This is a genomic window from Thiocapsa sp. (assembly GCF_022340925.1).
In the GTDB taxonomy this organism is placed as follows: domain Bacteria; phylum Pseudomonadota; class Gammaproteobacteria; order Chromatiales; family Chromatiaceae; genus Thiocapsa.
On the sequence record NZ_JAJDNA010000102.1, the window covers coordinates 1 to 55,382 of the forward strand.

A 55,382-nucleotide genomic window follows, 5' to 3' on the forward strand; every position below is an offset into this window, starting at 1 on the left:
AGAAACATCCGCGAAAGATGATACGCTTGTTGACCTCGACGCCCGAGGTCGAGGGGGTTCACCTGCTCTCGCACAGTCGCGGCACCGCACTTCTGATGAGCACTGTGCGCGACCTGTTCACCGAGGTCGTCGCCGCCGGGAAGGAGCCCAGCGACGTCTTGCGGATCGACAACATTGTGTTGTTCTCTCCGGATATCGATATCGAGCTGTTCGGTCAGGACGTCACGGCGGGGTTCTCCGACCCGGACATGCACTCGGTCTGGCCCAGTCAACGGCTGCCGCGCGGCCTGCGCGGCAGGCTCACGGTCTACTCCTCGCCGCAGGATCGGGCCCTGTTCATCTCGCGCCTCCTCTTCCGCAGCCGAACCCGCGTCGGGAACATCCGCGCCGAAGTATCGTCGGCGGTCGATCTGCGGGTCGTTGCGCAGGCAGATCGGAGCGGTTCTGCGCGAGCTGTGTCAGCAGCCAGGGGTTGAGATTGTGGAAGGGCACGCGATGCCGGACCACATCCACCAGTGCCTGAGCATTCCACCGAAGTTCAGCGTGGCGAACACGGTGGGGTTTCTGAAGGGGGAGTCGGCGATTCGCATCCGTCGCCAGTTCCTGGGCCAGAAGCGCAACTTTACGGGGCTGCATTTCTGGGCGCGGGGGTACTGCCTGAGCACCATTGGCTTGGATGAGGCGCCGCCATCGGCCGGATCGAAGTCCCGCCCGCCTGTCGGCGACCGACTCAGGAGCGCTCCCGCTGACCCGGTGCCAGGGCGCTCAGGAGCGTTGCCGCGGCACCGAGGAAACGGAACAGGACCTTGAAACCCCACTCGCCCAGCAAGACGGTCAGGTTGTCGTCCTCCGACCGGACGTGGTCCGTGCCGGGGGTCGGTGTGGATGGCTTCGACTCAGGCGCGGCTCGTTGCATACGTGCCTCCTCGGGCGTCCCGCGGGCTGCGGGTTCAGGGGCTCTTGCCGGGTTGGGCGACCCTGGCCCGGCTGCTCCGCGCAGTCTAGTCAATGCACTCGGCCAAGATCTCCGGGCACTCCAGGAGGGGATTATGCCCGATTCCGGGCAAGATACGCAGCCGTGTCGAAGCGCGTCGGCGGGCCACCTCCCGGGCGATTGCGAGGAACTTCCGATCCGCGGACCCGACGATCCAGTCCAGCTGCCCGGGGAAGCGCGCCAAGGGTCCCCACAGGCTCGGCATCCGCGCGAGCCCATGTTGCTCCAGCGACTGTGCGAGGCCCTCGGCGCGCTGTCGCAGGCGTTGCGCGCGTTGTCCCTTCATGACTGCCTCCGGCAGGCGAGTCTGCGTCGAGAACAAGGGTTGTGCCTCCCAGGCCCGGACGAACGCCTCGATCCCCTCGCTGCGCAGGCGTACGACCCATTCGCGCTCGAGCGCCGCGCGCCGCGCCCGTTCTGCGTGATCGGTCAGCCCCGGATGGGCGGAGACGATGAGGGCCCTGCTGAATCTGGTCGGATTGGCCGCGATCAACCCCATGGCGAATCGCCCGCCTAGGGAATAGCCGGCAACCTGGTCGACCGCGTCAGGCAGTCCCTGGAGGATGTCGCGGAGACTCGTGCGAAAGGACCCCACTGGCGACAGGTTTTCGCCGTGCCCGGGGAGGTCGATCGCCAGCGCCCGCCCGCCGAGGCGCGGGCAGCACCTCAACCAGTCGGTTGCGTTGCCGGTGAAGCCGTGCAGCAGCAGGATCAGAGGGTCGCCTCGGCGATGCGGGCCTCGCGCTCCTTGTCGCGCTCGATCAGGGCGTAGGCCGAGTGGTTGTGGATCGATTCGAAGTTCTCGGCCTCGACCACATAGGCGCTGACGCGCTCGTCCGCGTTGAGGCGCTTGGCGACGTCACGCACCATGTCCTCGACGAACTTGGGGTTGTCGTAGGCCCGCTCGGTCACGTACTTCTCGTCCGGGCGTTTGAGCAGACCGAACAGCTCCGAGGAGGCCTCTTGCTCGACCAGGTCGATCAGATCTTCGATCCAGATGAAACCCTGCGTGCGCACCTGTACCGTCACATGGGAGCGCTGATTGTGGGCGCCGTAGGCCGAGATCTTCTTGGAGCAGGGACAGAGGCTGGTGACCGGAACCACGACCTTGATCTCCAGGCTGGGCCGGTTGTGCCGGATCTCGCCGATGAAGGTGACCTCGTAATCGAGCAGGCTCTCCACCCTCGTGACGGGGGCCTTCTTGTTGACGAAAAAGGGGAAGCGCATCTCGATATGGCCGGCCTCGGACTCCAGGCGCTCGGACATCTCCGTCAGCATCTCTTTGAAGGAGGCGACTCCGATCTCGCGCTCGTGATTGTTCAGAATCTGCACGAAGCGTGACATGTGGGTCCCCTTGAAGTCGTGCGGCAGGTAGACGTACATGTTGAAGGTGGCGACCGTGTGCTGCTCAATGCCGCTGCGATCGCTCACCCGCACCGGGTGGCGGATGTCCTTGATACCCACCCTGTCGATGGCGATCCGGCGGGAGTCGGCGCTGCCCTGAACGTCAGCAATATCGGTGCTGTCGAGGGTCGCGCAGCAGGTGAGATCGAGCGCTTGCTCCATGATGTGACGTCTCTCGATGGATCCGCTGTTCTGACAGCGCTAGAGGGTTGGGGCTGAGGCGGACAAGACCAACGGATGCAGACCCGGGGGCGGGTGTGTCAGTGCTTGCGACCGATCAGGGCGCCCGCGATCCAGCGGAGCGGCTCGGCCCCGCGCGAAAAGACCTCGATGCTCTCCAATGCTTCGCCGATCAGATTGGCGGCCATCTCCTTTGCCTCGGCGAGGCCCACCAGATCAGGGTAGGTCGCCTTCTCCAGGATCCGATCGCGTCCCGCAGTCTTTCCGATCAGGCTGGTGTCGCCCTCGACGTCGAGCAGATCGTCCTGGATCTGAAAGGCGAGCCCGACGCACTTCGCATAGCGGTCCAGCCGCTCGGCATGATCGGGGTCCGGTGCATCGTGAGCGAGGATTCCCATCTGGACCGCAGCTCGGATCAGAGCGCCTGTCTTGTGGATATGGATGTGCTCGAGCATCGCCACGTCCTGCACCGTGCCCTCGGCGGCGAGATCGAGGGCTTGTCCCCCGACCATGCCCCGGGAGCCAGCGGCGCGTGCCAGGCTCGCCACCATGGCGATGCGCTTTTCGGAGGCGAGTCCGGGCGCCTCGGCGAGCGCCTGGAAGGCGAGGGTCTGCAGGGCATCGCCGGCAAGGATCGCCGTCGCCTCGTCGAAGGCGCGATGGCAGGTGGGACGCCCGCGGCGCAAGTCGTCGTCATCCATCGCCGGGAGGTCGTCGTGGATCAATGAATAGGCGTGGACAAACTCGATCGCGCAGGCCGGCCGGTCCAGCAGGTCCGGATCGACGCCAAGCGCCTCGCCGGCGCCATAAACCAAGAGCGGGCGGATGCGTTTGCCCCCGCCCAGGACCGCGTAGCGCATCGCCTCGTGCAACCGAGCCGGCTGCACGCTGGCGGGCGGCAGCAGCTCGTCGAGCGCGGCCTCGATGCGATGCTGGCAGCGCGCGCGGAAGGCGTCCAGATTGGGTTCAGTCATCGGGTGTGAAGGGCTCCGGCTCGGCCTCTGGCCGCGCGTCGGTGAGGACCCGCACGCGTTGCTCGGCCGCGTCGAGCGCCTCTTGACAGGTTCGAGTCAGGCCGACGCCGCGCTCGAACGCGGTGAGCGACTCCTCCAGGCTCATGTCGCCCTTCTCCAGGGCGTCGACGATGGACTCCAGCTCGGTGAGGGCCTGCTCGAAGGATGGCGCGGTGGGATCGGCGGGTTTTTTCATGCGGTTAGGCGCTCGGGAATGGCAGCTGAACCCGTCGCGCATGGGCTTTGCGGGCACCGGGGGAGGGTGCGACGACGAGGACGAGCGGGCTCGATCGCGAGGAGTCGCCACGCGGCGACCGGGGGCAAGAGCCGTGCATCGCGGCGGCCAATCCATTCGGTGACGGGTCATACGTTACTCCAGCTTCGGGGCGAGGGTCAAACCGGGGCCGGCGCCGGGATTCGCCAGCACCGGGCTCCCGCGCTAGGATGTAGCCCGACCCCGCGAGGGAGCGAGATGCGGTGCCCTGCGGTCCCGGCCTTGCCTGACCTTTGCCAACACGCTACAGGATCGATCGAAAGCGTCCATGACCGGCAACTACGATGCCTCAGCCATCGAGGTCCTGAGCGGCCTCGACCCGGTGCGGAAACGCCCGGGGATGTACACCGATACCAGCCGTCCCAATCACCTTGCCCAGGAGGTCATCGACAACAGCGTCGACGAGGCGCTTGCCGGCCATGCCCGGCGGATCGATGTGGTGCTCTTCGCCGACGGCTCACTGGAGGTCAGCGACGACGGACGGGGCATGCCGGTGGACCTGCATCCCGACGAGGGACTTCCCGGTGTCGAGGTCATCCTGACCAAGCTGCACGCGGGCGGCAAGTTCAGCAGCGACAACTATCGTTTCTCCGGCGGCCTGCACGGCGTCGGTGTCTCAGTGGTCAACGCACTCTCGCAACGTCTTGAGGTCTGGGTCAAACGCGGCGGCCACGAGTACCACATGGCTTTCGCCAGCGGGGACAAGGCGAGTGATCTTGATCGGGTCGGGACGGTGGGGCGCGGCAATACGGGGACGCGCCTGCGGTTTTGGCCCGATCCCAAGTATTTCGACACGCCCAGGCTGGCGATTCGTCCGCTCATCCACCTGCTGCGGGCCAAGGCCGTCCTCTGTCCGGGACTCGAGGTCCGGTTGCGCGACGAGACGGGCGGGGAGGAGCACGTCTGGTGCTATCAGGACGGCCTGAAGGACTATCTCGTCCAGGCCCTGAGCGGGGCGGAGACAATCCCCTCGCAGCTCTTTGTCGGCGACCTCAAGGGCACCAACGAGGCGGCCAGTTGGGCACTGGCCTGGCTGCCGGAGGGCGGTGAGCCGGTCGCCGAGAGCTATGTCAACCTCATCCCGACCGTACAGGGCGGCACCCATGTCAACGGCCTGCGTACGGGTTTGACCGAGGCGGTGCGCGAGTTCTGTGAATTCCGCAACCTGCTGCCGCGCGGTGTCAAGGTGGCCCCGGAGGATGTTTGGGGCCGGATCAGCTACATCCTCTCGGTGAAGCTGGTCGAGCCGCAGTTCTCCGGGCAGACCAAGGAGCGTCTCTCCTCGCGGGAGTGCGCCGCTTTCGTCTCGGGCGTCGTCAAGGACGCCTTGAGTCTCTGGCTCAATCAGCATGTGGCCGAGGGCGAGCGGATCGCCGAGTTGGTGATCGGTGCGGCCCAGGCGCGCCTGCGTGCGGGGCGGACCATCACACGCAAGAAGGTCACGCAGGGGCCGGCCCTGCCCGGCAAGCTCGCCGATTGCACCACGACCGATCCCGAGCGCGGCGAGCTCTTTCTGGTGGAAGGGGATTCTGCAGGGGGCTCTGCCAAGCAGGCGCGCGATCGGGAGTTTCAGGCCATCCTTCCCCTGAGGGGCAAGATCCTCAACACCTGGGAGGTCGATCCGGCCGAGGTCCTTGGCTCGCAGGAGGTCCACGACATCGCGGTCGCAATCGGTGTGGATCCGGGATCCGATGATCTCAGCCGGCTGCGCTTCGGCAAGGTCTGCATCCTCGCCGATGCCGACTCCGACGGCGCCCATATCGCAACCCTGCTGTGCGCGCTGTTCTTGCGCCATTTCCGGCGCCTCGTGGCTGAGGGGCATGTGTTCGTGGCCATGCCGCCGCTCTACCGGATCGATGTGGGCAAGCAGGTCTTCTACGCCTTGGACGACGACGAGAAGCGTGGCATCCTGGACCGCATCGAGGCGGAGAAGATCAAGGGCAAGGTCAACGTCCAGCGTTTCAAGGGCCTCGGAGAGATGAACCCGGCGCAGCTGCGCGAGACCACGATCCATCCGGATACCCGGCGCCTGGTCCAGCTCACGGTTGACGCCGAGGACGACAGCAACAACCTCCTCGACATGCTGCTGGCCAAGAAGCGCGCGTCCGACCGGCGCGCCTGGCTCCAAGAGAAAGGCGACCTGGCCGAGGTATGACGGACCTCAGGTGTGGGCGGCGCCACCCCGTTGTCGGGCAGATCGCCTGACGGACGTCAACACTCCATCCCGGGAAAAGTGCATCACTATGGACCCGTTTCGCTTCGGACATGCCGCGGCCCCCGATTGGCGACAGGCCGCCGATCGGTGCCTGTCGCAGCTTGGGCGCGTGCCCGCTGCGGCGACGCTGGGGTTCCTGTATGTCACCGACAGCCTCGCCGATGAGCTCGACGACGTCCTCGAGGCCTTCCGCGACGCCACGGGAATCAGCCAATGGGTCGGCAGCGTCGGCATGGGGATCTGTGCAACCGGGGCCGAGTATTACGACGAGCCCGCGATCGCAGTGATGCTCGGCGAGCTGCCGCCCGATGATTTTCGGATCTTTCCGAGTCTGGTCGAGGATCTCGACGACTTCGATGCCCTTCACGGCGACTGGATCCAAACGCACGAGCCTCATCTCGGGCTCGTCCACGGCGACCCGTCCAACGGTCTGACCGAAAATTTGATCCAACAGCTCGCCCAACGGACCACTGCGGGTTTCCTGGTGGGCGGCCTCGCGAGCTCGCGCGGTGACACCCTGACCCTTGCCAACGGGCTCACCCGGGGCGGCCTCTCGGGCGTCCTCTTTTCCGGCCGGGTCGGGATCCTGACCCGACTCAGCCAGGGCTGCTCGCCCATCGGGCCACACCACGCGATCAGCGACGCCCAGCGCAACATCCTGATCCGGCTTGATGGCGAGCCGGCTCTGGATGTGCTCAAGCGGGACATCGGCGAGATCCTGGCGCGCGACCTGTCGCGGCTCGGCGGCTACATCTTTGCCGGGCTGCCGATCCCGGCGTCGGATACGGGCGACTACCTGGTGCGCAACCTGGTCGGGATCGACCCCAGTCACGGCCTGGTCGCGATCGGCGACCTGGTGGAGCCCGGCGGGGAGCTCATGTTCTGCCGGCGCGACGCCGACACGGCGCGGGAGGATCTCGCGCGCATGCTGCAGGGCATCAAGGGCCGGCTGTCCGGACCGCCACGGGGCGGGATCTACATCTCCTGTCTGGGGCGCGGCGTGAACCTCTTCGGTCCGGACTCGGCCGAGCTCAGGCAGATCCAGGCGGCCCTCGGCGATGTCCCGGTCGTCGGCTTCTACGCCAACGGCGAGATCTCGCGCGACCGCCTCTACGGGTATACGGGGGTCCTCACCCTCTTCACCTGACGCCCTCTCGGCACCGAGCCGATTCGAAGGGTGTTGTACCCGAGCGGCGAGCCGGGCCGTCCAGTCAGCGCCGTTCCGCGAGTCCGGTCAGCGACCACAGGCGGTCGATCTCCGCGCGAAGCCCGGCGACCTCCGCCTCCAGTGCCTCGATGCGGGCATCGCGGATCGGCTCGCCTGCCGGGGCCGGCCCCGAATCCGCCATTTCCTCGAACCGGGGGCGACCACACAGGAGATGCGCGTAACGCTCCTCGCGTTTGCCTGGCTGGCGGGGGAGCTCGACGACAAGCGGTCGCTCCCGCTTGATCATGCCGTGGAGGGTCTCGGTAACCTGCTCGAGATCCCTGAATCCGGCAAGCCGGCCGGTGTTGGTTCGCAGCTCACCGATCGTCTGGGGACCGCGCAGCATCAGGGCGCACAGGAGCGCCTGTTCTTCCCGGCTGATCAAAAAGGTGCCGACCATCTTATGGTCGTAGCGCTCGGTCCGTCCCGAGAAGCTGGCGTGAATCAGACCGCGGTCGCGCAGTCGGTTGACGACGTGCCCGACCTCGCCGGGAGTCATGCTCATCACGGGATGTCGGGCACTTTTCTGGTTGCAGGCGCTGACGAGGCCATTTAGCGTCAGCGGGTACTGCTCCGGCGTGGTGCGCTGCTTTTCCATCAGGCAGCCGAGGACGCGCGCCTCGGCCGGGGTCAGCATGGCATCGGATGCATCGGGTTCGGGCTCGATCGACATGGTCAGTCGTTCTCTATTGATCGGTTGACGGGACGGGGTCCGGGTGCTCGGGCGATTCGGCGATGCGCTGCTGTGCCCACTCCAGGACCTCTCGTACCCGGTCGTTCAGCAGTATCCGGCCCTGTTGATAGGTCACCCAGCGGAACTCCTGGTGCTCGGGAAACCCCAGATCCGGGTTGATTGCCAGGCGCACATCGCCACGCGGTGATTCGGCCAGATAATAGCGCGCGACCTTCCCGCGACCGTAAGGCGATGTCTCGACGAACGACTCCCCCCAACGGAAGGCGAGCTCGGTGAGTCCGGTCTCCTCGGCTACCTCGCGGCGTGCCGTTTCCAAGGGTGACTCGCCGGGGCTCGTCTCTCCTTTCGGGAAGTCCCAATACGCGTAGCAGCGCAGGATCAAAAAACGGGTTTCCGATCCGAAACGACGGATCGGGATGACACCGGCGGAGCGCACTGGTGGTTTGGTCATGGCTGGCGGAGCTGCGCGGCCGCCTGACGCAGCCAGGCAACGACCTCGTCGCGGCCCGCTGCCCGACAGAGTTTAACCAGCTCGGCGGTTGGACGCAGCTGGCGGGCGGCTGCGATCAACAGGGCGGCGCCTTGGGCATCGATTGTCCGGGCCCGCAAGCAGGGCCCCAGTCGGCGGCGGATCAGATCGGCCAGAAGCGGCAAGCTGGCGTCAAGCGAACGATGTCCGTGGACGAACCCGCCGAGCTCGTGCTCCTGCAGCGCTTGCTCGGATGGGTCCGGTGATGGCCCCGGAGCGTCGCGCATAGCTGCGGCGAGCGCGGTGGCGGTCATTGGATCGAGCCCGCGCAGCGGACCGGCGAGGAGGATCGGGAGTCGTGACTCAAGCCGAGCCTCCGCCTTGGCCGCGAATCGCTGGCCGCGTCGGTTCAGCGGGCAGAGCATGACGAGTGCGTGCTCCCCGCTCGCGGCGTTGCGGCTGGTGCCGATCTGGGCCGCCCGGAAGCCGCACCGATCCCAGAAATGCACGAGGCCGGGGGTCGCGCCGAAGCTTGCACCCAGTAGATCCAGTCCTTCCGCGCGACCATCCCGCTCGAGGCGGCGAAGCAGCCGGCGGCCGATTCCTCGTCGCGCGAGGGCGGGGTGGACGGCGATGCGAATCACCCGCAGGTACCGGAGCTCGGTCGCCTCCGCGAGCCCGGCATGGCTCGAAAGGGTCTGCGGGAGAAGGTGGCCGCGCGGACGCCGGCGCCCCATGAAGATGGCCTCGCGCAGGTCGGGGTCCGTGAAACCGCCTTCCTCGGCGGCAACCAGTGCGGCTGCGATGTGCCCGCCCAGTCGCAGGGCATACACCCGGACATTCAAGCCATCGAGCAGCATGCGCAGATCCATGGGGCGGGTCTGGTAATGCGCCAGGACCAGCAGGCCGAATAACTCGCGAATGGCCGTTTCGTCTCGGGCAAGGGTGTCTCGGTCGAGACGCTCACAGGGGGTGTGGGCCAGGTCGGCCCCGGCCAGGTACTCCTCTGTCGCGGGGGCGGCGTCGAGGAGCAGGGCGCGGAAGGTCAGATCCTCCAGGGGGTCGTCTGGGGCCCAGCGGATCGGCGTGTCGAGGGATAGGGCGCGCCAGTCGGGGGCGAGTCGGTCCAGGGTGGCGCGGAACCGCACGTCGAAACCGCGTCCCGTTCCCTCGTAGCCGTGCACCGTGGTCGCAAAGACCACGCGCGGGTAGTGGAGGAGCAGGGCCTCGAGCAGCGGGGCGGGGATGCCGGCGGCCTCGTCGATCAGCAGGAGATCGGCTGGCGGTCTATCCGCAGCGAGCTCTGCCGGGGATCGGAAGGTGAGGGGTCCTTCGCCGCCCCACTGGGCGGGTCGGTCCATCCCCCCCACCTGGCTTGGGCTGCACCGGGACACGGCAGTCGAGTCCGGAGCGGTCAGAACCGCACCCGCGTGTTTGAAGACCGACTCGACCGCGGAGCGCCGCGGCGCGGTCACCAGGATGCGCAGCGGGGCGACGTGCAGCAGTCGGCCGGCAGCCAGTCCGAGCGCCGCGCTCTTGCCACGCCCGCGGTGCGCCCGGATGACGAGGGGGCGGCGCGCGCGGCCGCGCGCGACCCCCAGGATGGTGGCGATGGCGCGAGCCTGGTCCAGCGTGGCGGGCTGCGTCGGGTCGGGACGCTCCGTGGTTCGATCGGTGTCGTTCGCCAGCGGGTTGAGACGCGCGGCCTCGGACATGAACACTTGCGTCGCCCGGAGTGTCTCCACCTGCCCTTGGGCGAGATGGGCCAGCCCGCGAGCGTCGACCAGAACGGTTGCCAGTCGGCCCAGGAATCGGCCACCGAGTGACCCTGCCGAATGGGGCCAGACCGCAATCCGGTTGGCCTGCGGGTCGGACCGATGAGGCCAGTCGGCCAGGGCGGGGGTCAAGAGGACCAGGAGACCGCCGCCGCGAATCGCACCGGTCGCTGCACCGAAACCATCCGGCTCGAATCCGCTATGGGCATCGTAGAGGAGGAGGTCGAGGTCAGCGCCGAGGAGTCTGCTGGCCGCCGACAGCGGCAGGGCGCCCTGGGCGAGCTGCCGCTCCGTGAGCCAGGTCGGGGTCAGCCCCGGGAGTGCGTCAACGGTCCGGTGAGCGCACGCCGCGGTCCAGCGCGGGTCGCCGCTGAGCAAAAGGGTTGCCCGATGTCCGGCTGCCTGAGCCTGGCGCCTCAGGGCACGGACGAGCGACTCCAGTATCGCCTCGTCGCCGGGATCGCTCGGCGGTCGGGCGCCCCCCGGGGCCTTGTCCGCGCGTCTAGAGAGATCGTCGATCGCTTGCCTCAGTCGCCCAGTGGGCCTGTCACAGGCACGAAACGCACCGGAAGGAGGTCACGACGGCGCAGACTGCCATCCTCGCCCTTGTCGAAGACCGCAAGCTGCTGAATGCTGTCGACGCCGCCAACCGGCATCACCAGCCGGCCACCGGGCCTGAGTTGGCCGACGAGACGCTCCGGAATCTCGGGCGCGGCGGCGGTGAGGATGATGCCGTCGAACGGCGCGGCCTCCGGCCACCCGAGCCAGCCGTCTCCGGCGCGCACCCGGACCTGCGGGTAGCCGGCCGCGGCCAGGTTTGCGATCGCGCGCTCCGCCAGGGCGGGAACGATCTCGACCGAATAGACCTCGACGCCCATGGCGGCCAGCACCGCAGCCTGATAGCCGGATCCAGTGCCGAGCTCAAAGACGCGATCACCGGGCCCGACGCCGAGCAGCTGGCTCATGATGGCGACGATGTAGGGTTGGGAGATGGTCTGTCCGTTGCCGATCGGCAAGGGATGGTTGGCATAGGCGAGTGCCCGCTGCGCACTCGGCACGAATGCGTGGCGAGGGACCTGGCGCATGGCCTCCGCTACCACGGGCTCCAGCCGGTCGAAGCCGAGCTCCCGCGAGGTCATCCGGACCTCGGCCTCGATCTTCTCCACGAGTCGATGACGCTCAAGGGTCATGTCTTGTTCCGATGCGCACGCGTTGACGGCCGCCGACAGGGCGAGTGCGGCGGCGACGAGGGTTCTGTGAACGGAATGGGTGGCCGCATCGCGGGCGCTTCGCATGATCATCGGCTCTGCACCTGGGGGGTCGTCGCGGCGTCACCTGTGAGGTGAGGGATCGGCAATCCAGGATACTGATTCTAGCAACCTCTCTGCACAAGCCGACGCCGCGGCCAATCGCCATTTTCAGGCTCAAGGCGCCGCGTGCGACCTCGCAACCGGCCGAGTGGGCGTCGATGCCGATCGTTCGCTCACTTGAACAGGTCTTCGGCGGCACGTCTCAGCGCCATCTGGTCATCTGCCGAGGCTGGCGGCGTCCCGGCTCGGAGCAGGGGTTGAAACCAGTCGCAGAAGTTGGCCTGCTCCTTCACAACGACGCGATCGACCATGGGTTCCCGGCACTCATTTGGTCGTCCGGGGGCGTAATGGCGGCAGTTGCGGCAGCAGTGGGTCGGTTTGCCGCACGCGAGGCAACCCAGCTCACGCCCATAGTCGAGCTTAGTCAGTCCATGTCCACAATTCCAGCAGTGTCCGCTGATCTCATCGGCCATGATCCAGTCCATACAGCCCGCGTCAGGGGTCCATTGTCGGTCGTCCCGGCCAGATGTGCCAGGGGCCGCGAACGGTCTTGCAGACCCTGCGAGGTAGCCCGGCGACGGCACCCGTCCGGGGTCAAGGGGGAACACGCCAGCCTTTGCGATCGGCCTCAATGCATGAGGATCTCCAGCTCCACGCGCTGATCGTGATCGGCGTGCGGGATCAGACGACGGATGCGCGCACTCAAGCGGCGCCGCCTTGCAAGCAGGCGGGCAACGACCAGGTTTTCCCAGCGGGGCAGATACCCCAGCTTGTGGCCGCGCCAGTGGATGGCCACGGCCTCGGCATCATGGGGGTTGTGCCGTTCCGCGGCCAGGGTCAGCGCCGTGCCTGTCCGCAGGGCCGGCCAGAGCGCCAGCGCCTCGTGGTGGCAGAATCCAGCCAGGCGGCTTCGCTGGATGACGAAAGGGCTGCCGAGGATTGCCTCGTCGAGACAAGCGCCGGAGGCATGTTCATTGGAGGGTCGCGGGTGGGACATGACGGTGACCTCAGCGATGCGGAGGGATCGATGCTAGCGCGCTGGGTGGCTCAAGAGCTGAGCCCGCGCCCCGGATTGCGAAAGGCAGGTCGTGAGCCGGATCGGGCGCGCTACGGAAACGCTTTAGGTCAGCGCTGGCGTGTTCGGTGTTTCCTGTCTGGGCCGGGAAGCCCCGCCATGTTCAAGCGCCCAAGCACTTGAGAATGGGGGAACCGGGAAACCGCATGTTTCGCTCCCGCCTGATCTTTAGCCAGGATGGCCATTCACGCCACGTCCCTATAGAACCAGGGCGACGACCGCGCCGGTCATCAGAGTGGCCATCGTGCCCGCGAGGATGGACTTCATTCCGAGTGAGACGATCTCGTCGCGCCGCTGCGGCACCATGGCCCCGAGCCCGCCGATCATGATGCCGAGGCTGCCGAGGTTGGCGAATCCGCAGAGGGCGTAGGTCAGGATCAGACGACTGCGATCGGTGAGCTGTGTGCCCGACATGCGGGCGAGTTCCAAGTAGGCGAGCAGCTCGTTGAGCACCGTCTTGACGCCCATCAGCGAGCCTGCCACCTGGGCCTCCGACCAGGGGATTCCGATCGACCAGACGACCGGAGACATGATCCAACCGAGTATGCGCTGCGCGCTCAACGGCTCGCCCGCGATCAGCGGCAGCAACCCGAGGAGTTGGTTGGTCAGACTCACCAGGGCGACCATGACGATCAACATCGCGACGATGTTGAGCCACAGCGGAATGGCGTCGAGCGTGCCCCGGGTGATGGCGTCCATGCTGCTGCGCGAATTGCTCGTGATCGCGATGAGGGCCCGACCCGTCTCGCCGTCGTCCTCGGGGACCAGGATACCGGCGAGCATCAAGGCCGCCGGGGCGCTGATCAGCGACGCTGTGAGGATATGTCCCATCGCGTCGGGCACGGAATCCGCGAGGATACCGGCATAGAGGACCATGACGGTCCCGGCTACGGTGGCCATGCCGCAGGTCATGAGCGCAAAGAGCGCCGCCCGCGAGAGTCCGGCCAGGTAGGGCCGGATCAACAAGGGTGCCTCGGTCATGCCGACGAAGACGTTGGCCGCGGCCCCGAGTCCGAGCGCCCCGCCGGTCCCCATGGTGTGCCGCAGCAGCCAGGCGAACGCTCGGACCAGCAGGGGTAGCACGCGCCAATGAAAGAGCAGCGCGGACAGGGCACTCATCACCAGGATCAGTGGGAGCGCCTGAAAGGCGAGCACGAAGCTGTTCTGCGGGTACGGCACCTCGAAGGGTGCGGCGCCGCCGCCGAGAAAACCGAAGACCAGCTCTGTACCGGCGCGGGTGGCGCGCTGAATTGCCACAACCAGCTGGTTGAGCGACAGAAACACCGACTGGGCGAGGGGCAGCCTGAGGAGGACGAGGGCGAGGAGGAATTGCAGGGCCAGCCCGGCCAGGATCAGGCGGGGAGCTACCGCGCCTCGCCGCTCGCTCAAGACCCAGGCCGAACCGATGATCAGGCACAGTCCAAGCACGGGTTGAATCTGGCTCAGCATCGGCGGCCTCGCTGGAACGGGACGGACGGCGGCATTCGGTCGGTTTGGAGCGCCGGCGGTCGAGTCGCCGAGGCCGTGGCCTCGAGCGCGGAGGGGCGGGCTCGAGGACCAGGCGGTTCGATCGAGTCAGTGCTGTGAAGAGGGCGACGCGTGGCGGCTATGTTCGGCGAAGATCTGCATGGTGTCCACGGGATCGAATCGATAAGTCCGGTTGCAGAACTCGCAGGTGACCGTGACGGCCCCTTGCTCGGTGATGATGTCGTGAACCTCGTCCGCCCCGAGGAGCTTGAGTGTCTCCTCGATTCGAGTGCGCGAGCAGCCGCAACGAAAGGCGACCGGCTCGGGCTCGAAGAGGCGGACCGATTCCTCGTTGAAGAGTCGGTGCAGAAGGTCGCTGCTGGAGCGACCGGCGAGCTCCTCGCGGGTGAGTGTGCCGGCCAGCATCCCGACCCGCTCCCAATCTTCGTCGCTGAGTCCGTCACCCGGAAGGCGCTGCAGCAGCAGGCCGGCGGCCCGTTCCTCGCGCGCGGTGAGCCAAAGCCGTGTCGGGAGCTGCTCCGAATCGCTGAAATAGTGCTCGATCGCAGCCGAGAGGTCGGGTCCCTCCAGCGGCACGATCCCTTGGTAAGGCGCGGCGCCGCGCCGCTCGATGGTGAGCGCAAGGTGGCCAGCGCCGAACCGCGCCGGGAGAGTCCCGGCGGACGGCACATCACCTTCCCACCGGGCGAGTGCGCGCACCTTGTGCTCGTCTGTCGTTTGCGCCACCAGCGTGCGAATCGGTCCGCTCCCCTGTGCCTGCAGGATCAGGGAACCCTGAAACTTGATGGTGGCCGCAAGCAGAGTCACGGCGGCCATGGCCTCGCCGAGTGGCTCGCGCACCGCCTCCGGGTAGGGGTGCGCGCTCAAGACGGCGCGCCAGGTTGCATCGAGGTGAACCAGATTCCCGCGAATTCCGGTGTTCTCGAAGAGGAAGCGGTAAAGGCGATCCGAGTCACTCATCCGATGCTCCCGCGGGTGCTGTTTGTTGCCTCGTTACATCTTGTTTCAAATTGTCATCGTTTGCGCCCTGTGTCCGACACAAACGATCGGATTTGGGCGCACGTCCTGATGCGGCTTCATGTGCCAAGTAGTTTCAATCTGTTACAGGCGCGTCCGACGGCTCGGCTCAGGGTCGGATCGCGGGTCACTGCGACTTGCATAAACGTTAGCAAACGCTAATATGCTGTTTAACATTGTCGTGGAAAGGAAACAACCATGATCCCTTTGATCCTGAGTCTCGTGACGGCTGTCCTCTTTCTGATCCTTGCCAGCGCCATCTATGGGGTCGAGGCGCTTGCTGCCAACGCCTGGGTCGCCATGGTCTTTTGGGGCCTCATCGGGGCGGGAGCTTTGGTCTTCGCCCTGAGCGCCGAAACGTCCCGGTGATGGTACTCATCGGAGGGAAGCCGCGGCCTCCACCGTGCCCCGATTGGCCTCGGCCGCTTCCCCTGTCCGGGCTCGCCCCCGGGGGGCGCCTCATCGCTGGACATCTCCGGATGCGGGCGACGGGGACTCCGCGTGCCGAGTCGGAGGGTTGCGCTCGGACGCATGCGCGATCCGCGGGCGCCACCTGAGTCGGGTTCCTCGCTGCGCTCAGCCCTGACCCGACTTCCTCAGGAAGGCATCGACGGAAGGACCCAGCTCGCGTTCGCCCGCGAGGACGGCCGCCTCGAAGCCTCGGCGCCAGTGAGGCATCAGGAGACGCGCCTGGCGCCACTCCTCGAAGAGGATGCGCGCCAGGGGGCCGCCTTCCTCGATGAAGCCCGAATCCCGAAAGTGCCGCTCGGCACGTCCGCGGTCATACTCAAACCGGACGATCTCCCATTCCCAGCGCCCACGCCTTTCCTGGAGTCGCGCATAGCTACCGCGCGGGTCACCGTCGAAGGGCGAGCCGACCGATCCGACGTTCAGGATGGGGATGCCATCCAGCTCGCGCTGAAGCGGCCGATGGGTATGAGCAGTCACGAACAGCGCGACATCCGCCGGGAGCTGGCCCCGGATAGCCTCGTCCGGAGCGCTGGCGGTGATGCCGTGGCGATTGCCCGCCATGGTCCCATGGGTGACATGAACCCAGCTTGCGTCATGGCTGCCATGGAAACAGAGATGGTCCGGCCAGCCTTCGAGCGCCGAAATGCGCTCACGAACCTGCCGATGGGTCCAGTCCGCGAAGCGACGCATGTCGGCCTCGAGCTCCGTGCGCGGGGGCTCGCGACCGCAACGCAGTATCCACGCCTCGTGATTGCCTTTGACCGGGAGCCATCCGCGGGATCTGCGGAGCGTCTCGAAAAGCTCGAGGCAATCGAGGCTGCTGGGTCCACGGTTGACGAGATCACCGTCCATCACGACGAGGTCGGGGTCCCAATCGAGGATCTGCTCGACGGCGACCTCCATCGCCGGCAGATTGGCTTGTACGTCGGAAAAGATCGCGACCTTCATCATCGGCATCCAGCGGCGCGGCAATCCCCACACGATAACCGGATCACAGCGTCGAGAAAACTCGGCCTAGCCGATTCGCCCACGCACGGCCTCGATCTTTGCGGAGAGTCGGCCGACCGGACCCTGTCGAATATCGAACTTCGCCGTTGCATAGACGCGCTCGCAGCCCAGCCCCTCCAGGATCGCCTGGGCCCGGGCGATGATCTCGAGGGCATCGGGTAGCGTGGCAGTCTCGACGGTCGTTCCCATCGGCGAGAGCCGGTAGGGGTGGCCGCTGTCCCGGATCATCGCGACGACAGGGGCAACGAAACGGCTCATGCTGACACCCTGGTCCAATGGGAAAATGCTGAGATCGAGGAGGACGGACATGTGGATGTTTCGCGGGTGCGGGCAAGATCCGGACTGGGATTGCCCTGTCATGGACGAGAACTATAGACTGCGGCTTATCACACGCCCAGCGCGAGCCGCGAACAAGTCGACCGCAACGACCTTCGATGACAACCGAGAACGACGCCGCCGAGCCCGATTGGGAGACCCCCTTGACCTTGACGCTGACCCCGGCGCTTCTCATCCACTCGTTGATGGGCACGGCGTCCGCGGTCCACACCGGGTGGGGCAGTTGTGTCGATGACTCGCTCCTGCTCTCCAATCTGGTGTCGATGGAGGATCGGGCCGGGAACTATATCCGGCTTGCCGAGCAGGAGTTCGTCGAGGACGATCAGCCCGAGACCGTCTGGCATGATTGGACCCTGGAGGTACGGATCGGCAGCGTGCTCACGACCGGACATTGGCAGTTCCCCGCGACCGCGCATCCATCGGAGTGGGAGTGGAACGCGCGCGAGGCAGGCCGTGCCTTCGAGCGTGCCTGTCTCCTGGTGGGGCGTCGCGTGCGTCGCACGATGGCGGTCGAGGATCCAGCCCCGACCGATGCCGTTCCGCGATTGAGTCGCCATTAGCGAAACGCTGGACGTATGCAGCGTTTCCCGCCCGGGGCAGGAGGTCCCGGCATGTTCAAGGACCTCAGTGCCTGAACGGACACGAAGCCTTCGGGGGGTCGCACCGCTCGGAACGCGGGCCGATGATGGCCAGGATGGACATGAATCCCATTTCCTCAGGGAGCGCTGGCCTATGCGGTCCCTCCAACCGGTCAGCCGGGCTCCGATTCTGATGCAGCCGGGGCGCTATGCCGCGCCTCAGGGAGATCGTCATGAAGATCAGTGTTGACGTCGATATCACACCCGATGAGGTGCGTAAGCTCTTTGGTCTGCCGGATGTCGAAGGCTTTCAGCGTCAGCTAATGGAGGATATCCGCGAACGCTTGGCCTCGGGCGCCGAGGGTTACGATCCGATCAAATTGTTTCAGCCCTACGTGTCCGGGACCATGGCTTCGTGGGACATGTTCCAGAAGATGCTGGCGAGCGCGGCCAGTGGTGCTTCGGGCGGACCGGCCGGTCACCAGGAGGCGACAGAGGTCTCTGCGCGCAAGAAATAGCTCAGCCGGCGTGCGCCGGTTGGCGGGCGGCGGCGAGCGAGTCAAACCGGCAGGGCGGCCGCATCAGAGCCGGGTCCTGGGGGGCAAACCCGCCCTTGCCCGCTCAGACCTCGCGGCGCTCGCCAGCCGAGCTGGCCTCGATCACGACGGGCGACAAGAGGGGCGCACCGTCCAGCCAGGGCAGACCATCGTCTCCCAGGCGCAGGCGGCCTTGCGCGAACCAGCCCACGGCCCGCGGATAGATGATGTGCTCCTGCGTCAGCACGCGTGCCGCCAGGGATGCGGCATCCTCGCCCGAACGGATCGGGAGGCGGGCCTGGATGATGACTGGCCCGCCGTCGAGCTCCGCCGTCACGAAATGCACGCTTGCCCCGTGCTCGCGCTCGCCGGCATCCAGTGCACGCTGATGGGTGTGCAATCCGCGGAATTTCGGCAGAAGCGAGGGGTGGATGTTGAGCATCCGACCCAGGTAGTGACCGACGAGCCGGGGCGTGAGAATGCGCATGAATCCGGCCAAGACCACCAGGCCGGGGCGATAGCGGTCGATCAACCCCTGCAGATCAGCCTCGTAGGGCTCGCGACTGTCATACCTCCGGTGATCGAGCACCTCGGTCGGGATGCCTTGTCGTCGCGCCCGCTCGAGACCGTAGGCGTCGGGCCGATTACTGATCACGGCAACGATCTCGATCGGCAGGCCCTTTGTCTGCTGATCCATCAATGCCTGCAGGTTGCTGCCGCCACCCGAGATCAAGACGACGACGCGCAGGTGTCCGCCATCAGGCATCGCCGATCGCGCCTCGGAAGCTGACGGTCGCCGGTCCCCGGGCCGATTCGATCCGGCCGATGACCCATGCCTCCTCACCGCAGGCGCGGAGCTGCTCGAGTGTCCGGTCTTGGTCCTCCGTGCCGACCGCGATCACCATCCCGATCCCGCAGTTGAAGGTCCGCAACATCTCCGATTCGGGGATCCCGCCCTGGGCCCGGATCCAGTCGAACAGCGGCGGCCGGGACCAGCTTCCGAGGTCGAGGATCGCCCGGGTGTCCCCGGGAAGCACCCGCGGCAGATTCTCCGTTAGCCCGCCCCCGGTGATGTGGGCCAGGGCGTGCACCCGGACGCGCCGCGTCAGCGGCAGCACCGATCCAACATAGATGCGCGTCGGTGCCAGCAACTGCTCCCCCAGGCTGACCCCATCCATCTCCTCGGCCAGGTCCGCACCGCTCACCTCGATCACCTTACGGATCAGGGAGTAGCCGTTGGAGTGTGGTCCCGACGATGCGAGTCCGATCAGGACGTCGCCCGGTTGGACGCGCTCCGGGAGGATCAGATCGCTCTTCTCGACAATCCCGACACAGAATCCCGCGAGATCATAGTCTCCGCCGGCGTACATCCCGGGCATTTCGGCTGTCTCGCCCCCGGTCAATGCGCACCCCGCCAGCTCGCAGCCGCGGGCGATCCCAGCGACGACGGAACTGGCGACATCCAGGTCCAAGTGCCCGGTGGCGTAATAGTCAAGGAAGAAGAGAGGCTCGGCACCGCTGACGAGGATGTCGTTCGCGCACATGGCGACCAGATCGATCCCGATGCTGTCGTGACGCTGCAACTCGATCGCCAGCCTGAGCTTCGTGCCGACGCCGTCCGTCCCAGAGACGAGCACCGGCTGCCTGTAATCGCCCGGCGGGAGCTCGAATAGCGCCCCGAAGCCGCCCAGCCCGGTGATCACCCCGGGACGGAAGGTGGCGGCGGCGAGCGGCTTGATGCGCTCCACGAGTCGGGCGCCGGCGTCGATGTCGACGCCGGCGTCGCGATAGCGGAGGGCTGCGGATGGCGAACGGTCGAAATCCTGCGTCACGCTCGAGCTCCATGGACGGGATCAACCTTTCCATTCTAACAGTCGGTGGGAGACCCGAATACGCGCCAGGCACCTTGTACAGGCGAGAGCGACCGGACTAGCATCGAGGGTGGGGCCGCCATGCGACGACTGGAGCCGAGCCGTGGAGAGCAAGGACCTTCCGAATCTGATCAGCGTGCTGCGACTGATTGCTGTGGCGCCGATCGTCTACCTGCTGCTGTCCCGTGAATTCGGGTGGGCGCTGGTCCTGTTTGCCGTGGCCGGGGTTTCGGACGGATTGGATGGCTTCCTGGCCAGGCACTATGGGTGGCGCAGTCGGTTGGGAGGCATCCTCGACCCGCTCGCCGACAAGACTCTGCTGATCTGCAGTTTCCTGGTGCTGGGGTGGCTCGGGTTGGTGCCGGTGTGGCTGGTGCTGGCGGTGGTCCTTCGGGATCTCATCATCGTCGGCGGGGCGGTGCTCTACAACTATCGGGTCGAGGCGGTCGAGGCGGCCCCGATCCCCATGAGCAAGCTCAACACACTGCTGCAGATCCTTCTGGTGGTCATGGTGATCATGGATTCCGGCCCGTTTCCGCTTCCCGCTGCCCTGATCGAGACGACGATCTGGGTGTGTCTTGTGACCGTCGTCGTGAGTGGTGCCCAGTATGTCTGGATCTGGGGTCGCAAGGCGCGGATGCGCGGTTGGAGGGAGGACTGATCCCGATCAGATCTCCCCACGGATGACCTGGCGCACCAGTGGAATACTCGGTTGGCGCCGCTCACGCAGGCTCGCCCGGTCGATTCGAATCATCAGCTCGACGAGCGAGGCTGGATCGCGCGCACAGTTGTTCATGATGTATCGCGCCGTCTCGTGCGCGAGCCGCATGCCGAGCCTCGCTGCGACCTCAATCAGCAACGTCTCGCAGTCCGGATCGCTCAGCGGCAGCAGGCAGTAGCGGGGACCCCACTGCAGACGGGAGCGCAGATCCGGCAGTCCGATACCCAGCTCATCTGGGCCCGAGGTCGCGGCAATCAGAAGTGCGCAACCGCGAGCACGCGCCCGATTGAAGAGGTTGAACACGGCCAATTCCCAATCAGGACGGCCCCCAATGGTGTCGAGATCGTCAAGCGCCAGGAGGTCCCGGGTCTCGAGGTCTTCGAGCATCGAGGGCATCAAGCCGGAGAGCGCCAGCGGGATGTATTGAGCCGTCCTGCCCACGCCGGTCGAGGCGCGACAAGCCGCCTGCAGCAGATGGGTCTTTCCTGTCGCCGGGCCGCCGAAGAGATAAAGGACCGGCTCGCCCGACCCATCCGCCTGGGCCCTGACCGCGGCCGACGCCTCCGCATTCGGTCCCGGCCGATAGTCCGCCAGGGTGGGCTCCCGGATCAACTCGATGGGGAGCGTCAGTTGGTTGGGGTGACCGATCAAGGCTCAGCCGATCCGATTGGCCGGGTCGCCGTGGTCGCTGCCTTCAGTCGGATCGACGCGCCAGCGCGGAGGCGGTCTCCGCGAGCCGTTGACCCAACGCAATGCAGAGGCGTTTCTCCTCGTCCGTGATCGGCAGCGCGCTCTCTGGGCCGGCCAGGTGCGAAGGTCCGTAGGGCGTGCCGCCGGAGCGGGTGTGAAGCAGGTCCGCCTGACTGTAAGGGAGTCCCATCACCAGCATGCCATGGTGGAGTAGGGGGATCATCATGCTGATGAGGGTTGCCTCCTGGCCTCCGTGAAGGCTTGACGTGGAGGTGAAGACGCCGGCGGGTTTGCCCGACAGCGCCCCCGACAGCCAGAGACTGCTCGTGCCATCGAGGAAATACTTCATGGGTGCCGCCATGTTGCCGAAACGTGTGGGGCTCCCGACCGCGAGTCCGGCGCAGTCGCGCAAGTCTCCGAGATCGGCATAGGGTGCTCCGGACTCGGGAATGCCCTCTTCGGTCGCCTCGCAGACCGCGGAGACGGGGGGTACGGTGCGCAGCCGGGCCTGCAAACCGCCGGCCTCGACGCCCCGGGCGACATGATGGGCCATCTCGCCGGTGGCACCATAGCGGCTGTAGTAAAGGATCAGTATGTAGCTCATTGCGAATGCGTCTCCTCAGCAGAGCGCCGAGACGGGGTCGCTCGGGATCAAGGCGGGGACTCTGAGCGGATCGGGTGCCGCCGGTGGGACGATAGTCTAGCACCCGGGGCCTCTGCATCGGCCACTCCGAAAAGGCGCCTCCCCGCCGTCTGACCCGGTTGGCGTTCCGCCGGAATCGCGCCCTTTCGACCCGCGAACGCCGGACGTGCCGGCATCCGACCCAGAACACTCATTGATCTGCCGAGCCGAACTGTTGAGAATCGTCCGATCTCGGCGCCGAAGGCTGCCGATTCCGACACACTTTGGAGGTAACATCAGCATGAGGCACGTGCGACGCGCCTTCGAACGGGGGCTGTTCCGCTTGACATTCGCGCTATTTCTGCTCGCGGCGACCAGTCTCTCCGCAGCGAGCCGGGATCCCGGCCAGTATTTTTTCGATCCCACCTTCGGCGATTTCGCCGAGGAGCTCCAGAACGCGCGCGCAGCGGGCAAGAAAGGCATTCTGCTCATGTTCGAGATGGACGAATGCCCCTTTTGTCAGCGCATGAAGACCACCGTGCTCAATCAACCCGAGGTGCAGGATTACTTCAGACAGCACTTCATGATCTTCCCGGTCGATATCGAGGGCGATGTGGAGATCCACGACTTCGCCGGACAGGTCATGCCTCAGAAGGATTTTGCCCTGAAGTCCTTCCGGGTTCGAGCGACTCCGGTGTTCGCCTTCTTCGACCTCGACGGCAACCTGGTGGCGAGGTTCACCGGTGCGACGGGCGATGCGACGGAGTTCATGTGGCTCGGCGAATATGTGGTGCAGGGGCGCTACAAAGACAGCACCTTCCAGGTTTACAAACGCGAGCGCCAGGCGGCCAGCGAGTGAGGCGCGCCGCCGAGAACCTGGACCCTAGCGCCATGCAGGCCTCTTCCCGGGGAGCAGACAATGGATGAGCATCAGATCGAGCATCGAATCTGCTATCGCTGTGTTGTCGGCGGTCGCGTTCAGGGTGTGTTCTTTCGCGCATCGGCCCGGGAGCAGGCCATGCGCCTGGGCCTGACCGGCTATGCGCGCAACCTCCCCGACGGGCGGTTGGAGGTCGTCGCGTGTGGTGAGCCGGGTGGTGTGAGCCAGTTGCGGGATTGGCTCCGGACCGGTCCGGCGGGAGCCGAGGTCACCGGGGTCGCCTGCGAGCCGCTGGACTATCATCACCACGGCGGATTCGCGATCGACTGAGCGGCAGCAGGAGCGTTCGGCTGGGCGCAGCCATGCCCTTGTTCCCTTGCGACCCTGGCAATCATCAGCCGCCCGGGGCGCGAAGCGAGGACTCCGGTCTCTTTCACGTCCATGCGCTCGCAGCGACTGAAAGCGGCCGGTCCGCCCGAGCCGCTTGCTAGCCGGCTTCGGCCTGATTCGCCTGCTCTGCGTAGTCGGCCAGGCGCACGACCTCACTCTGGAGCCGGCCATCCGTGAAGAGCCGGATCTCGCGATAGCCGGGCGGGCGCTCGTCGATCGCGAAGTCGACGCTTCCCGGCGTGAACTGGACGCATGTGGAGGGGGTCCCGAGGATGCGATAACCTCCGCGTTGTCTCTCGAGCTCCTGGTGGATATGGCCGCAGACCACGGCCTTGACCTGAGGATGGCGGTCGCAGATTGCGAGCAGCGCCTCACCGTCCTCGACCGCCATTGTGTCCATCCAGGCGCTCTCCACCGGCACCGGATGCTGATGGAGAAAGATGGCCGTAGGCGATCGATCGACCGAGAGTGCGCGATCGAGCGCCGCCAGCCGAGCGTCTCCGAGCCGTCCGCTGTCACGTCCGGGGTGGGTCGAATCGAGGAAGACCAGACCCCAGGCACCGAGTCTCCGGGTGGCGACCGCCCCAACCGCAGCGGCACCGAGCCACGTCTCCATCATGGGGGGCGAGTCATGGTTGCCGGGGATGCAGTAGTAGGCAAGTCCTGTGGAATCGAGCGCCTGGCGCAGGGAGCGATAGCCCTCGGCGGATTCGTCGTGGACCAGATCGCCGGTCAGTACCAGTGCACCGGCAGGCACTGACTGCGACAGCGCCAACTTCAGGACGGCCTCGAAGCTGTGCCGCGTCATGACTCCGAGCAGCCGGGCGTCCGGCCTTGCGAATAGGTGCAGATCGGTCAGTTGCACCAGTCGGACACATTCCGGAGCTTCTTTGCGCTGGCCCGTCTCCTCGCGCGGCAAGGCGTCGGTGGGCGTTCGCGGAGGGCTGACCGAGACAGACATAAGGGTCTCCGGGTGCTCGGGTTGTGCGCGGGCGCGTCCCGGAGAGTGAACTACCCCTCACATCTGGATTTTCCGCCGCGATGCATGCCTCTCGCATCCGATGGCAGCATTGCGATTCCTTGCAACAGCGCCCGCGATGGCTCGCCGTCGCGACTTACGCTCGGGCGCGATCGACGCATCGCACCCGGGCGCAACACGCTTCTGCAGCGGACATTTCTCAGCCGAGCGCGGTTGGGAATCAGCGGCCGCATCGTGACAGCCGCTCAAGTCTGCCGAAATCTCGCCGGGATGTAATCTTTTACCAGTCCGACGCGCCGCGTGCTCTGAAGCCGTTCACAGATTTGCGGCGTGACGCTCATCAAAGCAGACTATCGCGGCCATTGGAACAAACAATTTCTGGATCGGCGCCGAGACGCCTATGTTGTATCCTGTATGAATACTTACCAATGCATGGTCACATTAGATCATGGCCATCTTGACACGAGGAGATCATCATGGATCTGAAGGGCAGTAAGACCGAGCAAAGTCTGAAAGAGGCGTTCTCGGGCGAATCGCAGGCGAATCGCCGCTACCTCTATTTCGCCGCAAAGGCGGATGTCGAGGGATACAACGACGTCGCCGCCGTGTTCCGGTCGACTGCCGAAGGGGAGACCGGTCACGCCCACGGCCATCTGGAGTACCTGGAAGCTGTCGGCGATCCGGCCACGGGACTGCCGATCGGGGCGACCGGTGACAACCTCCGTGCCGCGATCGCGGGGGAGACCCACGAGTACACCGACATGTATCCGGGCATGGCGAAGACCGCCCGTGACGAAGGATTCGACGAAGTCGCCGACTGGTTCGAGACGCTGGCTAAGGCCGAGCGCTCGCATGCGAACCGTTTCCAAAAGGCACTGGACAACTTGGACGCCTGATCAACCGAGTCCCGGTTGAGCTCGTGAAGGGGCGCTTTGCGTCCCTTTTTTCGTCCGACACTCAGGGCTCACGTTTTGAGTCATCTGGCTCGTACAATGTCGTCACGAGCCACGATTTGACCTTGAGACGGACGTGATCAAAACCCTGCTAGAATGGATCAGTGCGTGTCGGCCCTGTCGCCTGATCGAGGGCGAGGGCGGTGAGCCCTACCTGGAACGGTACTATCTCGTCGGCGCCTTCGGATGGCACCTCTACCTGCATCGCTTCGTCGATTCGGACCCTGACCGGGGTCTTCACGACCATCCCTGGGGGCATGCCGCGAGCTGGGTGCTCAGCGGCGGCTACGAGGAGATTCGCGGCATCGACGGTGATTCCGGCCGGACCCGGACGCGTTTCCTCGGTCCTGGACGCGTCAACCTACTGCGTGGCCGAGTCTATCATCGGGTCCTGTTGCGAGACGACGTCCCCGCCTGGACACTCTTCCTGCATGGCCCGAGGGTCAAAGGGTGGGGCTTCAAGCGCGACGGAAAGGAACACATCATGGCGAAGGATTGCAGCGAGTTTCGGCACCGCGATTGGTGGAAGCATGCGCCGACGGGTGCGGAGGTCCGGAGGGCGTCTGGCCGGGCTCCAGCGGATTGGGTAGGCTCCTAGAACCAAGATCCCGGATAACGGCCACGGAGAGGCGCTGCGCCCTCAGAGATCGGATGCCGCTCTCGCGATCATGGAGAGCGTGGAGTCCGGAAAGGGCAGGTGCGCTCAGCCCGTAGGTCTGTGGCTGCATCCGGGATTCGGGGCGTCATCACGGGTCGGTCGGGGGCCGGCAGGCGTCAAGGAGGACGAGCTTCAATGCGCAATTTTGCCCGAAGGCGACTCGAGATCGTCTCGATAGCGGCGCTGGTGTTGATGTTGGCGGGATGCAGTAGCAGTCACACGTTCAGGTCGGCCGATCAGTTGCCGGTGGCTTGTTTGGACAAACCCGATCGGGGTCCCTGCCGTGCGAGCCAGGTCCGGTTCTATTACGACTACCGGGACGATCGCTGCAAGGCGTTTACCTATGGTGGCTGTCGGGGACGCGTCCCGTTCCAGACCCTACAGAGTTGCCTGGATTTCTGCGGCGCGACGCGTTAAACCGCAAGCCGGCAGCCGGAGCCTGAAGGCGATGATGAGTGGCCATCCTGGGAGCCTGTCGGCCTTGAGGCCGATCTGCTGCGACGGCGGGGAGAGCGGCCCATTTCCGCCCGATTTCTTGTTCCATAGGTCAGCTATGCGACTTTAAATCGGTCGAATCTGACGGGTTCGGCGCAGACGGCTCGGATGACCGCGAGTCAAGGCCCTCCCACGCAAGATCAGCGTTTCCGTTGCGGGAGAAGGTCAGTGATGGTGCCATGGGCCATCTCAGCGGCCAGGCCGATGGTCTCGTTCAAGGTCGGATGCGGATGAACGGTGAGACAGATGTCTTCCATGTCCGCCCCCATCTCGAGCGCCAGTACCGTCTCGCCGATCAGCTCGCCGGCGTTGGGTCCCACGATCCCAGCGCCCAGGATACGCTTGGTCTCGGGATCGAACAGCAACTTCGTCAGGCCCTCGTCCCGGTGGATGCCGAGCGCCCGGCCGCTTGCCGCCCAGGGAAAGACGCCCTTTTCGTAGGCGATGCCCTTGGCCTTGGCATCGGACTCGGTCAGTCCCATCCACGCGACCTCGGGGTCGGTGTAGGCGACCGACGGGATCGTCATGGGGTCGAAGAGGGCGGGCATCCCGGCGATGACTTCGGCGGCAACCTTGGCCTCGTGGGTCGCCTTGTGGGCGAGCATCGGACCGCCGACCACGTCGCCGATCGCGAAGATGTTGGGGACGTTGGTCCGCATATGGGCGTCGACCTTGATGAATCCGTGCTGGTCGACTTCGACGCCCGCAGCCTCGGCATGGATGAGCTTGCCGTTGGGTCGGCGGCCGACCGCGACCAGGACCTTGTCGTAGGTCTCTTCGCCCGGCGTCTTCCCCTCGAAGACGACATGGATGCCCTCGGAGGTTGCACTCATCTGCGCGACCTTGGTGTCCAGCCGGATTCCCTCGTAGCGCTTCTTAATCACCTTCTCGAGCGCGCGCACCAGGTCGATGTCGCAGCCGGGCATCAACTGGCGTTGGAGCTCGACGACCTCGACGCTCGAGCCCAGTGCGCTGTAGACGCTCGCCATCTCGAGGCCGATGATCCCGCCGCCCACGATCAAGAGCCGTGGCGGGACGCCCTCGATCTCCAGGGCGTCCGTGGAGTCCATGACACGCGGGTCGTCGTGCGGGAAGCCGGGGATCTTCAGGGGTGAGGATCCGCAGGCGATGACGCAGTGGTCGAAGAGGATCCGGGTGTGACCGCTGCGCGTCTCGACCCCGATCCGGTTGGGCGCCTCGAATCGGCCGGTGCCCTGCACGACCTCGACACGGCGCTGTCTTGCCATGGCGGCGAGGCCGCCGGTGAGCTTAGCGACGACCCGATCCTTTCCCGCGCGCATCTTCTCGAGGTCGATCCGTGGCTCCCCGAAGGTCACGCCCATGTCGCTGAGGGTCTTGGCCTCCTCGAGGATGGCGGCGGTGTGAAGCAGGGCCTTGGAGGGGATGCAGCCGACGTTCAGGCAGACGCCGCCGAGTTTGTCGTAGCGCTCGATCAGGATCACCTTCTTTCCGAGGTCCGCGGCCCGGAATGCCGCGGTGTAGCCGCCTGGGCCGGCGCCGAGGACGACGACCTCGGTCACGATCTCTTGCCCGCTGCTCGCAGCGGTCCTGCTGGAAGACTCGTCCGCCGGGACCCTGACCTCGATGCTGTCGTCGCTGCTATCGCTCATGGTGTGATTCGTCTCTGGGGCCGCTACGGCCAAGCAATGATGAAAGCGATGAGGTTCAATGCTAGTCGAAAGCGCGATGTGACGCGAAACGGGCAGCCCGTTTCACTGCATTGCGCTGGGGTGGCATCGAACGAACATCTCGGATCCCAACAGCCTCATAGGGAAATGGTCGAGAATCGGTTGTCTTCCGCGGCACAGGGATGTGCTTGCCTTGTCACGCGCCTGAGCGGTCGAAGACGCAGCAGACTGGAAACCGCCTGTTCAGGCTGTGTGTCGCTGTTCGCCATCGATGGCGGTCAGCCGGCGTCCCGTCAGAGCAGCAACTGGCGGATGTCTCCGAGCAGCTCCCCGAGCAGGGTGGTGAAGCGGGCCCCGTCCGCTCCGTCCACGACCCGGTGGTCGTAGGACAGTGCCAACGGCAGCATCAGGCGCGGCGCGAACTCACGCCCGTCCCAGATCGGCTTGGTCGCCGCGCGTGATACCCCGAGGATGGCGACCTCCGGCGCATTGACGATGGGCGTAAAGGCGGTCCCGCCGATGCCGCCGAGGCTGGAGATGGAAAAACAGCCGCCTTGCATGTCGCCTGGCAGTAGCTTTCCAGCGCGCGCCTTGTCGCTGAGGTCGGCCAGTTCCTCCGCCAGCGCGTAGATCCCTTTCTTGTCAACGTCTCGCACCACCGGGACGACCAGGCCCTGAGGCGTGTCGACCGCGACACCGATATGGGTGAAGTGCTTGAGAATCAGCTGCTCACCATCGCCGCTCAGTGATGCCTTGAGGATCGGCATCCGGGTCAGGCTGGTTGCCACCGCCTTGAGCAGAAAGGGGAGAAAGGTCAGCTTGATGCCTCTGGCAGCGGCTTGGGCCTTCTGCTCGTTGCGGAACGACTCCAACGCGGTGATGTCCGCCTCGTCGAGCTGCGTGACATGAGGCACCGAGAGCCAGCATCGGTGAAGGTGGCGACCGCTGAGCTTCTTGATGCGCGGGAGCTCGGTGACCTCGACCGCACCGAACTTGGCGAAATCGATCTCCGGGGACGCGGGGAGTGCAAAGGGGAGTGCGGCCCCCGCGCCTGGCTCGACGCCTTGCGCGAGGGACTGTTTCACGAATCCCTGCACGTCTTCCTTGACGACGCGGCCTTTCGGCCCGGAACCCTTCACCTGCGCGAGGTCGACACCGAGCTCCCGGGCAAAGCGTCGCACGGCCGGGCTCGCGTGCGGCTTGCGGCCTTTGGCGATGGCGGCCATGTCCTCCGGACGCGGAAGCACGGGCGCGGGGCGGCGCTCCGGCTCGCCTGGTGCCCGGGTCCGCCCCTCCCGACCGGACGCCGGCTTGGGGGTGGCCGCCGGCGCTTGGGATGCCTCGAGCTCCTCCGGCGTGGTCGTCCGCATCCGCTCGAGCGCCTCTGCGACCCCTTTGGTCTCGCCGGGCGCGTCGCTGCGCAGCGTCAGGATCAGGTCGCCCTGGTTTAGGGTGTCGCCTAGCTTGACCGCCAGCTCCTCGACGACGCCGGCGCTCGGGGACGGGATCTCCATGGTCGCCTTGTCGCTCTCCAAGGTCAGCAGCGACTGGTCGACCTGGATGCGATCGCCCGGGCCGACGAGCACCTCGACCACGGGTATGTCAGAGAAGTCGCCGATATCCGGCAGGACAACTGAGATGCTCTCGCCGGAGGCTGCGCGGGGCAGGGGGCCGCGCGGCTCGGGCGTCTGCCGGTCGGCCCGGGGCTGTTCCGGAGCTGCTGCTTCCGCGGTCCGGTTTGCTGAGGGGGTTGCAGCCGCCTCCGACTGGGTCGCTGGCTCTTGGTCGGTCTCCAGCGCCAGGACGGCGTCGCCCTGGCTGATGCGGTCGCCGACCTTGGTCTTGATCTCCCGGACGATACCCCCTTTCGGAGAGGGGATCTCGATGGTCGCCTTGTCGCTCTCCAAGGTCAGCAATGACTGCTCGGCTTGGATCCGGTCGCCGGGTGCGACCAGGACCTCGATGACCTCAACCTCGGAGAAGTCACCGATGTCGGGCAGCAGGATGTCTTCGACGGTTGCCACGCTCTGTCCTCCTGGGCCTCTGGTTTATCGGGTGCCTCAAATCGTCACCGGGTTGGGTTTTTCCGGGTCGATGCGGTATTTCCGAATGGCCTCGGAGACCGTCGCGGTCGGGATTTCGCCATCGTCGGCCAATGCCTTGAGCGCGGCGACGGCGACAAAATAACGGTTGACCTCAAAGAACTTCCTGAGTTGGCTGCGCATGTCGCTCCGACCGAAACCGTCCGTGCCCAACACCAGATAGCGCCGCGGGACATAGGGGCGGATCTGGTCGGCATAGGTCCGGACATAGTCCGTGGCCGCGATGATCGGGCCGCGGGTCCCGGCCAGCTGTGCCTCGACATGGTTGGTCCGCTGCGGCTGATCGGGGTGAAGCATATTCCAGCGCTCGACGTCGATGCCTTCCCGTCTGAGCTCGTTGAAACTGGTCACGCTCCAGACGTCGGCGCCGATATCGAAGTCCTTGGCGAGAAGCTCGGCGCCGGCCAGGACCTCGCGCAGGATGGTTCCCGCGCCGAGGAGCTGCACCCGATGCGTGTAATCCTCGCCCTGGTGGACCGGGTACATGCCTTTGAGGATCCCGGTCTCGGCCCCCGCGGGGAGGGGCGGCTGGGGATAGTTTTCGTTCATCGCCGTGATGTAGTAGAAGCAGCTCTCCTGTTCCTCATACATGCGGCGCAGACCGTCCTGAACGATGACCACAAGCTCGTAGGCGTAGGCCGGATCGTAGGCGATACAGTTCGGGATGGTCGAGGCGACCAGCAGGCTGTGACCATCCTGGTGCTGCAGGCCCTCGCCGGCCAAGGTGGTCCGCCCCGCGGTCCCTCCGATGAGGAATCCCCTGGCCTGCATGTCGCCGGCTGCCCATGCCAGGTCCCCGATGCGCTGGAAACCAAACATGGAGTAGTAGATGTAGAAGGGGATCATGCTCTGCCCGTGATTGGCGTAGGCGGTGGCTGCCGCGATCCAGGATGACATGGCGCCGGCCTCGTTGATGCCTTCCTGCAGGATCTGCCCCTTCTTATCCTCGCGGTAGTACATCACCTGATCCGCATCCACGGGCTCGTAGAGCTGACCGATCGAGGAGTAGATGCCGAGCTGGCGGAACATCCCCTCCATGCCGAAGGTGCGCGCCTCGTCCGGAACGATCGGCACCAGGTAGGGACCGATCTGTTTGTCGCGCACCAGGATCGTCATCAGGCGTACGAGGGCCATGGTGGTCGACATCTCCTTGTCCCCGCTTCCCTCCAACAGGGGCTTGAAGGCGTCCAGCCCAGGCACCGTGAGCGGGGGAGCCGCGTCCTGTCGGGCGGGAAGAAACCCTCCCAGCCGCTCGCGAACCTCGTGCATGTACTGAATCTCCGGACTGTCCTGCGGCGGCCTGTAGAAGGGTGCGGCGCCGATCTGGTCGTCGGAGATCGGGATATTGAAACGGTCGCGGAAGGCCTTGAGGTGGGTCTCGCCCATCTTTTTCTGGGAGTGGGTGATATTCATTCCCTCCCCGGCGACACCCATCCCGTACCCCTTGACGGTCTTTGCGAGAATCACTGTTGGTTTTCCGCTGGCCCTGCTGGCTGCCGCATAGGCGGCGTAGACCTTTACCGGGTCATGTCCGCCGCGGTTGAGCCGCCAGATGTCCTCGTCGGTCATGTTCGCGACCATGTCCTTGAGCTCCGGGTACTTGCCGAAGAAATGCTCGCGGGTGTAGGCGCCGCCCTTGGCCTTATAGGCCTGGTAGTCGCCGTCTACACACTCCTCCATCCGCTTGAGCAGCAGCCCTTGCTTGTCGCGGGCGAGCAGAGGGTCCCAGTAGCTGCCCCAGACGACCTTGATCACGTCCCACCCGGCCCCGCGGAAGACCGCCTCCAGCTCCTGGATGATCTTGCCATTGCCGCGCACGGGTCCGTCCAGGCGCTGCAGGTTGCAGTTGACGACGAAGACGAGATTATCCAGGCGCTCGCGGGCCGCCAACGAGATGGCGCCGAGCGACTCAGGCTCATCCATCTCACCGTCGCCGAGGAAGGCCCAGACCTTGCGGCCGGTGGTATTGACCAGCCCGCGATCGTTCAGGTAGCGCATGAAGCGCGCTTGGTAGATCGCCATGATGGGTCCCAGCCCCATCGACACGGTCGGGAACTGCCAGAAGCTCGGCATCAGCCAGGGATGGGGGTAGGAGGACAGCCCGTTGCCGTCCACCTCCTGACGGAAGTTATAGAGCTGCTCCTCGCTGATGCGTCCCTCGAGAAAGGCGCGCGCATAGATCCCGGGGGCCACATGACCCTGAAAGAAGATCAGGTCCCCGCCATGATCCCTGGTGCGGGCATGAAAGAAATGGTTGTAGCCGACATCGATCAGGGTCGCCGAGGAGGCGAAGCTCGAAATGTGGCCGCCCAGCTCGGTCGAGAGGCGGTTGGCCTGGACCACCATCGCCATGGCATTCCAGCGCACGAACGAGCGGATGCGCCGCTCCATCGCGCGATCGCCGGGAAACCGCTCCTGCTGTTGGACCGGTATGGTGTTGACGTAGGCGGTATTGGCGGTGAAGGGCAGGTAGGCCCCCGAGCGGCGTGCCTTGTCGATCAGCCGCTCCAGCAGAAAATGGGCGCGCTCGACGCCCTCGTTCTCGAGCACGGCCTCGAGCGAATCGAGCCATTCCTGCGTCTCTTGAGGATCGATATCGGGCTTGTTGGTCATGATGCTTCCCGGAAGGCGGTCGAGACGGGCAAAGCGCGAAGTATATCAGCGCCGCGAGCACGCAATGCTAAGAATTCAGGTCATCAATGGGAGGGTGCTTGACGGGGTTACGATGATGCACCTCCCGTCGATAACCCGGCTCGCCGGGCGGATGCGCGCGGCTCGACAAGGATGTGGACGCAGCAGCGCGACCGGGCGGACCAGACGACGCGGCCCGGATGCGGGAAATGGGCGGGAAAGACGACCGGGGCGCGTGGCCCCGGTGGGTTCAACCGATCAGTCGTCGGTCCGGTGGTAGGCTTCGGAGAGCTGCTTCTGGATCGCCGCCGGCACCGTGTCGTAATGGCTGAGCTCGATGCTGTAGGTCCCCTCGCCGCCAGTGAGGGCCTTGAGGCGTGCGTCATAGCCGTCGAGCTCCGCGAGCGGCACCTCGCCTTCGATCACGATCCGCCCGCGGCTCTTGCTATCGCTTCCGTTGATGCGACCGCGCCGGGTGGAGAGATCACCCGCGAGATCACCCATGGCGGTCCCCTGGGCGGTGATCCGGATCTTGACGATCGGCTCGAGCAGAACGGGACGGGCCTTCTCGACTGCATCGATGAACGCCTTGCGTCCGGCGGTCGCAAATGCGATGTCTTTGGAGTCGACCGGGTGGAACTTCCCGTCGTACACGGTGACGCGAATGTCGTGCATCGGGTAGCCGGCGATGGCGCCCTCTTCGAGCACCTGTCGCACGCCCTTCTCGATGGAGGGGATGAAGTTGCCCGGGATCACGCCGCCGACGATGGCGTCGACGAACTCGAACCCGGCACCCCGCTCCAAGGGCTCGACCCGCAGATAGACTTCCCCGAACTGGCCGGCTCCTCCGGTCTGTTTTTTGTGACGGTGATGCCCTTCGGCCGGTGCGGTAATGGTCTCTCGATAGGGGATGCTGGGGGGGTGGGTCTCGACATCGACATGATACTGCTCCGAGAGGCGCCGTAGCAGGACGCGCAGATGCAACTCGCCGAGTCCCCGCATGACGGTCTCGTTCGCAGCGGCGTTGTGCTCGACATGGAAGCAGGGGTCCTCGGACTCCAGTTTGTGCAATGCGTCGGTCAGCTTCTGCTCATCGCCCCGTTTGCTCGTGTGGATGGCAAGTCCGAACAAGGGAACCGGGCACTCGAGACTGGAGAGGTGGTGATGGTCCTCGTCGTGCGAGTCGTGGAGCACGGCGTCGAAGTGGATCTCGTCGACCCGCGCGACGGCCAGGATGTCGCCGGGGACGCCTTCGGGCACCTCGGTGAGCTCGGCGCCATGGAGTCGGAACAGATGGTTCACCTTGAAGGGCTTACGGGCGTCGCCGATGAAGAGCTGGCTTTGCGCGGTGATCCGGCCCTGGTGTATGCGGAAGATCCCGAGCTTGCCGCGGAAGGGATCGTTGATGATCTTGAAGACGTGGGCGACGGCATGCAGAGTCGGATCGGGACGCACGGTCACCGGGGACATGGTGGCGCCTTCGCCCTTCAGGAAAGGCGGGGGGTTCCCTTCGGAAGGGTTCGGCATCAGACGTGTGATGATCTCGACCAGTGCGTCGATGCCGGCGCCGGTCGCCGCTGATACAAAGCAGATGGGAATCAGATGTGCCTCGCGCAGCGCCGCCTCGAACGGGTCATGCAGCTGCTCGGGCCTGAGCTCTTGCCCCTGCTCGAGATAGATCTCCATCAGCGCCTCGTCGACCTCGACCACCTGATCAATGATCCGGTTGTGGGCCTCTTCAACGGAGGAGAAATCGGCGCCGTCGCCGCTGGGTTGGAAGAAACAGTCGATGACCCGCTTGCCGCCGTCCGCGGGCAGGTTGATCGGCAGGCATTCCGCGCCGAAGGTCTCGCGGATCTGCTCGGTGAGCTGACCCAGATCGACCTCGGGAGCATCGATCTGATTGACGATGATGATGCGACAGAGGTTGCGGTTGTCCGCGGCCTTCATCATCCGCAGTGTCATCGGCTCGATGCCGGACTGCGCGCTGATGACGATGGCGGCCGTCTCCACCGCGGGGAGAACGGAGACGGCGCGCCCGAGGAAATCCGGGTAGCCGGGGGTGTCGATGAGGTTGACGTGCTTGTCTTGGGCGGAGAAGCTGGTGATGGAGGAGTCCAGGGAGTGGAGCAGCTCCTTCTCCATGGGGTCGAAATCGCACACCGTGGTCCCTTTGGTGACGCTGCCGGCGGTTGGGATCATGCCGGTCGCCGCGAGCAGCGATTCGACCAGCGTAGTCTTGCCGGATCCGGCATGACCGACCAAGGCAATGTTGCGGACGTCCTCGGCATTGTAATCAGACATCGGTGATCCTGTAGTGGCGTTGGGATGAGGTGGGGGGCGTTGCGCGGCACCCGTCGGGGTCATTTCAAAATCGAAATTATACCGTAACTCACACCCCCCCCCGATCGTCTCATCCGGCGGAATTCCCGTTGACGTCCGCCGTGGATCAATCGGGGCGGACGGACCGCCAGCGTGGGGGGGGGGATGCGGCGAGGCCAGCCGACGGGCTGATAAAAAAAGGCGGCCGATCGGCCGCCGAAGGACGCACAGCTAGGGAGGGACAACTGTCGCTAGGGCGAAATCGTCCTCATGCATCTGAGCCGTCGTTCCATGACCGCGAAGCCGTGCAGCCGGCCCACTACTGCAAGGCGAGGCAGGTGCCCGCTCGCCGCCCCGGACCGACTCGCCTCGGAAGCCTCGAAATGGACTTCACCGCCCCAGCTTCTCCAATAGGGGGACCGGCGAAAACCCACAGGGCTGGCCGGATTCTCCGCGAAGGGGTTCCGGTTTCCCTTGCAACGCATGGCTACAACCCCTATGCCATAGGTTGATTCACGATATAGGTTAGCACATGTCAGGAGACCCGAAGATGCCAATGGCGCTCAAATCCGATGCCTTCGTCGACGGCGGCCCGATTCCGGTGCGATACACCTGCGAGGGCGAGGACATCTCCCCGTCCTTGTATTGGGAAGACCTTCCCGACGGAACCGAAAGCCTGGTCCTGATCGTCGACGATCCGGACGCACCGGATCCGGCCGCGCCCAGGATGGTGTGGGACCATTGGATCCTCTACAACCTGCCGCCTGAGGGAACGCTGACGGAAGGGATGGTCTCCGCGTACCTGCCCGCGGGGACTGGCGAGGGGATCAACAGCTGGGGTCGCACGGGCTACGGCGGACCCTGTCCGCCGATCGGGCGTCACCGTTATTTCCACCGCCTGTATGCCTTGGACACGCGTCTTCCGGGCGAGCTCGGGACGCCCACCAAGGACGCACTCCTACTGGCGATGGAGGATCACATCCTCGCCCGCACGGAGCTGGTCGGGGTCTACGAAAAGGCCTCCGTCAAGGTCTGATACGGTCGATCGTTACTGCGATCTGTGCGGTCTGGTCGACGTCGATCGGCCCGGCTTCGCCCTCCAGATCACCGGACTGGGGTGTGGCCTGACCGCTTTTCGAGATGCGCGCACCGATCATGACCTGAGGAAAGCTCGACAGACTCATCGCAGGCGTCATCGCCATGCTGTCGTTCAGGGTCACCACCGCAGGCAGGTCCTTGACCTGTAAACGCTGCACCGCGAGCGGCATCGGCGGTCCGGCAACCGCGCGCGCGAACACGAAGACCACGTCTTCGGGGTCGGCGCGGGTCAGGATGGCCTCAGCCAACCTGACGTCTGCGGTCAGCGAGCGACCCGAGTCTTGTTGCGGGGTTTCACTGCCGACAGGGTCGATGACTTCCCCGCCCTGCACTGCCGGCGCCCCTTCCGACGGAGCTGTCGCCGCGGTGTCGACGCCCATGTCCTCGGGAGAGGCGGCAGGCGCTTGGGGTGAATCCCCGGTCGCCTGAGGCAGCCCTGGCGGCAGCGCGCCGGCGCGCGACCTCGCCTCGGCGATCATCGTGCGCACATCCTCGACCTCCGGTGCATCCGGATCCATCTCGTCGAGGAGCCTTTGCCAGGCGGTGGCCGCGGCGTTGAATTGACCGCGCTGGTAATAGAGCATCCCCGACAGCCAGCGCGCGCTTGGGTTATCCGGCTCGATCGCGAGCACCTGCTCGATCAGCTGCGCGGGTTTCCCTTCCAAGCTGTTGTTGCTGTTGGCCGCGATGGCCTCAGCATAGGCGAGCGTGACGTCGGTCCGTTCGGGCGCCAGCGCATAAGCCTTGGAAACGGCCTCGAGTGCCCGTTCGGGCTGGCGCATCGTGAAATAGGTGCGCCCGATCATCAGCCAGCCCTCCAAGTTGTCCGGGTCCTGTTGCAGCCGCTCTTCAAGGCGCTCCACGAGCACCTCCAGCGGTGGCAGATCCTGGCCGGCTGGACTGGCGAGCGTCTTGCCCCGACCAGACGCGGTGCCCTCCAGGTGCGGGATCATCTCACGCTCGCCGAGCTCCAGGTACAGCGAGATCGCCGCCGCCGGCACCGCCACGGCCAGGACGAAGGCCAACCAGCGACCTTCCGATCGCCCGGGGCGTCTGACCGCGGCTGCCACGTCGCCTTGGACATCGCGCAAGAGGTCTCGCTCGAGGTCGCGCCGCGCCGCGGTGTACTGGCTCTGGTCGAGGGAACCGGCGGCCAGGTCGGCGTCGAGCTCACGGATCCGCTGGTTGAACACCTGGAGATTGAGCTCGTCCTGCTCCGGTGCGGAGGTCGGCGTCTCGGGGCGCAAGAGTGGCCAGGCGACAAAAAACAACGCCAGGCCCATCAGCCCGGCGGCCAGAATCCAGAAGATGGTCATTCGCTTGTGTCTTGGTTGTTGCCGCTGGCGGCGAGCAGTCGTTGAAGACGGGCACGTTCGGCCTCGGTCAGCTCTTGCTCCGGCTCCGTCTTCTTGCGTCCAAGCGCCCGAAACAGCAGGAACCCGGCGAGGCCGAGGAAGAGGAACGGACCGAACCAGAGGATGTAGGTCGAGGGTTTGATCGGCGGCTCATAGAGGACGAAATCGCCGTATCGGTCAACCAGAAAGCTGATGATCTCCTCATCGGTCTGACCCTCCTGAATCATCCGGTAGACCTCCTTTCGGAGATCTTCCGCAACACCCGCCTGCGAGCTCGCAAGTGATTCGTTTTGGCACACCAGGCAACGCAACTTCCCGATCAGGTCCCGGAAGCTGTCGCGCTTGGCCTCGTCCTCGAAGGTGAACTCCTCGAGGGTGTAAGCAGACAGGTTGACGGATGTGAGCAGGCCGACGAGCGCAATCGCGGCGAGAGAGAGTGAGCGGGGGGGGCGGGTCATGATGTCTGAGGTCTGTATTTTTCAACGATCGGGAGGATCTTGGTTTCCCACACCGCGCGGTCGACCGGGCCGATATGTTTGTACCGGATGATGCCTTCCCCGTCGATCACGAAGGTCTCGGGTGCGCCATAGACCCCCCAGTGGAGCCCGTAGCGGTTGTCAGGGTCGTAGGCGCTCACCACATAGGGGTTGCCGTAGCGTTTCAGCATCTGCAAGGCTTCCGGGCGGGTGTCCTTCCAATTGAAGCCGATCACCTGAACGTCGTTGCTACGCGCGATGTCCATTAGCTCCGCATGCTCTTGACGGCAGGATGGGCACCACGAGGCCCAGACGTTCACCAGTGAGACCCGTCCCAGGAGGATCGCATTGGTGACGACGCGGCCGGGATCCTCGAGTGATGGGAGTTCGAAGGCGGGTGCCGGTTTGTCGACCAGCGGGGACGGGACCTTCCGGGGATCCAGTCTCAGTCCATAGAAAAGCAGGGCCGCCAGGGCGGCAAAGACGACCAGCGGAGTCAGCGCACGAGCCGTTGCCTTGTTCATTATCGTCGTGACCTCGTCGTCATGTGTGCGCCGCCGTGGCGCCCGACGGGAGGCTCGCGGCGCGACGGGCCATGCGGTAGCGGCGATCGGTCATGGCCAGGATGCCCCCGAGGGCCATCAGAATCGCACCGAGCCAGATCCACCGGACGAAGGGCTTGTAGTAGACCCGCAAGGCCCAGTCGCCTCCGGTGCCCACAGGCTCCCCGAGGGAGACATAGAGGTCGCGCAGGAATCCGGCGTTGATTGCCGCCTCGGTCATCGGCATGCCCCCGGAGAAGTAGGCGCGCTTCTCCGGATAGAGCTCAGCAATCTTGCGATCGCCCTTGTAGACAACGAACTCGCCTTGCTGGGCACTGTAGTTGGGCCCGGTCAGCGACTGAACGCCGTTGAACTGGAATCGATAACCCGAGTCCTCGTGGACGTCGCCCGGCGACATCCGGACGTCCGTCTCCGAGCCGTGGATCGAGACCATGGTCACGCCGACGATGAAGACCGCCACGCCGATGTGCGCGGTCCACATCCCGTAATAGCTTCGACTTTGGCCGTTGAAATCGCCGGCCAGCGCCCGGAGGCCTCCCTTGTTCTTTAGCCGCTCGGCCAGGTTGATCAGGTGTGTGGCGACGAGCCAGGCACTCATCCCGAGACCGAACGCCATGTAGAAACCGCCGTCTTCGAATAGCGGCTGCACCGCGACGATGAAGACCAGGATGCCGAGGGCGAGGGCGATCCAGAGCGAGCGAATCAGGCGCGCGGGCTCGTCGTGCTTCCAGCGCGTCGAGGGGCCGATTCCCATGGCCAGGATGAGGAAGGGAGAGATGGCGATGAACATCTTGTTGAACCAGGGGAAACCGACCGAGATCTTCCCCCATCCGGCTGCCTCGTAGATCAGCGGCGCAAGTGTGCCGAACAGCACCAAGACCGTGAGTGCCGCGAACAGCAGGTTATTGACCAGGAGCAGGCTCTCGCGCGACAGGATGTCGAAGCGCCCACCGCCAGCGATGCTCGGTGCGCGCCAGGCGTAGAGGGCCAGCGAGCCGCCGATCACGACACACAGGAACATTAGCACGAAGGTGCCGCGCGCAGGATCGGTGGCAAAGGCGTGCACCGATGTCAAGACGCCCGATCGCACGAGGAAGGTCCCCAGGAGGGACAGCGAAAAGGCCGAGATCGCCAGCAGCACCGTCCAGGTCTTGAACGCGGCGCGCTTCTCGGTCACCGCCAGCGAGTGGATCAGCGCCGTTCCGACCAGCCAGGGCATGAATGAGGCGTTCTCGACCGGGTCCCAGAACCACCAGCCGCCCCAGCCCAGCTCATAGTAGGCCCACCAGGAGCCCAAGGCGATGCCGACCGTCAGAAAGACCCAGGCCGCAGTGGTCCAGGGGCGCGACCAGCGCGCCCAGGCCGAGTCCAGCTTCCCGCCGATCAGCGCGGCGATCGCAAAGGAGAAGGCGACCGAGAAGCCGACGTAGCCCATGTAGAGCATGGGCGGGTGGATCGCCAGTCCGGGATCCTGCAGCAGCGGGTTCAGATCCCGACCCTCGATTGGAGCGGGGAAGATGCGCTCGAAGGGGTTCGAGGTCAGTGCCATAAAGAGCAGGAAACCGACGGCGACCATGCCCTGGACCGAGATCACCCGGGCGATCATCGACAGCGGCAGATTCTTGCTGAAGGTGGCGACCGCGGCACCCCATCCCGCCAACATCAAGACCCACAGCAACAGCGACCCTTCGTGGCCGCCCCAGATCGCCGAGATCTTGTAGGGGATCGGCATCAGGGTATTGGAATGGGTCGCGATATATTCCACCGAGAAATCGTCGGTCAGGAAGGACTGCAGGAGTGCGAGGAAGGCGACCGCGAGGAAGGTGAGCTGGCCCCATGCCAGCGGCCTCGCCATGTCCATCCACCGGCGGTTTCCGGTAAAGGTGCCGGCGAGCGGCACGGCGGCCTGGGCGAGGGCGATGGCGAGGGCCAGGAGCAGCGCAAAATGACCGAGCTCCGGGACCATCAGTTGGACGCTCCGGGTATGCTGGAGGCGCTGACCGATTCCCCGACGCCGCTGGCATGTGCGGTCTGGAGCGTGTCGGCGACCTCGGGCGGCATGTATTCCTCGTCGTGTTTGGCGAGGACCTCCTCGGCGTAAAAGATGCCGTCGTTGCCCAGGCGGCCCTTGGTGACGACCCCCTGACCCTCGCTGAAGAGGTCCGGAAGGATTCCGGTGTAGGCGACGGTCACGGTCTCCGCATTGTCCGTGACGTCGAACTTGACGGTGAGTCCATCCTCCTCGCGTGTCATGGTGCCGGGTGTCACCAGCCCGCCGAGTCGAAAGACATGGCCCGGCGGGGCCTCGTTGGCCAGGACCTGGGACGGGCTGAAGAAGTAGGCGATGTTGCTGTTCAGCGCACTGAGGGCCAGGGCGGACGCCGCGCCCACCCCGAGGACGGCAAGGCCGACGAAGATCATGCGTTTTTGTCTTGCTTTCATTGCTTCGCTCCAGAGTCGCGCATCCGGATCAATCGACCAAGACGAGCCAAAATGGTTCGCCGTTGGGCACGTAATTGGAGGATTTCCGCCACGAGCAGCAGCAGCGTCATGCCGTAGGCGCCCCAGACAAAGAACGCATAACCGCCTTGAGACAGAAAGCCACTCATGGTCGTCCTCCCTTGCTGACCAGATCCCGGACCCAGGTGTTCTCGGCTTCCCGGGTCAGGATGATGCTGCGCAGGCGCATCAGTGTCGTGGCAAACGAGTACATCCAGAAGGCGAGGGCCACCATCAGCATGGCGAAGAGGATGTTGCCTTCGATCTGCGTCAGGTTCGAACGCTGGTGCAGGGCGGCGCATTGGCTCGGGTCGGGGCAGTTGATCGACCAGAAGATGAGCGGGACCATCACCAGTCCGACGATGGCCAGCAGCGCCGCGGCACGGTCCGCCCGGCGGGTATCGTCGATCGCCGAATGCAGTGCGATGTAGCCGATGTACATGAAAAAGAGGATCAACTCCGTGGTCAGCCGAGGGTCCCAGTCCCAGTAAGTTCCCCAGCTGGGACGTCCCCAGAAGGACCCGGTCCACAAGGCCAGGAAGGTGAAGATGGCCCCCGTTGGCGCGACCGCGTTGGCCATCATGAAGGACAGACGGGTGTTGAATACCAGTCCGATGGCGGCCCACCCCACCATCACCACGTAGAGCCACATCGACATCCAGGCGGCCGGGACATGGATGAAGATGATGCGGTAATACTCCTTCTGTGGATTACTGCCGCCGAGCCGGTCGGGGGTCTCGAAGAACCCCCAGTAGAGTCCGACCAACAGCAGCACCGCGGTCAGGACCCAGAACACCGGAACAAGCCGCCCGGCAATCGGGTAGAAGGAAGCCGGGGCGGCAAATCTAAACCAGTTCAAGGCCATTGGGGTAGTCGACTTCTGTAAGGATTATTCGAGCGAAATCTTCAGCGCGGCCGATGATGCCAGCGGCGCGAACAGGACGGCAACCAGGAGAAACGCCCCGAGCAGGGTGAGGTAAGGCCGGATATCCGCCAAATCGACGCTGCTGACCTCCACCGCCCCCGCACCGTAGACGAGCACCGGGATGTAGAGCGGGAGGATCAGAAGGGATAAGAGGATGCCGCCACCACGCAGGCCCAGGGTGAGCGCCGCCCCGATGGCACCGATCAGGCTCAACACCGGCGTCCCGATGAGGAGCGCCATCATCATGACGAGGATCGCGTCGGAGGTCAGATGGTACTGCATTCCGACCAGCGGAGCGATCAGGACCAGCGGCAAGCCGGTCAGCAGCCAGTGGGCGGTGATCTTGGCCAGCACCAGAAGCGACAGTGGCTGGGCGGTCAGCACCATCTGCTCGAGGGTCCCGTCCTCGTAATCCGCCGCGAAGAGACGCTCGAGCGCGAGCATGGAGGCGAGCAGTGCGGCCACCCACACCACGCCCGGCCCAAGCATCTGCAGGATCTTCCGCTCGGTGCCGACACCCAGTGGGAACAGGCTGACCACGATAACGAAAAAAAAGAGGGTGGTCAGGACATCCGTGCGGCGCCGCATGGCCAGGGTCAGATCCCGCAGCAGGATGCACCAGAAGACTCGGAGCACGCGCGATCAGCTCCCCAGCAGCAGGCGCTCGACCTGACCGGAGGTCAGTCCCACCTCCTGGTGGGTCGTCAGAACGACCAGCCCGCCGCCTGCCACATGCCCTGCGATCAGCTCCTCCAGCAGCTCCACGGCTGCCGTGTCCAGGGCGGTGAAGGGTTCGTCCAGGACCCAAAACGGGGCTCCGCTGAGCAGGAGGCGCGCCAGCGCGACCCGCTTCTTCTGGCCCTGCGACAGCATGCGTGTCGGCAGATCCTCGAAGCCCGCCAATCCGATCCGGGCGAGTGCGGACCAGATCGCCGACTCGTCCACGGGGTCGCCGTCCAGGGTCGCCGCCACGCGCAGATTCTCGATACCGGTCAGGTCGCCCTTGATCCCGTTCGAGTGACCGAAATAGAGGAGGTCGCGCCGATAGTCCTCACCGAGGCTGCGGATCGACGCCCCGTTCCAGCGGATCTCGCCCGAGTCGGGCGAAAAGAGTCCGCACAGGGCCCGCAACAGGGTTGTCTTGCCGCTCCCGTTGGCTCCCCGCACGTGCAGGAGCGTCCCCCCGGAGACCGTGAAGTCGAGCCCGGCAAAGAGCAGCCGGTCGCCTCGCCGGCATTCGAGCCCTGCCACCTCTAACATCGGGAGACGGACGTCCTCTGTGGTGAATCTCATCTCAGCTGGAGACGATGCGTAGACGCGATCTGACGGGGGATGGCGGCCAGGCCAGTCACGGCGGGGGCTCGTCCCGCTGGCCTCGACAGGGCGATGAAGGGCCGCTCGCCGCATTCGGTGCATTCGAGCCCACTACGTTATACGGTGGGGTCGAATTCCACAACTTCAGGAAGATCGAGCGGCATGGACTGGTGTTCGGGCCGCAGGTCGGACATCCGCCGCGGCGTCTGTTCAGCGTGCCCTGAATCCTGTCGTTGCGTTATGTCAATCATGCGGCAACTGGGATTGACGTGATGCCGTGTCAGTCTATCCTGACATTGGGGCGCACTCCCTCACGATTAGAACAAGTCAACCGCCTGGTGCGCCAGACGTTGGATACCCACCAGTCGAGGTCACACCTGATGAGACGTTCCCTGGGGACTTCAGCAGACGTGTCGGTGCGAGCCGAGCTCAAACGAGCTTTGTGCGCGGGTTGGTTTGGCCTCTGGCACAGGTCCCCGTCAACCCAGGGCGGCATGTCCTTCCGCCAGGGCCTGGAGCGCGGGCGCTTCGGTCCTGTCCTGATCACCCTGCTCGCCTGCAGCATCGCGATGCTCGCCGGGTGCGATCGTCCGGAGAGTGTGCAATGGGGTTACCGCGGGACCAGCGCGATCCATATCGACGATCTGGACCGATTCAAATCGGCTGCTGATTTTCACGGTGTCCCAGAACCGGAGCCGAGGGACCCTCCTGATCCCGAGATCCCCTTGGCCAAGGATGTCAACCAGAACGTCCAGGTGCTGACTGACCTCGATGCGCTTGAGTTTGCGCGACTGATGCAGGCCATCTCCGTATGGGTCGCCCCTAAACAGGGGTGCGAGTACTGCCACAACCCGGAAAACCTGGCGTCGGACGAGAAGTACACCAAGGTCGTCTCCCGCAGCATGCTGCGGATGACGCGCGACATCAATACGGATTGGAAGAGCCACGTCGCCCAGACCGGCGTGACCTGCTGGACCTGCCATCGCGGACAGGCCGTTCCGTCGGGTGTCTGGTTCACCGACCCGGGACCGAAGACGCCCTCCGCCGGTATCACCGGAGTCAAGGCGGGCCAGAACGTGGCCGGCGTGGCGGCCGTCGGCAACTCGTCGCTCCCGTTCGATCCGCTGACACCGTTCCTGGAAGGGGACACGCCGATCTCGATCCAGGGCACGACCGCGCTGCCTTCGGGCAACCGGAACTCCATCAAGAAGACCGAGTGGACCTATGCCCTGATGATGTACATCTCCACGTCTTTGGGCGTGAACTGCACCTATTGCCATCAAACCCGGGCAATGGGGATCTGGGCACAGAGCACCCCTCAGCGTGTCACCGCATGGCACGGGATTCGGATGGTCCGCGAGCTCAACAATGCCTACCTGACACCTTTGAAGCCGCTGTACCCGGACCACCGGCTCGGTCCCACCGGTGACGCGCCCAAGGCGGCGTGTAAGACCTGTCACAAAGGTGTGTTCAAGCCGCTGTTCGGTGTCAGCATGCTGGGTGACTATCCTGAGTTGGCCGGGTACCGCACGGAGCGAGCGATGCCTTCCGTCCAGCCGGAGCCGGCCCAGGTCGGGGAGGCCGCCCCGGTCGAGGAGGCTGCCCCGGTCGAGGAGGCTGCCCCGGTCGAGGAGGCTGCCCCGGTCGAGAAGGCTGCCCCGGTCGAGGAGGCTGCCCCGGTCGAGGAGGCCGCCCCGGTCGAGGAGGCCGCCCCGGTCGAGGAGGCCGCCCCGGTCGAGGAGGCCGCCCCGGTCGAGGAGGCCGCCCCGGTCGAGGCCGGGCCCCGGCCCGCGGCGGCACTCGGAGGCCCGATGCCCCCCGAGTGGCGCGCCAAGGTCGCGGAGATCGAGGACATTATTACCGCGCTCCGCCAAGAGGTCAGCTCGGGCTCGGCAGAACGCGAGCAGATCCGGCACCAGCTCGTTGACCTCGCCGCGCCGCTGGCCAAGGTTGTTCGGGAAGGTCAAGAAGGGTTGCAGCAGCAGTATGAGTCTGCCCGGGCGGAGGCCGACCGGCTCGCCGCCGAGGTCGAGGAGCTGCGCGGACGCCTCACCCAGGCGGCGGTCGAGCCCGAGGATCGGCGGGAGTCGATGATGGCGCTCAGTGAGGTCGAGAGCCGGCTCTCGGCCGCCGGCGCACAATTGGAGCAGGAGCGAGCCGCACTCCTCCAGCAGCTCGCCGTGGTTCGCTCGCAACGCGACGCTGCCTTGGCGGATGTGGAGTCGCAGATCGCGCGCTTGACATCGCAGCATGAGGCGGCACTGACGGCGGCCGAGACGAGACTGTCTCAGGAGCGGGATGCGCTTCAGCAGCAGCTCGCCGTGGTGCGCGCGCAACGCGACGCCGCCAAGGCCGACACCGAGGGGCAGCTCGAGCGGCTGGCCTCGCAGCATCAAGCGGCGCTGCGGGCAGCCGAGGCACGGCTGAGCCAGGAGCGGAAGGCGCTGCAGCAGCAGCTCGCCGTGGTGCGCTCCCAGCGCGACGCGGCCCAGGCAGACACCGAGGCGCAGCTGGAACGGCTGGCGGCGGAGCATGAGGCCGCGCTGCGGGCAGCCGAGGCACGGCTGAGCCAGGAGCGGAAGGCGCTGCAGCAGCAGCTCGCCGTGGTGCGCGCTCAGAATGAAGCGGCGATGGCCGATGACGAGTCGCGCATCGCCGCCTTGACCGATGAGGTCGCCACCCTGAAAGGTAAGCTTGCAGAAGCGGATCGAGCGTTGGAGGATCTGCGATCCCGAATGCAGGCCGCGGCGGACGCGCATGCGCGTGAGCTGGCCGAGGCCGAGGCGTCTGCCAATCGTGTCCGCTCGTTGTATGACGGGGTTGCCGAGGTGGGCGGCCGGATCACCGATCAGGGCATCCTGGTGAGCCTGGGCGGCGAGGAGCTCCAGTTTCCCAGCGGCAGTGCCGCCTTGCCGGCACGCGAGCTGCCGACCCTGGACCGTGTCGCGGAGCTGATGGCGCAGCGCCCCGAGCTCACGGCGCGTATCGAAGGACACACCGACAGCGCCGGCAGCCGCCAGCTCAACCAGAGCCTGTCCGAGCAGCGCGCCGACGCGGTGTTGCAGGGCCTGGTCGAGCGTGGCGTGGACGCCGGTCGGCTTAGCAGTCAGGGGTTCGGCCCCGATCGCCCCGTCGCCGACAACGCCACCGAGCGGGGCCGCCGCGAGAACCGCCGGGTCGAGATCTATGTGATCGAATGAATCCCTTGCGGCGCGCCAGGGTGTCTGCGTAAACGCGGACACCCTGGCGCGGTTGCCGATGGAGGTGCAGGTCGTTTCGGCCGCCCAAGCAACTGAACAAGCAGGAACGGTGAAACCGCGCGTTGCCGTTCCCTGCGTTCCCCCCCGGATGGCCGATCGATTCTCGTCTCCGCGTGCGCATGGCGCGTGGTTGTGATTGCGTACGGTCGGCCCCGATCCTCCCACACTTCGGGCGGCCAGGTGTCGCCCCGCGCCTCTGGCCGTCCGGTCACCCTCTGCGACGAATCTTCCAGCAGCTGTGGATCCTCGGGTTGCGGGCGAAGTCCCGTGGGAGGGTCTCCGCACTGATGTCGAGGACCTCGAGGTCTTCGAGGGCAGCGAGGTCCATGCGGAACCGGCGCAGATTGTTGGAGAAGATCAGCAGCCCCCCCGGCGCCAGCAGGCGTATGGTGTTCCGGATCAGCTCGACATGATCGCGCTGGATGTCCAGGGTGCCCTGCATCCGTTTCGAGGCGGAGAAGCTGGGCGGGTCCAGCAGGATGAGGTCGAAGCAGCGCTTGTCGACGGACTGGTGCAGCCATTCGAGGCAGTCTGCCTGGATGAGCTCCTGGCGCTGCATCGGGATCCGGTTGACGGCGAGGTTGTTGCGCGCCCAGTCCAGATAGGTGCGTGACATGTCGACCGTCGTGGTTGCCGCGGCGTCGCCCTTGGCGGCATAGACAGTGGCCGTTCCGGTGTAGGCAAAGAGGTTGAGGAATCGCAGGCCCGCGGCGAGCCCGCCGATCATGCGCCGAACATCGCGATGATCCAGGAAGAGTCCGGTGTCCAGATAGTCCTCGAAATTGACGAGGAATCGCAGCCCGCGCTCGCCGACCTCGTGAAAGCGTCGGGTCTCGGCCAGCCGCTCGTACTGGGCGCTGCCTTTCTGCGGGCGCCGCACCTTGAAGAACATCCGGGTGTCCGGGATCCCGAGGACCTCCGGGATCACACCCAACGCCTCGCGCAATCGCTGGCGGGCGCGCTTGGGGTCGACGCTCGCCGGAGCGGCGTACTCCTGGATGTGCACCCACTGCCGATCGCCCTCGTAGACGTCGACGGCCAGCGCGTACTCGGGGAGATCGGCGTCATAGAGCCTGAAACACTCGATCTGTTGCGCCTGCCGCCACTGCTTGAGTGCCTTGAGGTTCTTGCTGAGCCGGTTGGCGAGCATGGTCGCGCCTGCGCTCCGCTCCGCCAATGATGCCGCCCGCGGTCGATGTCGCACGAAAGCAGATGGGTCGACGTGGAAATGCAGCAGCACGGAGGGGATGGGGCCATTGTAGAGTCGATGTATCCGGTGTGCTCGCAGTCCCAGATGTTTGCCGAGATCGGGGTTGCCGGTGAACAGGGCCGCCCGCCAGCCTGCGAACCTCTCTTGGAGCACGGATCCCAGACGCGCATAGAGGGCCGGCAGGCCGCCCTCGGCGTCGAGCCGCTCGCCGTAGGGCGGATTGACGACCACCAGGCCGCGGTCATCGGTCCGGCCGGGCCGGCATTCGGCCAGCTCGCGCCGCTCGAAGTGCACCCGGCCGGCCAATCCGGCCCGCCCCAGGTGGTTCAGCGCAATGCGGATTACACGGGAGTCGCGGTCGTAGCCCCGCAACGATCCCAGGCGCTGGAGTCCGGCCATGCGGCGGTCGTCCGCCTCTTCCAGCAGCCCCCGCCAGGCCGCCGCATCGTGCCCGAGCCAGCCCATAAACCCGAAACGCTGACGCAGCAGGCCAGGTGCGATGTCAGCGGCGATCAGCGCGCCTTCGATGACGAGGGTGCCGGACCCGCACATCGGATCCAGCAGAGCCCCGCCCTCGGCGGCGATCTCTGGCCAGCCGGCGCGGAGCAGCAGCGCCGCCGCCAGGTTCTCCTTGAGCGGTGCCGCGGTGCCCTCGTGCCGGTAGCCGCGGCGGTGCAGCGAGGTGCCGGAGAGATCGATGCTGACCAACGCCTGTCCCTGGCGAACATACACATGGATCCGCAGGTCGGGCGTCTGGACGTCGACATTCGGGCGATGCCCGAGGCGGCGCGTGAAACGGTCAGCGATCGCGTCTTTGACCCGCAAGACGGCGAACTGGCCCCGATTGACGCCCGGCACGGCGCCATCGAGGTGGACCGCGAAGGTGCGCTCGGGCGAGAGATGGTCTTCCCAGGCAATATCGGCGGCGCCGGCGTAGAGGTCATCGGGACCGTCGATCGGAAAACGGGCGATCGGCAGCAGGATGCGATTGGCGACGCGCGACCAGAGGCACGCCCGATAGGCATCCTCGAGGCGGCCGGAGAAACGCGCGCCTCCGCGGGTCTCCGCGACCTGCGACAGGCTGAGCCCTGCAAGCTCCTCAGCGAGCAGACTGCCGAGGTGCCTAGGCGCAGAGGCGAAAAAGACCGGCTGGGGCATGCGGTTCGGGTCTCAAGAGGGACGGAGGGTGGTCATTGGACCGCACGACCCATGTGTGGGGTCATCCGGCCAGGCATGCTTCGGATAGCGTCCGCGGAGCTCCTTGCGGACCTCCGGGTAACCCCTCTCCCAGAAACTGGCGAGGTCTTGGGTCACCTGAATCGGCCGCCGCGCGGGCGAGAGCAGGTGTAGGAGCAGGGGAACTCGACCACCGCAGATGCAGGGCGTCGCGGCGAGGCCGAAGAGCTCCTGGACCTGGACCGCCAAGATCGGCGACTCGCCGCAGCAGTAGTCGATCCGACGGGACTTGCCGGCCGGCATGACCATCGTCGTTGGTGCCTCGCTTTCGAGACGCTGTCGTTGAGTCCAGTCGAGCCTGGACATCAGGAGTGGTCGAAGGTCCAGTTGGCGGGTCTCCGAAAATCGCGACATTCCGGTCAGGTAGGGGGCAAGCCAGTCCTCGAGGTGCGCGCGGAGAGACTCCGGCGCGAGGTCCGGCCAACCGCCTTGCGGCTCGATCCGGCGCATCAGGGCGACGCGCGCGCTGAGCTGGCGCGTCGCCTCGGACCAGGTGAGGGCCTGCTCGAGCCGGGTCGAGATCTGCCCCAGAAGGATCCCCGCCACCTCATCTGTGTCGTGGAAGGCAGATGGCTGGGAGCGCAGGGTGAGCGCATCCAAGCGCTCGACGGTGCGAGCGGAAACCGCCTCGCGCTGCGGATCCCATGTCAGCGAACGGCTGGCCTCGATCCGGTCCGCAAAGCGCTCGCGGATCTCGGATTCGGCGATCGGCAGCGCCAGCCGGATCTGTCCGTCCGCGCCCCCGGCATCGAGCGTGGCGATGGCGAGATAGGGGTGGACCGCCAGGGCGTCATCCTCCGGCAACCGGGCGCCGGACCCGCCGGCCAGGCGGTAACGCCCATCCGCGCCCTCGCGACGCTGTGCGATGCGTTCCGGATAGGCCAGCGCCAGCAGCTCGCCGGGAGATCCGACCGAGCCCGTCGGTGCAGTGTGCGTCAGCTTCTGCAGTTGTCTCGACACCCTGTCCGTTGCGGCGAGACGGAGCGCATCAAAGCCGTGCGACCGCTGCGCCGTCCGCCATAGCTGCAGGGCCTGGAGGCGCAGGCCCAGGTCTGCCGAGGGGCGTTGACCGGGGGCGTACAGCAGGGGATCGCGCTCGCTGACCAGTGCGCAAAGGTCGGCGGCGTGGCGCCGTGCGGATCCGCTCGCGCCCAGCAGCATGGCGGCCAGTCGCGGGTGGACCGGCAGGTCCGCCATCCGCCGGCCGAGTCGGGTGATCGCGCCGCGCGTATCCAGTGCGCCCAGCCGGGTCAGCAGCGCAATCGCCTGATCCCAGGCCGCCGCGGGGGGCGGATCGATCCAGCGAAGCGCGTGCGGATCGCTCACGCCCCAGAGTCTCAGCTCCAAGGCCAGCGACGCCAGATCGGCCTCGAGGATCTCCGGCGTTCGACGATCGGGTCTGCCCTGCTCCTGCGCGTGGGTCCAAAGCCGGTAACAGATGCCCGGGCCGAGGCGCCCGGCGCGCCCGGCTCGCTGATCCGCCGACGCGCGGGAGATGGTCCCCGTCACCAGTCGGGTCAGGCCCGAGCCGGGATCGAAGCGGGGCTTGCGGGTCAGGCCGCTGTCGATCACGACCCGGATGGCCGGGATCGTGAGGCTGGTCTCGGCGATGTCGGTCGCGACCAGGACGCGTCGGTGGGACCCGTCGCCCGGGACCAATGCCATCTCCTGCGCGTGCGTGGGCAGGCTGCCATGCAGGGGGAGGATCTGCGTCTCGGGATCCAGGAGGCCACCCAGGGTCGCGACACAGCGGTTGATCTCCGCGGCCCCGGGCAGGAAGGCCAGAACATCGCCCTGATGACTCGCCAGGGCCGAGCGCACCCGGGAGATCACCGCCCCGACCGGGTCGGTCCCGATAGCCCGCTCGGCATAACGCACCTCGACGGGGAAACGTCGGCCTTCGGCGCGGACGATTTCGGCCCCGCCCAGCTGCTCGGCGAGCGGCTCGGCATCGAGCGTTGCGGACATCAGCAGGAGCCGCAGGTCCGGCCTGAGACCGGCAACGACATCCAGTGCCAGCGAGAGCCCCAGGTCCGATTGCTGGCTCCGCTCGTGAAACTCGTCGAAGATGACCAGGCCGACCCCCTCGAGCGCGGGGTCGAGCTGGATGCGTCGGGTCAGAAGTCCCTCGGTCATCACCTCGATGCGGCTTCGGCGGCCGATCCGGCGCTCGAAACGGATCTGGTAACCGACGCGCCCGCCCAGCGGCTCACCCAGGAGCTCGGCCATGCGCGCAGCGATCATGCGTGCGGCGGGACGGCGGGGCTGGAGGATGAGGATACGCTGCGCGGCGAGCCAGTCCTCGTCGAGCAGGGCAAGCGGAACTCGCGTGGATTTACCAGAGCCGGTCGGTGCCTGAAGCACGGCGTGGCCGCGGCTCAGAGCGGCGCGCAGCGCACCGAGGACCGCGTCGATCGGCAGCGTTTGGGACAGGACGTCGCGTTGGTGAGGGGCGTTCGGATCCATTGCTTCTCGGACATCGAGGACGGGGGGATCTCGTCAGCGCCCTGCGAAACGCTGAAGTCTTCAACGTGTCCCGTCCGGGGCAGGAGGCCCCAGCACGTTCAGGCACCGAAGTGCCTGAACATAGAGCCTTCCGAGAGTCTGTCGCCTCGATCATGCTCCCCATTGCCGAGCCAAGCGGTGATGGGCCCTCTATTGGCGCAAACCCGCCCCGAACCGAGTTGGGACGAGAGACCCCCGTTCGTCTGTCGGCCTCTTTCGGGATGGTGTCCAGAGGCCACGCCGGGAGTTCGGCTACTCCGCCGCCGCGGACGCTTCGGGCGCAGCCGTCTCCTCGGTCGCTGCCGGCGCCTTGGGCCGGAGGCGCGTGATCAGCTGCTCGGCGAGCAGCACTTGCTCTTTCTCTTCACCGTGCAGCCACTGCTTGTTCTTGCCGCGTACCGCATAGCGGCCGGAGCTCTTTTGGAAGACTGTATAGTCAGCTGTTTTCTTGAGTTCTTTCATAAGCTCTCTCAATATCGATCTCGAAGAGGTGAGAGGTCGCCATCACCAGGCGTGGGTCGGGCTGTTGCTCGACGGGTCAGTCTTCGTCGCGGTCAGACGGATTCACCAGTCGCCCGGGCCGATCGCGTTCCCGTTCGATCTCGACCCGGAATTGCGCGATCAGGGCGGCCATCGCCGCGAGCGCGGCGAACACGGGCGCGAGCAGCGTCAGCAGGCCGGCGATTCCCACACCCGCGGTCAACGGGATCTCCACCAGCGCCTCCCCGCTCGGGCGGCGCACGACGACCCGGCGCACATTGCCTTCATGGATGAGATCCTTGACCTTGTCGACCAAGTTGCCGGCCGGCACGGTGATCTCCTCGCTCGAGCGGTCCTCGTTTCGGTCTCTCGTCTTATCGTCTCGCATGGTTCGGCATCCTGCTGTCGGGTTAGCGGGCGCATCCTAACGGGTTCGGGCCGGCCCGTCACTCGCTTCGGCCGCGTCGATCGGGGGCAGGGCGGCGATGAAGGCCGCCAGGCCCAGCTCATAAGCGGGCTGACTGGCGAGAAAGCCGGCGTTGTGGTCGCCCACCAGGTCGAGGAACCGGCGCGGCGACGGGGCGGCCTCGAACAGCCGTCGTCCAAGGGCGTAGGGGATGATCTCGTCGTCCCGGCTGTGCATCACCAGGACCGGACATCGCGCTCGAGCAAGCCGTCTCGCCGCATCGAAGTCGAAGCGAAGGCAGACAGCGGGGTGGAGCACGGGGTAGAGATGGCGCGCCAGATCGCGCGCAGAGCTGAAGGCCGATTCCAGGACCAGCGCGCCTGGGTTAACACGCGACGCGAGGTCCGCGGCCACGCTCGCACCCAGCGAACGACCGAACAGGATGATCTGCCCCGGGGCGATCCCGCGTTCGCTGACGAGATGGCTCCATGCGGCGGAGGCATCCAGGTAAAGCCCGGCCTCGCTCGGCTTTCCCTCGCTGTTGCCATAGCCTCGGTAGTCGATGATCAGCACCGACAGCCCCAACCGTCGAAAGATGGCGATCGAGTCGCCGCGGTGGCTGATGTTGCCCGCATTGCCGTGAAAGAAGAGGAGGGTCCGGGTCGCCCGCGGGTGGGGGATATTCCAGCCGTGCAGCCGGACCCCGTCCGTGGTGGTGAGCTCGACGTCCTCGAACGGGAAGCCCCAATCGTTTGGTGTCGCCTGGAGAGTGCGGGTGGGGTAGAAGACCATGCCCGGTTGAAGCAGCCACAGGAGCGCGTTGAGCAGCAGGACCACGAGCGCGACCCAGCCCATGAACGCAAGGATGCTCGGTAGGGGGGGCGGGAATCCCGACATCGGCTTTCAGAGGGAGAGGTTGGACCTGCAGAGCTTAGGGGATTGCTATCAGATCAAATTCGATCAGGATCGCCAATCAATCAGCGTCTTGTATGGACTCCTCAAGCCAGCGGCGCAGGCCTCGCGTTCTCCATCTCGGCGACCCGGTCGGCGAGTATGTGGACGAGTCGCGGGTGGCCCCCGACGAGGGGTGATGGATAGATCCGAAAGGATGGATGGAGCCGCTCGATCCGGCCGCAAATCTCGGCGATGTCCCCACCCGGCCCTGCATGCCGGCCGGGCGAGAGGAACAGCATCGACAAGATGACGGGGGTGCTGGGATCCAGGCTCGCAAGCGCGTCCAGCCGGTCTTCGAGCAGATCCCCGTTGAAGTCGTACTCGGTGCCGCCGCGTCGTTCCATCGCGGCCTCCTCGAGCTGAGTGCCCGGCCCAAGCCGCCAGGCGAGCCGCTCGCCGAGCCAGCGCCGCACCGCAGTGACGGCGGGGGCCGGAGACCCATGGTCGACCAGAAGTACACGCCGCGGCTCGATGCCCTGTGCCGTTGCCACCTGCCCGATGTGGTCGAGCAGGATCTCCACCAACCCGGGCTCGCCCTCCGGAAGGGGACAGAGCTCCCGTGCCAGCCGCACCGCGAAGGGCCCATACCCTGCTTGCAGCGCGGCGATACGTTCCGGCACGAAGACCTTGATGGCGCGGGTGGGTCCGAAGAAGAGCGGGACGAGCAGAAAGTCCCGGACGCCCTGAGCGAGTCGACGGCGCAGCAAGGGCTCGAAGGTCTCCGCGGGACGGCCCTCCAACGCGTCCGCCGGGACCGTGTCGGCGTGCAGCAGCGAGACCGGATGAACCGCCTCACCGAGACGATCGCCGAGCGCTAGGGCGATGCGCCTGAGACTGATTGTCGCTTCGGCCTGCTTGGAGCCGTTATCGATCAGCAGAATGTCGCGCATGCGATCCTCACGTTACCGGAAATCGGTTCCATCCCTGACCGACATGGGGTGGGCCCCGCCTACAGACAAACCGACCCGCTCCGGATTCGGCTTCTGAATCGGGGCGCGCACCGATTCACTCCGCGCGCAGGGTGAGCTGGGTGAAGGGTTGCAGATCGATCGAAGTGGCCAAGCGCTCGAGGGGCACGTTCGGCGCGGGGAGGGTTGGATCGAGGACCTGCCGGGTCCGGCAGGCCTGCACCGCATAGTGCGAAACACCGGCCCGTGCCAGGGCGGCGGCCAATCGCCTCAGGTCGTCCGGCCCCCACCCGGGCAGAGCGGTGGTGCGCACCTCCAGGTCGACCCCGGCGGCCTGAAGGACGCGCAGGCTCTCCCAGGCCCGCGCGCCGGAACCGGCCACGCCGGTGATCGCCCCGTAGTCGGCCGGCAACGCCTTGATATCCAGGGCGACCCAGTCGAGCAGCGGGAGGATGGCGGCCAGACGGCTCGGATAAGGCCCGGCCGTATGCAGGCCGACCTTGAAGCCGAGGCCCCTGACCGCGCGCATGGCAGCGGGCAGCCCGGACTGGAGGGTCGGCTCGCCGCCGCTGAAGACCACGGCGTCGAGCAGACCTCGCCGGCGTTCCAGAAAGGCCATGACCTCGGGCCAGGGGATGGGCGACTCGGCAGCCGAACCGATCAGGGAGCCATTCTGGCAATAGCGGCAGCGCCAAGGGCAGCCCTGGCAGAAGACAACGGCGGCGAGCTCGCCCGGATAGTCGATCGTCGTCAAGGGCAGCAGGCCGCCGACGCGCAGCCGAGGGGCCCCGGAGCGGGCGTGCGTCGTTCTATTCATCGCTCATGTCCCACCCCTCGCGGTTCTCTCGGCTCGAGGGGGCGTCCCACCAGCCCTGTCTGGCCGAAAACAGCCTCCGTAGAAAAGAGGCGGCGCCCTCGTCTGGTGTCACTGGCGTTCCTGGGGAATGGCACGTCCCTGTGCCTCGGGGATCCGGGTCTCACTGAAAGCGAAGACACCGTTTCCGCTTTTCTGCATGTTCAGCCGCTGACGCGGCGGACAGTGGCGGGCTCACTGTCCTAGGCCGCCGCCCGACCCGGCCGCCGGGTCCTCGTATCGCAGGGCGTCTCGGTGAAATAGCGGCGCTCGGCGTGCTCGGCTCGTTTGCCGGCATTGAAGGCCGAGACCGGGCGGTGATAGCCCATCACG

Annotated in this window: 57 protein-coding genes (1 of these 57 running past the window's edge); 16 read left to right on the plus strand and 41 right to left on the minus strand. The window is 66.0% G+C overall.

The features are described 5' to 3' along the window. Together LJE61_RS12465 and tnpA are read left to right on the plus strand one after the other, a co-directional pair. On the plus strand, window positions 1-476 hold a 476-nt coding region (locus tag LJE61_RS12465), incomplete at its 5' end, for an alpha/beta hydrolase (protein WP_296918523.1). Beyond that, entirely contained in the window at window positions 421-810 is a 390-nt protein-coding gene (tnpA, locus tag LJE61_RS12470; protein ID WP_296918524.1) for an IS200/IS605 family transposase, read from the plus strand. The genes LJE61_RS12465 and tnpA, both read left to right, overlap by 56 nt. Here the strand turns inward: tnpA and LJE61_RS12475 are convergent. From LJE61_RS12475 to LJE61_RS12495, 5 genes are all read right to left on the minus strand, one after another. Further along, window positions 731-916: a hypothetical protein gene (locus LJE61_RS12475; RefSeq protein ID WP_296918554.1), complete on the minus strand. Its 186-nt coding sequence runs from the start codon at window positions 914-916 to the stop codon at window positions 731-733. The two genes, tnpA and LJE61_RS12475, sit on opposite strands and share 80 nt — an antisense overlap. 85 nt (window positions 917-1,001) lie before the next feature. Then, on the minus strand, window positions 1,002-1,709 hold the full coding sequence (locus LJE61_RS12480) for an alpha/beta fold hydrolase (RefSeq protein WP_367114919.1): 708 nt from the start codon (window positions 1,707-1,709) through the stop codon (window positions 1,002-1,004). After that, a complete protein-coding gene (folE2, locus tag LJE61_RS12485; protein WP_296918525.1) occupies window positions 1,706-2,560 on the minus strand; it encodes a GTP cyclohydrolase FolE2 in 855 nt (284 codons plus the stop codon). Before folE2 ends, LJE61_RS12480 begins: the two co-directional genes overlap by 4 nt. A 98-nt stretch (window positions 2,561-2,658) precedes the next feature. Then, window positions 2,659-3,552: a (2E,6E)-farnesyl diphosphate synthase gene (gene ispA / locus LJE61_RS12490; protein ID WP_296918526.1), complete on the minus strand. Its 894-nt coding sequence runs from the start codon at window positions 3,550-3,552 to the stop codon at window positions 2,659-2,661. After that, the gene (locus LJE61_RS12495; RefSeq protein WP_296918527.1) at window positions 3,545-3,787 is read right to left on the minus strand and encodes an exodeoxyribonuclease VII small subunit; all 243 of its coding nucleotides are present in this window, start codon (window positions 3,785-3,787) and stop codon (window positions 3,545-3,547) included. The genes ispA and LJE61_RS12495 overlap by 8 nt, the downstream gene beginning before the upstream one ends. Before the next feature lie 346 nt (window positions 3,788-4,133). On the opposite strand from LJE61_RS12495, the gene parE reads away from it, so the two are divergent. Then, entirely contained in the window at window positions 4,134-6,020 is a 1,887-nt protein-coding gene (gene parE / locus LJE61_RS12500; protein WP_296909650.1) for a DNA topoisomerase IV subunit B, read from the plus strand. Window positions 6,021-6,108: 88 nt separating this feature from the next. After that, window positions 6,109-7,227, plus strand: a complete 1,119-nt coding sequence (locus tag LJE61_RS12505; RefSeq protein ID WP_296909651.1) for an FIST signal transduction protein — start codon at window positions 6,109-6,111, stop codon at window positions 7,225-7,227. A gap of 64 nt (window positions 7,228-7,291) precedes the next feature. On the opposite strand, the gene LJE61_RS12510 is transcribed toward LJE61_RS12505, so the two are convergent. The 8 genes from LJE61_RS12510 to hslO form a co-directional block, all read right to left on the minus strand. Continuing rightward, window positions 7,292-7,960 carry a YceH family protein gene (locus LJE61_RS12510; protein ID WP_296909653.1) on the minus strand — a complete coding sequence of 223 codons (669 nt, stop codon included), beginning with the start codon at window positions 7,958-7,960 and terminating at the stop codon, window positions 7,292-7,294. A gap of 13 nt (window positions 7,961-7,973) precedes the next feature. Next, window positions 7,974-8,432: a bis(5'-nucleosyl)-tetraphosphatase gene (locus LJE61_RS12515; protein WP_296909655.1), complete on the minus strand. Its 459-nt coding sequence runs from the start codon at window positions 8,430-8,432 to the stop codon at window positions 7,974-7,976. Further along, complete coding sequence (locus tag LJE61_RS12520) at window positions 8,429-10,756, minus strand: tRNA(Met) cytidine acetyltransferase TmcA (RefSeq protein WP_519973029.1); 2,328 nt, start codon at window positions 10,754-10,756, stop codon at window positions 8,429-8,431. The genes LJE61_RS12515 and LJE61_RS12520 overlap by 4 nt, the downstream gene beginning before the upstream one ends. Next, window positions 10,753-11,526, minus strand: coding sequence for a protein-L-isoaspartate(D-aspartate) O-methyltransferase (locus LJE61_RS12525; RefSeq protein ID WP_296918529.1), 774 nt, complete (start codon window positions 11,524-11,526; stop codon window positions 10,753-10,755). Before LJE61_RS12525 ends, LJE61_RS12520 begins: the two co-directional genes overlap by 4 nt. Window positions 11,527-11,708: 182 nt before the next feature. Continuing rightward, window positions 11,709-12,008, minus strand: a complete 300-nt coding sequence (locus LJE61_RS12530) for a hypothetical protein (RefSeq protein ID WP_296909690.1) — start codon at window positions 12,006-12,008, stop codon at window positions 11,709-11,711. A 155-nt stretch (window positions 12,009-12,163) separates the two neighbouring features. Beyond that, window positions 12,164-12,532 (minus strand): HIRAN domain-containing protein, encoded by a 369-nt coding sequence (locus LJE61_RS12535; RefSeq protein ID WP_296909657.1) that lies wholly within the window; start codon window positions 12,530-12,532, stop codon window positions 12,164-12,166. Window positions 12,533-12,808: 276 nt separating this feature from the next. Continuing rightward, window positions 12,809-14,059, minus strand: a complete 1,251-nt coding sequence (locus LJE61_RS12540; RefSeq protein ID WP_296909659.1) for a NupC/NupG family nucleoside CNT transporter — start codon at window positions 14,057-14,059, stop codon at window positions 12,809-12,811. A gap of 126 nt (window positions 14,060-14,185) precedes the next feature. Continuing rightward, entirely contained in the window at window positions 14,186-15,058 is an 873-nt protein-coding gene (hslO, locus tag LJE61_RS12545) for an Hsp33 family molecular chaperone HslO (protein WP_296909661.1), read from the minus strand. 255 nt (window positions 15,059-15,313) lie between these two features. Here hslO and LJE61_RS12550 point away from each other — a divergent pair, with 255 nt between their 5' ends. Beyond that, window positions 15,314-15,484: a hypothetical protein gene (locus LJE61_RS12550; protein ID WP_296909662.1), complete on the plus strand. Its 171-nt coding sequence runs from the start codon at window positions 15,314-15,316 to the stop codon at window positions 15,482-15,484. Window positions 15,485-15,691: 207 nt separating this feature from the next. Here the strand turns inward: LJE61_RS12550 and LJE61_RS12555 are convergent, their stop codons facing one another. Beyond that, on the minus strand, window positions 15,692-16,534 hold the full coding sequence (locus LJE61_RS12555) for a metallophosphoesterase family protein (protein ID WP_296909692.1): 843 nt from the start codon (window positions 16,532-16,534) through the stop codon (window positions 15,692-15,694). A gap of 66 nt (window positions 16,535-16,600) precedes the next feature. After that, a complete protein-coding gene (locus LJE61_RS12560; protein WP_296909664.1) occupies window positions 16,601-16,903 on the minus strand; it encodes an MTH1187 family thiamine-binding protein in 303 nt (100 codons plus the stop codon). Window positions 16,904-17,028: 125 nt separating this feature from the next. On the opposite strand from LJE61_RS12560, the gene LJE61_RS12565 reads away from it, so the two are divergent. Together LJE61_RS12565 and LJE61_RS12570 are read left to right on the plus strand one after the other, a co-directional pair. Further along, window positions 17,029-17,490, plus strand: coding sequence for a hypothetical protein (locus tag LJE61_RS12565; RefSeq protein ID WP_296909666.1), 462 nt, complete (start codon window positions 17,029-17,031; stop codon window positions 17,488-17,490). Window positions 17,491-17,741: 251 nt separating this feature from the next. Next, window positions 17,742-18,026, plus strand: coding sequence for a DUF6489 family protein (locus LJE61_RS12570; RefSeq protein WP_296909668.1), 285 nt, complete (start codon window positions 17,742-17,744; stop codon window positions 18,024-18,026). Window positions 18,027-18,129: 103 nt separating this feature from the next. Here the strand turns inward: LJE61_RS12570 and purN are convergent, their stop codons facing one another. Both purN and purM read right to left on the minus strand, forming a co-directional pair. Beyond that, window positions 18,130-18,810 (minus strand): phosphoribosylglycinamide formyltransferase, encoded by a 681-nt coding sequence (gene purN, locus LJE61_RS12575; protein ID WP_296909670.1) that lies wholly within the window; start codon window positions 18,808-18,810, stop codon window positions 18,130-18,132. After that, window positions 18,803-19,876: a phosphoribosylformylglycinamidine cyclo-ligase gene (gene purM, locus LJE61_RS12580; protein ID WP_296909672.1), complete on the minus strand. Its 1,074-nt coding sequence runs from the start codon at window positions 19,874-19,876 to the stop codon at window positions 18,803-18,805. Before purM ends, purN begins: the two co-directional genes overlap by 8 nt. Before the next feature lie 142 nt (window positions 19,877-20,018). Between purM and LJE61_RS12585 the strand changes: the two genes are divergently transcribed. Continuing rightward, window positions 20,019-20,576, plus strand: a complete 558-nt coding sequence (locus LJE61_RS12585) for a CDP-alcohol phosphatidyltransferase family protein (RefSeq protein WP_296909674.1) — start codon at window positions 20,019-20,021, stop codon at window positions 20,574-20,576. A gap of 6 nt (window positions 20,577-20,582) precedes the next feature. Here the strand turns inward: LJE61_RS12585 and hda are convergent, their stop codons facing one another. Both hda and wrbA read right to left on the minus strand, forming a co-directional pair. Further along, entirely contained in the window at window positions 20,583-21,287 is a 705-nt protein-coding gene (hda, locus tag LJE61_RS12590; RefSeq protein ID WP_296918531.1) for a DnaA regulatory inactivator Hda, read from the minus strand. Between the two features lie 43 nt (window positions 21,288-21,330). After that, window positions 21,331-21,930 (minus strand): NAD(P)H:quinone oxidoreductase, encoded by a 600-nt coding sequence (gene wrbA, locus LJE61_RS12595; protein WP_296918533.1) that lies wholly within the window; start codon window positions 21,928-21,930, stop codon window positions 21,331-21,333. Between the two features lie 319 nt (window positions 21,931-22,249). Between wrbA and LJE61_RS12600 the strand changes: the two genes are divergently transcribed. Next, the gene (locus LJE61_RS12600; protein WP_296918535.1) at window positions 22,250-22,807 is read left to right on the plus strand and encodes a SoxW family protein; all 558 of its coding nucleotides are present in this window, start codon (window positions 22,250-22,252) and stop codon (window positions 22,805-22,807) included. A gap of 60 nt (window positions 22,808-22,867) precedes the next feature. Then, complete coding sequence (locus LJE61_RS12605; protein ID WP_296909682.1) at window positions 22,868-23,158, plus strand: acylphosphatase; 291 nt, start codon at window positions 22,868-22,870, stop codon at window positions 23,156-23,158. Between the two features lie 157 nt (window positions 23,159-23,315). Here the strand turns inward: LJE61_RS12605 and cpdA are convergent, their stop codons facing one another. Beyond that, window positions 23,316-24,179 carry a 3',5'-cyclic-AMP phosphodiesterase gene (cpdA, locus tag LJE61_RS12610; protein WP_296909684.1) on the minus strand — a complete coding sequence of 288 codons (864 nt, stop codon included), beginning with the start codon at window positions 24,177-24,179 and terminating at the stop codon, window positions 23,316-23,318. Between the two features lie 494 nt (window positions 24,180-24,673). Between cpdA and LJE61_RS12615 the strand changes: the two genes are divergently transcribed. The 3 genes from LJE61_RS12615 to LJE61_RS12625 all read left to right on the plus strand — a co-directional run bounded on the left by LJE61_RS12615 (window position 24,674) and on the right by LJE61_RS12625 (window position 26,225). Continuing rightward, entirely contained in the window at window positions 24,674-25,093 is a 420-nt protein-coding gene (locus LJE61_RS12615; protein ID WP_296918537.1) for a rubrerythrin family protein, read from the plus strand. A 133-nt stretch (window positions 25,094-25,226) separates the two neighbouring features. Continuing rightward, complete coding sequence (locus LJE61_RS12620) at window positions 25,227-25,748, plus strand: hypothetical protein (protein ID WP_296918539.1); 522 nt, start codon at window positions 25,227-25,229, stop codon at window positions 25,746-25,748. A 252-nt stretch (window positions 25,749-26,000) separates the two neighbouring features. Then, the gene (locus LJE61_RS12625) at window positions 26,001-26,225 is read left to right on the plus strand and encodes a BPTI/Kunitz domain-containing protein (RefSeq protein ID WP_296911597.1); all 225 of its coding nucleotides are present in this window, start codon (window positions 26,001-26,003) and stop codon (window positions 26,223-26,225) included. Between the two features lie 218 nt (window positions 26,226-26,443). On the opposite strand, the gene lpdA is transcribed toward LJE61_RS12625, so the two are convergent. From lpdA to fusA, 4 genes are all read right to left on the minus strand, one after another. Then, window positions 26,444-27,934: a dihydrolipoyl dehydrogenase gene (lpdA, locus tag LJE61_RS12630; RefSeq protein WP_296911548.1), complete on the minus strand. Its 1,491-nt coding sequence runs from the start codon at window positions 27,932-27,934 to the stop codon at window positions 26,444-26,446. 311 nt (window positions 27,935-28,245) lie between these two features. Continuing rightward, window positions 28,246-29,976: a dihydrolipoyllysine-residue acetyltransferase gene (gene aceF, locus LJE61_RS12635; protein WP_296918541.1), complete on the minus strand. Its 1,731-nt coding sequence runs from the start codon at window positions 29,974-29,976 to the stop codon at window positions 28,246-28,248. A 36-nt stretch (window positions 29,977-30,012) separates the two neighbouring features. Next, a complete protein-coding gene (gene aceE / locus LJE61_RS12640) occupies window positions 30,013-32,667 on the minus strand; it encodes a pyruvate dehydrogenase (acetyl-transferring), homodimeric type (RefSeq protein WP_296911553.1) in 2,655 nt (884 codons plus the stop codon). A 276-nt stretch (window positions 32,668-32,943) separates the two neighbouring features. Next, window positions 32,944-34,989 carry an elongation factor G gene (fusA, locus tag LJE61_RS12645; protein WP_296911555.1) on the minus strand — a complete coding sequence of 682 codons (2,046 nt, stop codon included), beginning with the start codon at window positions 34,987-34,989 and terminating at the stop codon, window positions 32,944-32,946. 568 nt (window positions 34,990-35,557) lie between these two features. On the opposite strand from fusA, the gene LJE61_RS12650 reads away from it, so the two are divergent. Next, the gene (locus LJE61_RS12650) at window positions 35,558-36,043 is read left to right on the plus strand and encodes a YbhB/YbcL family Raf kinase inhibitor-like protein (protein WP_296911557.1); all 486 of its coding nucleotides are present in this window, start codon (window positions 35,558-35,560) and stop codon (window positions 36,041-36,043) included. On the opposite strand, the gene ccmI is transcribed toward LJE61_RS12650, so the two are convergent. From ccmI to ccmA, 9 genes are read right to left on the minus strand one after another with little or no spacing between them, the layout of a single operon-like run. Further along, a complete protein-coding gene (gene ccmI, locus LJE61_RS12655) occupies window positions 36,033-37,421 on the minus strand; it encodes a c-type cytochrome biogenesis protein CcmI (protein WP_296911559.1) in 1,389 nt (462 codons plus the stop codon). The genes LJE61_RS12650 and ccmI overlap by 11 nt on opposite strands. Then, on the minus strand, window positions 37,418-37,918 hold the full coding sequence (locus LJE61_RS12660) for a cytochrome c-type biogenesis protein (RefSeq protein ID WP_296911561.1): 501 nt from the start codon (window positions 37,916-37,918) through the stop codon (window positions 37,418-37,420). Before LJE61_RS12660 ends, ccmI begins: the two co-directional genes overlap by 4 nt. Continuing rightward, on the minus strand, window positions 37,915-38,460 hold the full coding sequence (locus LJE61_RS12665) for a DsbE family thiol:disulfide interchange protein (RefSeq protein WP_296911563.1): 546 nt from the start codon (window positions 38,458-38,460) through the stop codon (window positions 37,915-37,917). Before LJE61_RS12665 ends, LJE61_RS12660 begins: the two co-directional genes overlap by 4 nt. A 19-nt stretch (window positions 38,461-38,479) precedes the next feature. Then, a complete protein-coding gene (locus LJE61_RS12670; protein WP_296918542.1) occupies window positions 38,480-40,465 on the minus strand; it encodes a heme lyase CcmF/NrfE family subunit in 1,986 nt (661 codons plus the stop codon). Then, complete coding sequence (gene ccmE, locus LJE61_RS12675; protein WP_296911567.1) at window positions 40,465-40,941, minus strand: cytochrome c maturation protein CcmE; 477 nt, start codon at window positions 40,939-40,941, stop codon at window positions 40,465-40,467. The genes LJE61_RS12670 and ccmE overlap by 1 nt, the downstream gene beginning before the upstream one ends. Continuing rightward, a complete protein-coding gene (ccmD, locus tag LJE61_RS12680; protein WP_296911569.1) occupies window positions 40,938-41,108 on the minus strand; it encodes a heme exporter protein CcmD in 171 nt (56 codons plus the stop codon). The genes ccmE and ccmD overlap by 4 nt, the downstream gene beginning before the upstream one ends. Next, the gene (gene ccsA, locus LJE61_RS12685) at window positions 41,105-41,863 is read right to left on the minus strand and encodes a cytochrome c biogenesis protein CcsA (RefSeq protein WP_296911572.1); all 759 of its coding nucleotides are present in this window, start codon (window positions 41,861-41,863) and stop codon (window positions 41,105-41,107) included. Before ccsA ends, ccmD begins: the two co-directional genes overlap by 4 nt. Window positions 41,864-41,887: 24 nt before the next feature. Further along, window positions 41,888-42,559: a heme exporter protein CcmB gene (gene ccmB, locus LJE61_RS12690; protein ID WP_296911574.1), complete on the minus strand. Its 672-nt coding sequence runs from the start codon at window positions 42,557-42,559 to the stop codon at window positions 41,888-41,890. Window positions 42,560-42,565: 6 nt separating this feature from the next. Next, window positions 42,566-43,183: a cytochrome c biogenesis heme-transporting ATPase CcmA gene (gene ccmA, locus LJE61_RS12695; RefSeq protein WP_296911599.1), complete on the minus strand. Its 618-nt coding sequence runs from the start codon at window positions 43,181-43,183 to the stop codon at window positions 42,566-42,568. A 47-nt stretch (window positions 43,184-43,230) separates the two neighbouring features. On the opposite strand from ccmA, the gene LJE61_RS12700 reads away from it, so the two are divergent. Both LJE61_RS12700 and pufC read left to right on the plus strand, forming a co-directional pair. Then, complete coding sequence (locus tag LJE61_RS12700; protein WP_296918544.1) at window positions 43,231-43,461, plus strand: hypothetical protein; 231 nt, start codon at window positions 43,231-43,233, stop codon at window positions 43,459-43,461. Between the two features lie 270 nt (window positions 43,462-43,731). Beyond that, window positions 43,732-46,437 carry a photosynthetic reaction center cytochrome PufC gene (pufC, locus tag LJE61_RS12705; RefSeq protein WP_296918546.1) on the plus strand — a complete coding sequence of 902 codons (2,706 nt, stop codon included), beginning with the start codon at window positions 43,732-43,734 and terminating at the stop codon, window positions 46,435-46,437. A 268-nt stretch (window positions 46,438-46,705) separates the two neighbouring features. Here pufC and rlmKL read toward each other — a convergent pair whose 3' ends face one another. From rlmKL to nrdD, 8 genes are all read right to left on the minus strand, one after another. Then, window positions 46,706-48,865, minus strand: a complete 2,160-nt coding sequence (rlmKL, locus tag LJE61_RS12710; protein ID WP_296911578.1) for a bifunctional 23S rRNA (guanine(2069)-N(7))-methyltransferase RlmK/23S rRNA (guanine(2445)-N(2))-methyltransferase RlmL — start codon at window positions 48,863-48,865, stop codon at window positions 46,706-46,708. 12 nt (window positions 48,866-48,877) lie between these two features. Continuing rightward, window positions 48,878-51,409, minus strand: a complete 2,532-nt coding sequence (gene hrpB, locus LJE61_RS12715; protein WP_296918548.1) for an ATP-dependent helicase HrpB — start codon at window positions 51,407-51,409, stop codon at window positions 48,878-48,880. Window positions 51,410-51,700: 291 nt separating this feature from the next. After that, complete coding sequence (locus tag LJE61_RS12720; protein WP_296911582.1) at window positions 51,701-51,910, minus strand: hypothetical protein; 210 nt, start codon at window positions 51,908-51,910, stop codon at window positions 51,701-51,703. 76 nt (window positions 51,911-51,986) lie between these two features. Further along, complete coding sequence (locus tag LJE61_RS12725; protein WP_296911585.1) at window positions 51,987-52,316, minus strand: DUF4342 domain-containing protein; 330 nt, start codon at window positions 52,314-52,316, stop codon at window positions 51,987-51,989. Between the two features lie 36 nt (window positions 52,317-52,352). Next, window positions 52,353-53,189, minus strand: coding sequence for an alpha/beta hydrolase (locus LJE61_RS12730; RefSeq protein ID WP_296911587.1), 837 nt, complete (start codon window positions 53,187-53,189; stop codon window positions 52,353-52,355). A 143-nt stretch (window positions 53,190-53,332) separates the two neighbouring features. Further along, window positions 53,333-54,178 carry a sirohydrochlorin chelatase gene (locus tag LJE61_RS12735; RefSeq protein ID WP_296918550.1) on the minus strand — a complete coding sequence of 282 codons (846 nt, stop codon included), beginning with the start codon at window positions 54,176-54,178 and terminating at the stop codon, window positions 53,333-53,335. A gap of 115 nt (window positions 54,179-54,293) precedes the next feature. Continuing rightward, window positions 54,294-55,013, minus strand: coding sequence for an anaerobic ribonucleoside-triphosphate reductase activating protein (locus LJE61_RS12740; RefSeq protein ID WP_296911591.1), 720 nt, complete (start codon window positions 55,011-55,013; stop codon window positions 54,294-54,296). Window positions 55,014-55,252: 239 nt separating this feature from the next. Continuing rightward, window positions 55,253-55,382, minus strand: the 3' portion of a protein-coding gene (gene nrdD / locus LJE61_RS12745; protein ID WP_296911593.1) for an anaerobic ribonucleoside-triphosphate reductase. The gene runs 62 nt beyond the window's last position; the window shows 130 of its 192 coding nt (coding positions 63-192); its start codon lies off the right edge, out of view; the stop codon is at window positions 55,253-55,255.

Bases quoted from the DNA above. Each gene is read 5' to 3' on its own strand.
- LJE61_RS12665 (WP_296911563.1), bottom strand. From the start codon at position 38,460: ATGAACAAGGCAACGGCTCGTGCGCTGACTCCGCTGGTCGTCTTTGCC.
- LJE61_RS12720 (WP_296911582.1), bottom strand. From the start codon at position 51,910: ATGAAAGAACTCAAGAAAACAGCTGACTATACAGTCTTCCAAAAGAGC.
- pufC (WP_296918546.1), top strand. From the start codon at position 43,732: ATGTCCTTCCGCCAGGGCCTGGAGCGCGGGCGCTTCGGTCCTGTCCTG.
- LJE61_RS12725 (WP_296911585.1), bottom strand. From the start codon at position 52,316: ATGCGAGACGATAAGACGAGAGACCGAAACGAGGACCGCTCGAGCGAG.
- ccmE (WP_296911567.1), bottom strand. From the start codon at position 40,941: ATGAAAGCAAGACAAAAACGCATGATCTTCGTCGGCCTTGCCGTCCTC.
- LJE61_RS12615 (WP_296918537.1), top strand. From the start codon at position 24,674: ATGGATCTGAAGGGCAGTAAGACCGAGCAAAGTCTGAAAGAGGCGTTC.
- LJE61_RS12650 (WP_296911557.1), top strand. From the start codon at position 35,558: ATGCCAATGGCGCTCAAATCCGATGCCTTCGTCGACGGCGGCCCGATT.
- LJE61_RS12510 (WP_296909653.1), bottom strand. From the start codon at position 7,960: ATGTCGATCGAGCCCGAACCCGATGCATCCGATGCCATGCTGACCCCG.
- LJE61_RS12540 (WP_296909659.1), bottom strand. From the start codon at position 14,059: ATGCTGAGCCAGATTCAACCCGTGCTTGGACTGTGCCTGATCATCGGT.
- cpdA (WP_296909684.1), bottom strand. From the start codon at position 24,179: ATGTCTGTCTCGGTCAGCCCTCCGCGAACGCCCACCGACGCCTTGCCG.
- hslO (WP_296909661.1), bottom strand. From the start codon at position 15,058: ATGAGTGACTCGGATCGCCTTTACCGCTTCCTCTTCGAGAACACCGGA.
- LJE61_RS12735 (WP_296918550.1), bottom strand. From the start codon at position 54,178: ATGCGCGACATTCTGCTGATCGATAACGGCTCCAAGCAGGCCGAAGCG.
- LJE61_RS12600 (WP_296918535.1), top strand. From the start codon at position 22,250: ATGAGGCACGTGCGACGCGCCTTCGAACGGGGGCTGTTCCGCTTGACA.
- LJE61_RS12700 (WP_296918544.1), top strand. From the start codon at position 43,231: ATGCGTAGACGCGATCTGACGGGGGATGGCGGCCAGGCCAGTCACGGC.
- LJE61_RS12560 (WP_296909664.1), bottom strand. From the start codon at position 16,903: ATGTCCGTCCTCCTCGATCTCAGCATTTTCCCATTGGACCAGGGTGTC.
- LJE61_RS12550 (WP_296909662.1), top strand. From the start codon at position 15,314: ATGATCCCTTTGATCCTGAGTCTCGTGACGGCTGTCCTCTTTCTGATC.
- ccsA (WP_296911572.1), bottom strand. From the start codon at position 41,863: ATGGCCTTGAACTGGTTTAGATTTGCCGCCCCGGCTTCCTTCTACCCG.
- LJE61_RS12625 (WP_296911597.1), top strand. From the start codon at position 26,001: ATGTTGGCGGGATGCAGTAGCAGTCACACGTTCAGGTCGGCCGATCAG.
- parE (WP_296909650.1), top strand. From the start codon at position 4,134: ATGACCGGCAACTACGATGCCTCAGCCATCGAGGTCCTGAGCGGCCTC.
- ccmD (WP_296911569.1), bottom strand. From the start codon at position 41,108: ATGAGTGGCTTTCTGTCTCAAGGCGGTTATGCGTTCTTTGTCTGGGGC.
- aceE (WP_296911553.1), bottom strand. From the start codon at position 32,667: ATGACCAACAAGCCCGATATCGATCCTCAAGAGACGCAGGAATGGCTC.
- wrbA (WP_296918533.1), bottom strand. From the start codon at position 21,930: ATGAGCTACATACTGATCCTTTACTACAGCCGCTATGGTGCCACCGGC.
- LJE61_RS12570 (WP_296909668.1), top strand. From the start codon at position 17,742: ATGAAGATCAGTGTTGACGTCGATATCACACCCGATGAGGTGCGTAAG.
- LJE61_RS12740 (WP_296911591.1), bottom strand. From the start codon at position 55,013: ATGAATAGAACGACGCACGCCCGCTCCGGGGCCCCTCGGCTGCGCGTC.
- LJE61_RS12530 (WP_296909690.1), bottom strand. From the start codon at position 12,008: ATGGCCGATGAGATCAGCGGACACTGCTGGAATTGTGGACATGGACTG.
- LJE61_RS12505 (WP_296909651.1), top strand. From the start codon at position 6,109: ATGGACCCGTTTCGCTTCGGACATGCCGCGGCCCCCGATTGGCGACAG.
- LJE61_RS12495 (WP_296918527.1), bottom strand. From the start codon at position 3,787: ATGAAAAAACCCGCCGATCCCACCGCGCCATCCTTCGAGCAGGCCCTC.
- LJE61_RS12535 (WP_296909657.1), bottom strand. From the start codon at position 12,532: ATGTCCCACCCGCGACCCTCCAATGAACATGCCTCCGGCGCTTGTCTC.
- LJE61_RS12605 (WP_296909682.1), top strand. From the start codon at position 22,868: ATGGATGAGCATCAGATCGAGCATCGAATCTGCTATCGCTGTGTTGTC.
- hrpB (WP_296918548.1), bottom strand. From the start codon at position 51,409: ATGGATCCGAACGCCCCTCACCAACGCGACGTCCTGTCCCAAACGCTG.
- LJE61_RS12670 (WP_296918542.1), bottom strand. From the start codon at position 40,465: ATGGTCCCGGAGCTCGGTCATTTTGCGCTGCTCCTGGCCCTCGCCATC.
- rlmKL (WP_296911578.1), bottom strand. From the start codon at position 48,865: ATGCCCCAGCCGGTCTTTTTCGCCTCTGCGCCTAGGCACCTCGGCAGT.
- LJE61_RS12515 (WP_296909655.1), bottom strand. From the start codon at position 8,432: ATGACCAAACCACCAGTGCGCTCCGCCGGTGTCATCCCGATCCGTCGT.
- lpdA (WP_296911548.1), bottom strand. From the start codon at position 27,934: ATGAGCGATAGCAGCGACGACAGCATCGAGGTCAGGGTCCCGGCGGAC.
- ccmI (WP_296911559.1), bottom strand. From the start codon at position 37,421: ATGACCATCTTCTGGATTCTGGCCGCCGGGCTGATGGGCCTGGCGTTG.
- LJE61_RS12730 (WP_296911587.1), bottom strand. From the start codon at position 53,189: ATGGGCTGGGTCGCGCTCGTGGTCCTGCTGCTCAACGCGCTCCTGTGG.
- LJE61_RS12475 (WP_296918554.1), bottom strand. From the start codon at position 916: ATGCAACGAGCCGCGCCTGAGTCGAAGCCATCCACACCGACCCCCGGC.
- ccmA (WP_296911599.1), bottom strand. From the start codon at position 43,183: ATGTTAGAGGTGGCAGGGCTCGAATGCCGGCGAGGCGACCGGCTGCTC.
- LJE61_RS12555 (WP_296909692.1), bottom strand. From the start codon at position 16,534: ATGAAGGTCGCGATCTTTTCCGACGTACAAGCCAATCTGCCGGCGATG.
- LJE61_RS12565 (WP_296909666.1), top strand. From the start codon at position 17,029: ATGACAACCGAGAACGACGCCGCCGAGCCCGATTGGGAGACCCCCTTG.
- folE2 (WP_296918525.1), bottom strand. From the start codon at position 2,560: ATGGAGCAAGCGCTCGATCTCACCTGCTGCGCGACCCTCGACAGCACC.
- fusA (WP_296911555.1), bottom strand. From the start codon at position 34,989: ATGTCTGATTACAATGCCGAGGACGTCCGCAACATTGCCTTGGTCGGT.
- LJE61_RS12660 (WP_296911561.1), bottom strand. From the start codon at position 37,918: ATGACCCGCCCCCCCCGCTCACTCTCTCTCGCCGCGATTGCGCTCGTC.
- purN (WP_296909670.1), bottom strand. From the start codon at position 18,810: ATGCCTGATGGCGGACACCTGCGCGTCGTCGTCTTGATCTCGGGTGGC.
- LJE61_RS12525 (WP_296918529.1), bottom strand. From the start codon at position 11,526: ATGATCATGCGAAGCGCCCGCGATGCGGCCACCCATTCCGTTCACAGA.
- ispA (WP_296918526.1), bottom strand. From the start codon at position 3,552: ATGACTGAACCCAATCTGGACGCCTTCCGCGCGCGCTGCCAGCATCGC.